The sequence below is a fragment of the Streptomyces virginiae genome (assembly GCF_040638905.1).
Taxonomy (GTDB): Bacteria; Actinomycetota; Actinomycetes; order Streptomycetales; family Streptomycetaceae; genus Streptomyces; species Streptomyces virginiae_B.
This window is the reverse complement of sequence record NZ_JBEZYV010000004.1, coordinates 280,920-336,242: the sequence shown is the minus strand read 5'-3', so window position 1 is coordinate 336,242 and position 55,323 is coordinate 280,920. Positions and strand designations below refer to the sequence as shown.

The following is a 55,323-nucleotide window of genomic DNA, read 5'->3' as shown; positions in this document are numbered from 1 at the left end:
CGATGGCGGGCATGACTGCCACGCCCGAGCCCTCGAACGCGCGGGGGCTCGTCCTCGCCTCCGCCTCCCCCGCCCGGCTGAACCTGCTGCGGCAGGCCGGCCTCGCCCCGCACGTGATCGTCAGCGGCTTCGACGAGGACACCCTGGACCACGACGAGCCGGCCCAGCTGGCGCTCGCGCTGGCCGAGGCGAAGGCGGCCGTCGTGGCCGGCCTGGACGAGGCCGCGGGCGCCCTGGTGATCGGCTGCGACTCGGTACTGGAGCTGGACGGCGAGGCGCTGGGCAAACCCGCGGACGCCGCAGAGGCCACCGCGCGCTGGAAGGCGATGCGCGGCCGGGCGGGCGTGCTGCGCACCGGGCACTGCGTGATCGACACGGCGACCGGGCGGCAGGTCTCGGCCACGGCGTCGACGACGGTCCGCTTCGGCGAGCCGACGGACGCGGAGGTCGCGGCGTACGTGGCGAGCGGCGAGCCGCTGCACGTGGCGGGTGCGTTCACCCTGGACGGGCTGTCTGCGCCGTTCATCGACGGCATCGACGGGGATCACGGCAACGTGATCGGCCTGTCCATGCCGCTGCTGCGCTCCCTGCTGGGCGAACTGGGCGTGTCCATCACGGACTTGTGGGCTTGAGCTCCCCGATCGGCGGCGGTGGCGGTGCGTCCTCGACCGGACCGCCGCCGTCACCCTCGCCGCCCTGCCGGGCTGCGGCGGGGTAGAGCGTCAGGATCAGTACGAGCAGACACAGGATCAGCATCAGCGTCGCGAAGGCGGCCCAGCCGACCAGGCCGACGGCGAGCATGCCGAGCACCGCGTGGGTGACGGCCGCGCTGATGAGGACGACGCGGGCGAAGCGGCCCGGCGGGCGGTCGCGCAGCGCCGCGACGGCGGCGAACACGGCGCACAGCACCAGGAAGGCGCCCATGCCGGCGCCCATGGCGTAGGTGGCCTTGGACATGACGTCCGGATCGCTGCCCGCGATGGACATCGACTGGTTGGCCGTGGTCCGGCCCAGCACGATGTGGACGAGCACGAGCACCGCCGCCTCCGCGACGAGCACGATCGCGGCCAGTCCGGCCACGAGTCTTCGCAGCACGATGCGCCCACCCCCCACGTGTCACAAGCCTGTTCGACGCCTGGAGGCTACTAACGGGTAGCGAGTTGGACAAGACATCGGCACATCCCGGTTGCCGCCGGCCGGCGGCCGGCCTGGCCGGCAGGACACCCCCTACGCTTCGCGCCGGAGCAGATCCAGTCGGTACGTCTCGCCGTAGCGGCTCGCGTCCCGGCCGGCGACCTGGACGATCCCCGGAACGGCGCGGAAGACCTCGTGGACCCCCCGTCCCGTCATGACCCCTTCGGGGCCCTCGTGGACCCAGTGCGCGAGCAGCAGATGGCCGCCGGGCCGCAGCCGGGCGCCGATCCGCCGGGCCGCGAGCCGCAGGTCGGCGTCCGACAGGTAGTAGCCCACCTCGGACATGACGACGAGGTCGAGGTCCGCCTCCCCCTCGACCAGGTCCTCGGGCACCCGCAGCGTCGCGAGCGAGACGCCGTCCAGGTCCGCGCAGTGTCCGCGGGCCTGTTCGATCGCCGCTCCGGAGCAGTCGGTGGCGAGCAGCGCGTCGCAGTGCGGCGCCAGGAGCCGGGTCAGGGCGCCCACGCCGCAGCCGATCTCCAGTGCGGAGCCGAAGCGCCCGGCGGGCAGCAGGGACGCGGTGTCGGCGAACTTCTCCCGCTCGGAGGCCTTGTGGAGGGTTCCCCAGGGGTCGGTCCTGGCGCGGTAGGCCTTGTCGAAGTGTGCGGTGGACACCGAGGTGCGGCGGGTGGCGGGCATCAGGGCTCCCGGAGGTGTGCGGTGGCGTCCCCGAGCGGCTCCAGCTCCCAGACCAGCTCGGCCTGCAGGGGGCCGGGCTTGCGCAGGAAGGGGCCGTGGCCGACGGCCACCGGGGCGATTTGCGAGCTGTGGCAGACGATGGCCGCGCGCTTGGCGGCCCATTCGGTGTCGTCGAGGCGGACGTCGTACGCCACCCGCATCCGGTGACGGGCCGCGGTCTCGCGCAGCGCGGCCCCGTACCGGGGGTCACCGGTCAGGCGTTCGACCGCCGCGTCCGTACCCCACCGGCGCACGGCGCCCGTGTAGGGCAGGTCGGCGTACACGTACGGCCGGGGGCCCGCCGGGTCGGTGAGGGCGGCGAGGGCCTGGTCGCGGACGGCCGCGTGGTCCGGCTGGTCGGTGCCGAGCGGTACCAGCACCTTGGTGTCGGGGTGCAGCTCCCGCAGGAGTTCGCTCAGCCCGGTGAGGGGGCCACCGCCCCGGTACGGGCTGTCGGCGTTGGGCAGGGTCAGCTGATCCACCCCCATCAGGGCACAGGCACGCGCGTCCTCCTCCAGGCGCGTGCGGTGGGCCTCCGCTGCCGTGGCGAATCCGCAGCCCGCGTCCCACCAGGAGACGGGCGCCCCCGCGGGCGGGGCGCCGCCGTGGACGGTGACCACGGCGGCGGGGCCGTCCAGCCGGCCGATCAGGCCGGCGACGGAGAGGGCCGCGTCGTCGAAGTGCGGGGAGAGGACCAGCGTGTTCCAGCGCAGCGCTGTCACCGCTCGCCGGCCCCGGGCTGCCGGTCGCCCTCGTGCGTACGGTCCCGGTCGTGCTCCGCGGGGGCGACGCCCGCGGCGGCGAGCAGGAGTCCTGTCGAGGTCTTGCCGAAGGGGCTGGCGATGTACTCGGCGAGGAGCCGGCGGGCCTGTGCCTTGTCCTCCTCGGGGATGGCGTCCGGCAGCGAGAAGGTGGCGTCGGTGCGCTTGAGCTCCTCGACCGCCGCGTAGTACTCGTGGCGCAGCAGTCCCCACACCGCGCCGTCGTGGTGGCGGCCGTCGAGGTAGAAGTACTCGCGCAGGATGCCCTCGAGGGTGAAGCCGACGCCGGTCACCAGGCGGAGCACGTTCTTGTTGTAGAGCGCCGTGGTGAACTGCACGCGGTGGGCGTTGCGGGCGTGGAAGAGGTGGTCGATCAGGAGGTCGAAGGCCTCGGCGCCCAGGCCGCGGCGCCACAGTTCGCGATCTCCGATCGCGCCGCCGAGGACGTATCCGCCGACCGGGCCCTGGGGCTTGAAGTGGACGGCGCCCACGGTGCGGTCCTCGGCGTCGCGGACGGCGAACTGGCGCAGGCCGCCGCTCTGGTCGAGCCGTCGGAACTCCTCGGCGGTGACGACGTCTCCGTCGGTGGCGGCCATGACGGCGGCGGGGGCGTCCGGCCCGAACCACCGTGCCATCAGCTCGTAGTCCTCGTCCCTGGGCCGTTCGAGCCTGACGAGTTTGCCCTGCATGGCGACTCCCTGAGTGAAGGTGCTGGATGGATGGACGGGGGGTGGGGGGTGGTCAGGTGCCGTGCGCGGCGGACGCGACGAGCAGTTCCAGGCGGTCGGCGGCCTCGGGGGCGGCGCCCGCGGAGTGCAGCTCCTCCTGCATCCGCGCGGCGTTGGCGCGGACGCGGGGGTCGTCCATGACGCGCACGAGGGCTTCGCGCAGGGTGTGCGCGGTCAGCTGCTCGCGGTCGAGGCGGACGCCGAGACCCAGTTGGCCGATGCGCTCGGCGACGGCGGCCTGTTCCCGGGTCTGCGGGACGGCCACCATCGGGGTCCCGTGGAGGAGGGCTTCCATCGTGCTGCCCATGCCCGCGTGGGTGACGAAGGCGTCGGCATTGCGCAGGACGGCGAGCTGGGGGACGTACGGCCGGGCGTCGACGTGTTCGGGCAGTGTGCCGAGGGCGTCGGGGTCGAGCCCGGGGCCGTAGGCCATGACGACCTGCCAGGGCAGGTCCGCGACGGCCTCGCCGCACATCCGGAAGAACTCGGGCCATTCGTAGCAGGCGGTGCCCAGAGCGATGAGCAGCACCGGCCTGCGGTCCCCGGCGGGGTGCCAGTCGCCCTGGAACCCGCGGTCGCCGGCGCAGGGCCCGACGAAGGCGAAGCGGTCGTCGAAGGTCTCCCCGCGGTACTGGAAGGAGCGCGGCAGGAAGACCAGGCGCAGCGGCTCGGTGTGGCCGAGGAAGTCGCCGGCGGATGTCGCGGGCAGGCCGTGCGCGGTCAGGAAGCGGGTCAGTTCGCGGACGAACCGCAGGACTCCGGGGTGCAGTGGCTGGTCCGCCAGGAACTCCGCCTCCAGGGAGAAGTGTTCGTTGGAGACGAAGGAGGGCCACATCTCGGCGGCCGGGACGTGCCACTTGGCGGCGAGGACCCGTCCGGCCCAGGCGATCCCGTCGTAGGCGATGACGTCGGGCCGGTCGGTGGCCCAGGCCTCGGTCAGCACGGGCAGGGCGGCGTCGGCCTCGCGGAGGAAGTCCGTCGGCGAGATGTCCAGGCCGTCGTCGGTCAGGGCGTCGTCGACCGGGTTCCGGTAGACGACGGGCTCCGCGCCGACGGCTCGTACCGTCTCGGCGAAGGCCTCGGTGACCGCGTACGAGACCCGGTGGCCCCGTCGCACCAGCTCTTCGACCAGGCCGAGGGTGGGGTTCACATGACCGTGCCACGCGATCCCGACGAATCCGACGTGGAGCGGCATGACTCGCCTTTCCTTTCGTTGACAAAACTTGACTACCGACTGAGCATATTCGACAGATCATGACTTGCGGTAGAGGGGTTGGGATGACGACAGGAACCAGAAGGCCCGTCGCGGTGCGGTGGCACCGGGCGCTGGCCGGGACCGACGAGGCCCGGGTGGCCGCCGTCCCGGTGCCGGTGGCGGCGCCCTCCGTCCACCGCAAGCCGGCGGAGGCGGCCTCCGCGGCCCTCGGCGCCGCCTTCGGCGCGCTGCCCGAGGACGAGCGGGCGACGGCCGCGCTGTACGTCCTGTGCCACGACTACGGCACGTGGGCGGCCCGGCGCTTCGTCGCCCGCTGCCACGACCCCGCCCGCCGGCTGCGGCCCTCCGACTCCGTCGGAATGGAGACCTCCGAACTCGTGCGCCCCTATCTGACCGCCTCGGAACACCGGGGGGACTGCTACCTGCTGGCGCACCTGCCGGCGTCCGACGCGGAGTTCACCCCTCCGGTCACCGCCGCCCGCCCGGCCGCCGTCGTACTGGACCTGATCGTGTTCCCCGGCGAGGACCCGCGCGACGCGGACTGCCTCGCCCTCGCCACCACCTGGAAGGCGGCCGGCCTGTGAGCGACATCGTCATCAGCGGACTCGGCCTGGTCACCCCCTTCGGCCGCGGCGTGGAGCCCTACTGGCGGGGCCTGCTCGGCGGACGCTCCGCCCTGGGGCCCGCCCGGCGCTTCACGGCGCCGCCCTACCGGGGCGAACCGGTCGGTGAGGTACCCGAGGCGGGACCGCAGCCGGACGCGGGTCCCCGCAAGAGCGCCTACGCCCGGGCCGCCCTGCAGGAGGCGCTGCACGCCGCGAACCTCGCCCGGCTCCCGGACGGCTCCGTCGTGATCCTCGTCGGCCAGGCCGTCCTCCCCCGGCCCGACCGGGGCCGTGCCCGGCCGACCGCCGACGAGCGGGAGTTCATGGGCCCCGACCCCGCCGAGGTCCTCGGGGTGCGCCCGGACGTGCGGTACGTGCACCTCTCGCACGCCTGCGCCTCCGCCGTCTTCGCCGTCGGGTACGCCCGCGAGCTGCTGCGCGCGGGAGCCGCGCCCGTGGCCGCGGTGGTGGGCTCGTCGGTGCTCAACCGGTACGAGTACGCCAGCATGGACGTCGTCCGGGCCGTCGGCCGCACGGCCGCCCGGCCCTTCGACGTCGAACGGGCGGGCATCTCGCTCGGCGAGGGCGGCGGCGCCGTCGTCCTGGAGAGCGCCGCACACGCACGGGCCCGCGGGGCGTCGGCGGACCTCGTCGTCGCGGGCGCGGCCTGCCGGGTCTCCGGCGCCAAGTCCGCCGCCTCGGACACCGGCCGGATCGCCGCCTGCATGCGCGACGCCCTCGACGACGCCTCGGTGCACGGGCTGGACCACGTGCACGCGCACGCGACCGGGACCGGTCAGGGCGACGCGGCGGAACTGGCCGCCGTCGAGGCCGTCGCCGCGGACTGCGGCGCCCGCGCCCTGCCCGTCAGCTCGCACAAGGGCGCCATCGGCCACCTGCTGCACATCTCCGGCGCACCGGCCATCGCCGCGGCCGCCCAGACCCTGCGCAGCGGGATCGTCACGCCCACCGCGGGCCTCACCCGCCCGGAGCCCACCGACCGGCTGGTGCTGCCCACGGCCCCGACGGAGGTCGCCGGCGCCCGGACGGCCGCCGTCAACAGCTTCGGCTTCGGGGGCAACAACGCCTCGCTGGTCCTGCTCCGGCGGTGAACCACAGGTCGCTCCGCCCGCGGGGGTCGGGCGGAGCGACCGGCACCAGGGGTGCGGGCGGATCAGGCGGCTTCCACACCGACCATCTTCCGCAGGGCCGCCGTGTCGGTCTTCCCGTTGGCGCTCAGCGGAAAGCGGTCGACGACGTGGACGGCGTTGGGCTGTTCGTACTCCGCCAGATGCGGGGCCATCCGCCGGCGCCACTGGGCCGGCGAGCCCCCCTCGGGGTCGGCCACGACGAAGTGCAGGGCGCAGCCGCGCCGCAGGTCCTCCACCGCCAGCGCCTTGACCTGCCGGCCGCACGCCTCGGCCTTGCGCTCCAGGCTCTCCGGGTAGAGCGTGAAGCCCGACCGGTGCACGGCCTGGTTGCGCCCCACCACGTACAGATGGCCCTCGGGGTCGAGGTGCCCGAGGTCGGCCGTGCGGTACCAGGAGCCCTGGGGCACGGGGGCGAGGGTGCCGTCGTCGAGCAGGTGGCCCTCCATCAGCCCGGGCGAGAGCACCTCGATCTCGCCGAGCTCGCCGGGGGCGGCCGGCCCGCCGTCCGGGCGCACGACCCGTACCTCGATGCCCGGCAGCGGCCTGCCGCAGCCGATGGGCACGTCGGGGGTGGCCAGCGCGACGTTCCCGAGCTCGGTGAGTCCGTACCCGTCGAGGAGGGGCCGGCCCAGGGCCGCCGGGAAGGCCGCCGCGAGCGGCGCGGGCAGCGGGGCGCCGCCGACGCCCCAGACGCGTACGCGGCTCAGCGCGGCGCGCAGCTCGGGGCGGCGGCGCACGACGCCGAGCAGGGAGTGGTAGGTGGACGGGGCGGCGTCCACGGCCGTGACCCCGTGCCCGGCGGCCTGGGCGAGGGCCACGTCGAGCCGCTGGTAGGCCGTGACGGCCAGCGTGCAGCCGGCCAGCCACCACAGCAGCACCACGGACAGCCCGTACTGGTGGGAGAAGGGCAGCAGCGGGGCGAGCACGTCGTCCGCGCGGTACCCCATGGCCGCGATGGTGCGCAGGGTGTTGTCGTGGAGCGCGCGCCCGGACTTCACGATTCCCTTGGGCGGGCCGGTCGTTCCCGAGGACCACAGCACCACGGCGTCGGCGCGGGCGAACCACGCGGAGAGGTCGACTTCCCCGTCGAGCGGGGCGTGGCCCGCGCCCAGGCCGGGATAGGCCAGCACGCGCTCGCCGGGGAGGTCGGCGGCGGCCGCTTCACGGGTCAGCAGCCATCGCGCCCGCGCCCGGCGGGCCGCGAACCGTCCGTCCGCCGCCGACTGGCGGTGGTCCACCGGCACCAGCGAGGCGTCCAGGTGCATCAGGGCGAGCAGGGCCACGACGTAGTCGACGCAGTTGTCGCCCTTGACCAGGACCCGGTCGCCCGGTCCGACGCCGCGCCCGCGCAGCTCCCCCGCGGCGGCGAGCACCCGGCGGGTGAGCGCGGCCCCGGTGAGCGTGCCGGCCGCGTCGGCGAGTCCGGGTGCGGCGGCGGGAGCGCCGGCCGGCAGGGCCGGGGGCGCCGTCCGTACCGCCTGTGCCGTCTGGGCCGTCTGGGCCGTCTGGGCCGTCTGGGCCGTCTGGGCCGTGGGTTCCTCGGTCCTCGTCACGGTCACCGGTGCGCTCCTTCTTGCGTTTCCCGTTCCAGCAGCGGGGTGCGCGGATCCCACCGCGTGCCCAGGGCCCGGTCGCGGCGCCGCCGGGCGATGCCGGTCAGTGCCTCCAGGACGACGCGGTTGCCCAGGTAGGCGGTGATGTCGGCGTGGTCGTAGGGGGGCGCCACCTCGACGACCTCGACGCCGACCACGGGAAGCTCGTAGGCGATCCGGCGCACCGCGTCCAGCAGCTCACGGGAGGTCAGACCGCCCGGTTCCGGAGTGCCGGTGCCCGGCGCCTGGCCGGGGTCCACCACGTCCACGTCGACCGACAGGAACACCCCGTCGCAGTCGTCCATGGCGACGGCGAAGGCCTCGGTGAGACAGGCCGGCAGGCCGCGCGAGGTGATCTCGGACATCTCGTAGGAGCGCATGCCCTCGCCCGCCATCCAGCGCAGGGTGTCCGGGCCGGGCCAGTAGCCGCGCAGCCCGATCTGGAGGAAGCGGTCGCCGCGCACCGCGCCCGACTCGATGAGCTGGCGCATCGGCTTGCCGTGGCCGTACAGCGGGCCGTCCTCCACCTCGCCGGTGTCGGCGTGGGCGTCGAAGTGCAGCATCGCGATGCGTCCGAAGCCGTGGTGGCGGGCCAGCCCGCGCATGTCGGGGAGCGCGATCGTGTGGTCGCCGCCGAGCACGACGGGGATCGCCCCGAGCGCGGCCGTCATCCGCACCGCCTGCTCGATGCTCCGGATGCTCTGCTCGATGTCGCCGGAGTAGCAGGGGACGTCGCCGGCGTCGTACACCTTCAGTTCCGTGAGCGGGTCCACGCCCATGGCCAGGCTGCGGCGGGCGCCGTTCTGCGGCAGGTAACAGGCCTGGCGCATCGCGGACGGACCGAAGCGGGCGCCGGGCCGGTGCGAGGTGCCGCCGTCGAAGGGGGCGCCGAGGATGACCACGTCGGCGTCCTGGGGCGGGTCGGACAGGTCGAGCCGCGGAACGCCGAGGAAGGTGATGTCGGGCCCGTGGGCCGATCCCAGGTGGTGCACGTCAGCTCCCGATCATGTGGTGGCCGCCGTCCGCGTGGACGATCTCTCCCGTGGTGGCGGGAAGCCAGTTCGACAGCAGTGCCAGGCAGGTACGGGCGACGGGGGTCGCGTCGGCGGAGTCCCAGCCGAGGGGGGCGCGCGTCGCCCACCCGGTCTCGAAGGCCGGTCCGTCGCCGCCGATGCCACGCGCGGCCAGGGTGCGCAGGGGGCCGGCCGCGACCAGGTTGACCCTGATGCCGTCGGGGCCGAGCTCGCGGGCGAGGTAGCGGCTGCACGCCTCCAGTCCCGCCTTGGCCACGCCCATCCAGTCGTAGCCGGGCCAGGCCCGGGAGGCGTCGAAGTCCACGCCCACGACGGACGCGCCGGGGCGGAGCAGGGGCCGGCAGGCCACCACGAGGGCCTGGAGCGAGTAGGTGGAGGTGTGCAGGGCGGCGGAGACCTCCGGCCACCCGGCGGTCATGAAGCCGCCGTCGAGGCATTCGGCCGGGGCGTGCGCGATCGAGTGGAGCACGCCGTCGACGCCGTCGAGGTGCTCACCGACGCGGTCCGCGAGCGTGGCCAGCTGGTCGGGCGCGGTGACGTCGAGATCCACGACCGGGGGTTCGTGGGGCATCCGGCGGGCGAGCCGCCGCACCAGCGAGGCGCGTCCGTACGCGGTCAGGACGATGTGCGCGCCCTCCTGCTGGGCGAGGCGTGCCACCGCGTAGGCGATCGAACTCTCGGTGATCACGCCGGTGATGACGAGTCTCTTGCCGTCGAGCAGGCCGCTCATACGGGTCTCTCCCTCAGGGTCCTTCGGGGCGCCGGTGCGACTCGGCGCGCAGAACGCGCAGAGCGCGCGGAACACGTGGAAAACATGGAAACCGTGGAAACCGTGGAAATGGACGAGCTCCGGGGCCCGCCCGGAAGGGCGGGCACCGGAGCTGCTCAGCTCGTTCAGCAGTGGTTGCTGGCGGTGCTGGCGACGCGCGTGGTCTCCTCGGCGGGGACCTCAAGGCCCTGCAGGTCGAGAACGATCGACATGATGTTTCCTCCTCTCCGATGTATCGGGGTCAGTGGACAACCGGTCGGCTGATGCCGTCCGGAGCTCAGGGGGCGTGGTGGTCCACGCCGGTGGGGCGGTCCGTGCGCGGCGCCAGGAAGGGCAGGAAGTCCCGCCGTCCGTCGAGTGCCGCGGTGAGGGCCAGCAGGATGCCGGGGCTGCCGGTGGCCAGGTCCATCGAGAGCCTGCGCAGCTGCTCGCCGGGGAAGGCGAGGTGGCCGCGGTAGGACAGCGCGTGCCAGTGCAGTCGCGACAGGTGCCGCGCCACGGCCGTCCCGGGTGCCGTTCCCGCGCTGCGGGTGCGCAGCGAGGCGAGCGTCGCCAGCAGGCCGGCCCGGCCGCCGAACAGGTGCGGCTCGATGGTGAACTCGGGCTCGGCCGCCCGCACCAGGAGCGGCAGTGCCCGCTCCAGCCGGGCGTCCCGGCGGTGGGCGAGGACCTGGTCCGCGACCAGTGCGATGCCCGCGCTGCCCACTTCCAGGTACGGCAGCGAACGGAATCCGCCGTCGACCTGGAGCGAGCCGTCCTCGGCCGGCGCACACAGGTCGAGGTCGTGGTGGAGTGCCCGGACCGCCAGGTCGAGGTGGGCCGTGTCCGCCGTGTCCTCGTACAGCCGCAGGAAGAACAGGGCGGGCCCGGACCAGCCGCGCAGCAGCCCGGCCCGGCTGCCCCGGCCGGGGCCGGCCGTGATGCCCGGGGCGGTGCCCAGGGCGATCGCGTCGGCCATCCGGTCGGCCAGGCCCAGGGCGCGGCGGAAGTGGTCGCCTCCGCCCGTGCGGGCGGCGGCCTCCAGCAGGTCGAGGCCGATGCCGGCGGTGCCGCGCTGCAGGCTCAGGTCGCGCAGCGGCCCGACGGCCTGCGCACTTCGTGCCAGCAGTCGCTCGGCGGCGTCCAGGTGGCCGAACTCCCGCAGGACGTGGGCGACTCCGTGCGCCCCGTCGTAGAGACCCGGCCGCGACGGCGGCCGCCGGTCGGCGGCCTTGATCAGCCACTCCTCGTGCTCGGGGAAGCGCCCCGCACCCGAGGTGTGCAGCGCCCACAGGACGCCCGCCGCACCGTGGGCGAGGCCCAGTCCGTCGGTGAGGAACTGCCGTACGTCGCCGGGGAAGAGCCGGTCGCCGCGCTCGGGGGTGGCCGAGAGCAGGACGGCTTCCGCCAGGGACTTCCGTACGGCAGCCCAGTCCGGCCGCGTCTCGTCGAGCTCCACGCTCAGCGCCTCGCGGAGCACGGGCGGCACCCGGTCGCGTGCCTGCTCGCCGGGGGCCAGTTCACGGCGTACGGCGTCCAGGCTGCCGGCGGGCAGGGCGAACCGCTTCTCGGCGATGTCCGCCTGCCGCACGCCGCGTCCCGGGTCGAGCTCGTTCAGCCCGGTGAGCGGGAACAGCAGCCACAGGCGCAGGGCGGCCAGGGCGTGCCGGTCGATGTCGAAGCCGGTGCGTCCGGCTCCGGCGAATCCGGGGTGGCCGAGGCCGAGCCGGTCCGCCTCCTCGACGGGGACGGCGAGTTCGAAGTCCACCAGTGCGACGCGGTCCTCGTCGTCGATGAGGATGTTCGCCGGGTGCAGGTCACCGAAGATCATGCCGCGGGCGTGCACCTGGGCCACGAGCCGCTCGATGCGGTCGGCCACGGCCTGCGCCCGGTGGGCGTAGGCGGTGAGTTCGCCGTCGGTCGGTCCGGCCTTGGTCATTGGGTAGTGCCGGGCCAGCCAGCCCTGCAGGGTGTCGCCCTCCAGGTGCTCCACGGCGAGGAAGTGGTGCTCCCACACGACGCGGTGCTCGTACAGGGCCGGGATGCCGGGGATGCCGGCGAGGTGTTCCATGGCCCGGCGCTCCCGCGCCAGACGGGTCACCGCGTCCCTGCCGCGGCCGTCGAGGCCCGCGTGGGGGCGGCCCTCCTTGAGGACGACCTGCCGCCCTTCGGCGTCCTTCGCCAGGTAGACGCCGCCGCCGTTGGAGAAGTGCAGGGCGCGCTCGACCCGGTAGGGGAAGTCCGAGGCGGAGCCGCTCGCCTCGCGGGCCGCGAGCTGCTCGGCCAGGAAGGAGGGCAGCTGGATCCACTCGGGCACCTCGAACACGGGACGGCGCCGGTCGGGGACCAGGGTGCCGTCGGGGCGTTCGATCGCCGCGACGGGAGAGCCGTCCTCGTCGGTGCACCACCGGGCGACGAAGCCGCCGTAGCGCACGTGCAGCGGCCCGGCGTTCCAGCGCAGGTCGGTGAGGATGTAGGGGCCCGCCTCACCGTCGAGGAGGCCGCCCAGCTCTTCCAGGGCGCGGCGCAGCTGGTGCTCGTCGCTCGGGTAGATCGTCACCAGCTTGCCGCTGGAGGAGCGCGGGGCGTACTTGAGGCTGTGGGTGGTCAGCACGTCCACGCTGCGCAGGAACTTGAACGGCAGTCCCTCGCGGGTGCAGTAGTCCCAGGCGGCGTCCACGATGCGCCGGGCGTTGTCCGGCAGCCCGGAGATGTGGATCTTCCAGCCCTGCTGCGGCATGACGTGGCCGACCGGCGTGTGCACGATCCACACGTCCATCTCGCGGCGCTCGAAGCCCTCGTGGGCCGGGGCGCCGGTCTGGGTGAACCAGGAGGTGTCGTCCTCGTTGTGGCGGCCGGCGATGTCGTAGAAGACGCGGCTGGCCTGGCAGTACTCCTCGGGCTGCGGCCTCGTGCTGGTCATCGCTCTCCTCCCTGGGGCTCCGGCATCGACGGGGACTGCGACGGCGGCCGGGACTGGCCGGAGGGGGCCCGGAGCACGAGCACGGCGTTGTGCCCGCCGAATCCGAACGAGTTGCTGAGGACGGTGCGCACGGCGTGGGGACGCGCGGTGTGGGGCACGTAGTCCAGCTCCGTGTCCTCGGGGTCGTCGCAGTTCACGGTCGGCGGCACGATCCCGTCGCGGATCGTGTGGACCGCAGCGATCAGCTCGACCGCACCCGCGGCGCCGATCATGTGGCCGGTCATCGACTTGAGCGAGCTGATGGGGACGCGCAGGGCGTGGCGCCCGAACACGGCGCGGATCGAGGCGCTCTCGATGCGGTCGTTGAGCTGGGTGCCGGTGCCGTGGGCGGAGATGTGGTCGATGTCCTCGGGCCGCACTCCCGCGTCGTCCAGGGCATCGGTCATGGCCTGCCGGGCGGCGAGGCCCTCGGGGTGGGGATGGGTCGAGTGGTAGGCGTCGGTGGTCGCGCCGTAGCCCGCCAGTTCGGCCAGTACGGTGGCGCCGCGGCGGTGGGCGTGCTCGGCGGATTCCAGGACGACGATGCCCGCGCCGGCGCCCATGACGAACCCGTCCCGGGCCCGGTCGAAGGGACGGCTGGCACGGCCGGGGTCGTCGTCGCGGCGGGAGAGCGCACCGGCGTTGGCGGCGGCGGCGAGGTCGAGCGGGTTGACCGCGTCGTCGGCCCCGCCGGCGATGACGACGTCCGCATAGCCGTGGCGGATCATGCGCATCGCGTCACCGATGCAGGTGGCGCCGGTCGCGCAGGCGGTGGCGGTTGCGCCGGAGGGGCCCCGTGCGCCGAGCCGGAAGGCGATCTCGCCCGCCGCGCTGTCCAGCGAACCGCTGGAGGCGAGGTACGGGGTCATCCGGCGCCGCCCGTGGTCGCGCAGATCGTGGATGGCCGACTGCATGAGCTGGCCCGGGCCGTAGCCGGAGCCCACCAGGACGGCGGTCCGGACGGCGAGTTCCCCGTCGACCTCCAGCCCGGCCTGCCGCACCGCCTGGAGGGCGGCGGCGAGGGCGAACTGGGCGTACCGGTCGAGTCGGCGGCCCTGCTTGTTGGGCATGTACGGCTTCGGATCGAAGTCCACGACCTCGCCGGCGAACCGGGTCGGAAGGGTGTCCCCGTCATAGCGGGTGATGGTGCGGATCCCGCTGCGCCCGGCGGTGGCCGCGGCCCAGAACTCCTCGGTGGTGCAACCGATGGGGGAGACGACGCCGCTGCCGGTGATCACCACGCGGCGTTCCAGGGCACGAGCCCGTGTCTGCGTCATGTCCGCCTCCCTCCCTGATTGCCGTGAGCTGCAACCACCCTTCTGCGGGGGCCTGTTGGGCGGCCCGCCGGGGCGATGACCAAACATTGACACACTCTCGACTCGCGAGTCAAGAAACATGACTGGGCGAATCTCGGGGACTCCACCCCGGCCACTCGTTCGCGTTGACGATGCGCCATGCATGCTGTTCACTGTCGAATTCATGGATAGTCATGAACTTGACTCAAGAGTCATGGAGAGTTGATATGCCGCGCTGGAGCACACTGTTGCTCGACGACGCCTCGCTCGGCGAGATGCCGAAGCTCCCTCTGCAGGACGTCCTTCGGCACGCCGACCTCGTCACCGAACAGCAGCCACAGCCACAGGCTCTCTACGAGCGCTGGGAGAAGCAGCAGTGGTCGGCCCAGGCCATCGAACTCGGCCCGGACCGCGAGGACTTCGACAAGCGGCTCCCGAAGGCCGCGCGCAGGATGATCGAGGAGTCCATCGCCACCTTCATCATCGGCGAGTACACCGGTCTCGACCTCCTGGGGCCGATCCTCACCGGAGCCCCCGAGGAGCGCGACCACCTCTACCTCGGTACGCAGATCGCCGACGAGACCCGCCACACGCAGCTGATGCTGCGCCTCGGCGAAGAGCTCCTCGGCCTGGACCCCGACCCCAAGCGGATGCTGGTGCAGGCGTGGAACATGGTCACGCCGGCCCACCAGGAACTCAGCCGCGTCGAGACCGAGATCATCCGGGAGCTGCAGCAGCACCCCTCGGACTACCGTCGCTGGCTGCGCGCGGTGGCTCTCTTCCACCTGATCACCGAGGGCGTCCTGGCCCTCGTCGGCCAGCGGGCCATCGTGAACTCCCTGCACGGCATCCCGCTGCTCGCCGGACTGAAGGCCGGCTTCACGGCGATGTGCCGCGACGAGTCCCGGCACGTCAGCTTCGGCCTGCACGCGCTGCGCCAGGGCGTGCAGGAGGGCTACGGCGACGACATCCGCGAGATCATCGAGCTCGCCGCGCCGATCGCCCTCAACATCGAGGAGGGCGGCGAGGCGGACTCGGCCCCGCAGGGGCTCACCATGAAGCAGCTCGGCATCGAGAGCCTGTACCGCCAACTGCGGCTCATCGGCATCGAGAAGAAGTTCGCCGACCACGTCGTCGACCTCTCCGCGCCGAAGCCGGCCGCCGAAGAGGACCGCTGAGCCGCCACCGCGCGCCGTCCACCGCCGCCCCGCGCTCCCCAGCCCTCACCGCCACATCCACACACCCCAAGAGAGGTAACCGCCATGACGCGTGAAGAAATCATCTCCGGCCTCGCCGAGATCCTGAACGAGGTCGCCGACGTGGAGCCGGCCGACGTGACCGAGGAGAAGTCCTTCATCGACGACCTCGACGTCGACTCCCTGGCGATGGTCGAGGTCATCGTCGCCGCCGAGGAGCGCTTCGGGGTGAGCCTGCCCGAGGAGGAGCTGAAGGAGCTCCGGCTGGTCTGCGACATCGTCATCCGGATCGAGAAGCAGCTGGCCGGCTGACTGCCCGTTCCTCCCGCCGCTGCTTCGGCCCGCCCCGACCCGGGGCCGGAGCGGCGCATCCACCCACTTCCGGACTCGCCCGTACGAGCCCGGGGCCAGGAGGCACCATGAGCGACGACCGGGTCCAGGTACGCCGCGCCCTTCGCGCCCTGTTCAGCCCGCTCGGCTGCCCCGACCCCTACCCCCTCTACGCGGTGCTCCGCGAGCGGGCCCCCGTGGCCCGGCTGCCCGACGGGACCGTGGTCGTCACCCGCTACGCCGACTGCGACCGGGTGCTGCGCGATCCCCTCTTCCGGGTCGAGGACGACGAATGGATCGCCCGCACGTGGCCCGAGGGCCCCGAGCACCTGGCCGTCCACTCCCTCATGGGCGAGATGGTCAATCAGAACTCGCCCCACCACGAGCGGCTGCGGCGCCTGGTCAGCCGCGCCTTCACCCCGCGCCGCGTGGAGGGACTGCGGCCGGCGGTGGAACGGCTGACCGACGCCCTGCTGGAAGACCTCGCCGGACACGCCTCCACGGGCCCGGTCGACCTGATGGAACGGCTCGCCCTGCCGCTGCCCATCACCGTCATCGGGGAACTGCTCGGCATTCCCGAGGAGGACCGGGCCTGGTTCGGCCCGCGGGTACGGGACATCACCTCCGCCATCGAGCACAACCTCCTCGGCCCCGACCTGGAGCGCGCCGACGCGGCGACCGCCGAACTGTGGGACCGCCTGGGCGCGCTGGTGGCCGAGCGGCAGGCCGATCCGCGCGAGGACATGGTGAGCACGCTCATCGCGGTCCGCGACGCGGACGGCGACCGGCTCACCCACCGCGAACTGCTCGCCAACCTGGTCCTGCTGTACTCCGCGGGCTACGAGACGACGAGCAACCTCATCGGCAACGGCACGGCCACCCTCCTTGACCACCCCGGGCTCCTCGCCCGCCTGCGCGGTGAGCCGGACAACGTCGCCGCCTGGGTCGACGAGATGCTGCGCTTCACCCCGCCCATCCAGATCGCCTCGCGCTGGACCGGCGAGGACACCGAACTGAACGGCGTACGCATCGAGAAGGGGACCCAGGTCGTGGCCCTGCTCGCCGGGGCGAACCGCGACCCCGAGCGGTACGAGTCACCCGACACCTTCCTGCCGGGCCGGCCGGTGTCCGGCTCGCTCAGCTTCGGCGCGGGCGCGCACTACTGCCTGGGCGCCGCCCTCGCCAGGCTGGAGGCCCAGGTCGTCTTCCCCCGGCTGCTGGCCCGCTTCCCGCACATCGCCCGCGCCGGCACGGCGCTGACCCGTACGCGCGTCACCTCGCTGCGCGGCTACGACCGGCTCCCGCTGGAGCTGAAGTGAGCCCGCACGGCCGCCGGCCCGGGGCGGCAAGCCCCGGGCCGACCACACGCGACGCCGTCCGGCAAAACTACGACTTCGCCTTCTTCTCCCGCGGCCAGATGGTGTAGGACCACGACCAGAGGGTGTCGATCACCCAGATGGTCAGCCAGATCCGGCCCAGCCAGACCAGCGGCCCGCGCTGGTCGTCGGGCACGCTGCCGTCCGTGATCTGCCATACGAGCCAACTGGAGTCCAGGGCCCACAGGACCAGCTGCCCCAGCGCGAACGCGGCCGTGTGGATGTACCAGTCCCGGCGCTCCTTGCGGGCGTGCTCCTTCGGCCCCAGGGCGGGCTCCGCCGAAGGCTGCGCCGGTTCCGGCTTGCTCGTGTCCATGTCTTCTCCGTCCTCTGTCATGTGTACTGTCTCCGGCCCGGCCCCGGCCCCTGCTCCGGCCGGAGCCGCTGTCCCGGCCTTGTTCTCCTCCGGCGGCAGGCGCAGGACGCGGACCGCGAACGGCACCACGACCGCCCCCACCGCGGAGGTGGCGGCTGCCGCCGCGCAGGCGGCGACCCAGCCGAGTTCCTCGTAGAGCACCCCCATCACCAGCGGGCCGACCACCACACCGGCCAGGCGCGCGGTCTCGTAGAGGCCCATGCCCCGGCCGATCCGGCCTCCGGACGCGGCGGCCACCGTCGCCTGCTCCACGGGGATCTGCGCCGCGAAACAGGCGGCGGCCACGGTCCAGAACGCGGCGATCGCGAGCGGTGTGGAGACGACCGCCAGCCCGGCGGCGAACAGCGCGCCCGCCGCGAACGACGCGACCATGGTCGGGGTCCGGCCCAGCCGGCCGGTGAGGTGGTGGGCGTGCTCCGGGAGCAGCACGAACACCACGAAGCCGGGGGCGAAGACCAGCGCGATCGCGTTGGGCGACAGCCCCAGGTCCCCCTGCAGCCGCAGCAGCAACAGCATCCACAGCCCGGCCTCGGCGGCGGCCGTCACCGCGGACACCACCATCAGCGGCAGCAGCCGGCGCTCCGCCGTCCCGCGCCGCAGCGGCCCCTCCGCCTCCAGGGCCTCCGCGCCCGGTCGGGCCGGCGCTCTGCCCGGCCCGCGCAGCAGCAGAACCATGGCCAGCACGCAGGCGGCGGCGCCCAGCCAGAACAGCACCGGGTAGCCGGTCCGTTCCAGCAGGGAGAACGCCACCAGGTATCCGACGAAAGCACCTTGGCCCTCCGCGGAGAGCAGCTTCCCGTAGGCGGCGGTGCCGTCGCCGTCCCGTGCCTCCTGCCCGGTCCAGGCCCGCAGGGCGACCCAGAACAGCGCGCCGCCCGCGCCGCCCAGTCCCGCGGCGGCGAAGGCCACCGGGAGGGAGTCGGCGAGCGCGTACCCCGCGAACGACAGGGCGTACAGGCCCGCGCCGGCCGCGGCCACCCGCCGCTGGTCGAAGCGGTCGGCCAGTTCCCCGGCCAAGGGGCGCACGATCAGCGACAGCACCGCCTCGAAGGCGATGAGGGCGCCCACCACGGACGCTCCGGCCTGCAACGTCGACCCGGCCCACAGCGGCAGCAGGAAGTCGAGCACCTCGGCCGGGGCGCTCGCGAACAGCGCCGCCGACAGGACCCGGCGCCCTGCCGGGTCCGTCGGCGTCTTCGTCCCGGCGCTCACGCTTCGAGCGCCGTCTTCGGGGTGATCACCCGGGTGGGGATGGACTTGTTGGTGATCCGCGCGAACATGTTGCGCGGGCCCGGGATCCACACCTCGTCGACCGCCGCCGCGTGCAGGCCCCGCAGGATGGTCTGCCAGTGCACGGGGGTGGTCCAGCCGTCCAGCAGGTCCTGCTTGATCTCCTCGGGGTCGGTCAGGAGCCGCCCGTCGACGTCGGACAGGACCGGTATCGCCGGGGCGTTCCACGGCACGGTGCCGTAGACCTCGTCGTGCAGGCGCTCGCGCAGCCCGGAGACGGCGGAGCAGTGCTCGGCGCGGTTCATCGTGTAGAAGGGGAAACCCCCCTCCTCGCGGACCCGCTGCTCGAAACGCTCCAGGGAGCGCAGCGACGCGGACACCGCGTGGACCTCCTCGTCCAGGACCACCGACAGCTCGATCCACTCACCGCGTGCGCGTGTCTCCTCGACGAGCCGTTGCACCGTGTCGTGCGGCAGCCGGTAGAAGAAGTGGCAGCCCATCGGCTCCTTCAGCGAGTCGAAGTAGTCCGTCTCGACGGCTACGCTGCGCCGGATCAGCTCCAGCGCGTCCGGGTAGGTCAGGGCCCCGGCCCAGACGGCGGCCATGAAGGCGCCGAAGCTCTGCCCGCCGCAGACGGCGGGCCGGCCGCCGTGGCGGTCCTGCGCGCAGTCGGCGAGGGCGAGGGTGAGTGCCATGAACCCCGTCTCGAACACCTCCCACTCGTAGATCGACGCCTCGCGGTAGGCGTCGGCGAGGGAGTAGCCCAACACCTCGTCCGCCTCGGCGAACCTGCGTCTGGCGTGGTCGTTCGTGGTGACGAACTCGCTGATCGCGTCGAATCGGGTGGGAATGAGCCCGGGGAAGAAGAGCGCTACGGCCATTGCCTCATCCTTGTCTCGCAGTCGTTCATTCGTCCTCACGCAGCGGGAAGTCGCCGTTCGCCCCGGAGGTTCCCGGAGGGCTGTCGGCGAGGGACACCCCCACCTCGACCACCCCTGCTGTGTTGTTCTCCTCGCAGTACTGCCACGCCTTGAGGAGGACGCCGTGGAGATCGCCGGGGTTGTCGAGGCGCCAGTATCCGAGTCCGTACGCGTGGGCCAGGCCCTCGGATCCGGTCGGGCGGTCGGCGGTGAAGGCGAACCGCGAGCCGGTGCCCGACACCCGGTCCAGGTTGGTCTGGAGCCACCCGTAGCCGCCGTTGTCGAGGACCACGTACAGCACGGCCACGCCCGCGTCGGCGACGGTGGGCAGTTCGGAGCGGAAGAGGTTGAAGGCGCCGTCGCCGACCACGGCCACCACGGGCCGTTCCGGCTCGGCCAGGGCGACGCCCACGGCAGCCGCGGCGCCGAAGCCGAGCGGGGTCTGTTCGCTGGGCACGACGGACCCGCCGAGGGCCCCGCAGCTCCAGTGGGGGTAGAAGTACGACCACATGTCCTGCAGGCCGTTCTCCTGGACGAGGACGCGGGTCTCGGGAACGGCGTCGGCGAGGGCGGACAGCACGCGCGCCACCGGCACGCCCGCGGCCGGCCCGGCGGCGTCGGCCGCCGCGTCCGCGGCGGCCGCCCGCTCGGCCGCGCGTACGGCGTGGGCCTCCCGTACGGCACGGACCCGTCCGGTCCAGGCGGTGTCGGCCGCATGCCCGTCCAGCAGCCGCGACCAGGCCTCGACGGTCCGTCCGACATCACCCAGCACACCGGTGCCCGGCCTTCCGGTGACGAGGCTCTCCTCTCCCGTCACCACCTGGATCACCGGGAGCCCGGCGGCGTCCGGCCAGCCGAAGGTCGCCGTCTCCTCCAGCCGGCTGCCGAGCGCGATCACCAGGTCGGTCTCGCGCCACAGCCGGTCGGCGGGGGCCACCGTGTAGAGGCCCGACACTCCGCAGAAGAGCGGGTGGTCCTCGTCGACCGTGCCCCGGCCGGAGGCGGTGGTGAAGATGCCGGCGCCGATCCGGTCGGCGAAGGCCTCCAACAGGCGGCCGGAGTTGCGGTGGCGGGCGCCGCCGCCGACCAGCAGCAGGGGCCGCCGGGCCGCGGCGATGGCGTCGGCGGTGGTCCGCAGGACGTCGGGGTCCGGGGTCTGCCGCTGCGGGGCCGCCTGCCGCCAGGGGCCGACGCGGGTGACCGGTTCCCCGGCCGCCTGTTCCGCGATCTCGACGTACACGGGGCCGGGCGTGCCGTTGACGGCGATGGTGACCGCCTTCTCCAGTACGCCCGCCAGGCGGTCGGCGTGGTCCACCCGCGCCGCCCACTTGACGTACGGCCGCACCGCGGCGAGCTGGTCGAGCTCCTGGAAGGCCCCCGTACCCAGCCGGTCCAGGGCGGTGCCCCCGGCGATGAGGACGACGGGCGCGGCGGCGGAGGCCGCCTCCAGGACCCCCGTGAGGGTGTTGGTCAGGGCGGGGCCCTTGCCCACCGCGCAGATGCCGGGCCGCCCAGAGGCGAGGGCGTAACCGGTCGCCATGAACAGGGCGTTGCGCTGGTCGCGGCAGAGGACGAACCGGGTGTCGGTGCCCTCCAGGGCGGCCAGGAGGTCCATGTCGTCGCCGGGCAGGCCGAAGACAGCGCCGGTGCCGAGGTGGTGCAGATGGTCGGCGACGGCGTGCCAAGCGCTGGGGTAGCTGCGGTCGTTCATCGGCCGGCCGCCGGGAGGTGCTCGGCGACGGCCTTGGAGACGAGGACCGGCTCGGTCCACATCTGCGTGCCGTCGGTGATGTAGTTGGCCATCCGCCCGTATCCGCCGAAGGGCGCGTTGCCGTCGTCGATGGACAGCAGGGTGGTGTCGACGGTGACGGTGGTGCGCCGGCGCAGGGCGTCGGCCAGGGCGGGTGCGTCGCCGTACACGCTGGATCCGAGGGCCCGTTCGGTGAACACCGCGGTGGTGAGGGTGGCCGCCAGGACCTCCGGGTCCCGGTAGCCGACGACGTTGAAGACAGGCGCGAAGAACTCCGGCACCGGGGTGCGCGGGGTCACCTCCTCGCCGACGACGACGGTGGGCTCCATCCGCCGCTCGCGGAAGTCGACATGACCGCCGTGGACGATGTTGCGGCGGTTGCGGGCCAGGAACTGAGCGGCCTCCTCCAGCGCGCCGTCGTAGAAGACGGGCCCGTAATCGGCGTCCGGATCGGTGTAGGGCCCGTAGCGCAGGGCCTTGAGCTCGGTGACGAGAAGGTCGAGGAACTCGTCGAGCAGGTCCTCCTGGACGCAGAACAGGTCCGGGCCCAGGCAGTCCTGGCCGGCGTTGTGCATCCGGATCTCCACGGCGTCCCGGGCCGCCCTGGCGAGGTCGGCGCCCGGGGCGACGACGAAGGGGTTGACCCCGGAGCCGAGGAACAGGAACAGCTGGCCCGGGGACAGTTGGGGCCTGATCTGCTCGGCGTTGCGGTAGGCGCCGGTGAAGACGACGACGTCGGCCGGCCGGACGTGCTCACGCAGGAATTCGCGCTGGCTGGCATTGGTCAGTTCGATCGGCAGCCCGTGGTGCGCGGCGAGCAGCCGGTGCAGCCTGCCCATCTGGTCCTTGACCTGACTGGAGGGGCGGAAGACCAGCCGGTCCGCGTAGAGGGCGGGCACCAGCAGGTACAGGGCGTACGAGTACAGGACGACGTTGGACGGCATGTAGACCGCCAGTCGCGGGACCCGGCCCGGCCGGTACGTCTCGAACTCGGCGAGCGCGCCGTCGAGCGTGGCGATGGTCGCCTCGATCTCGTATCCGGCGGCGCGGTGCGTGGAGATCTCGCAGAGCAGGTCGTGGACGGCGCCGGGGTCGCCGGCCAGGAAGTCCCGGACGGCTCGGAGTGCCTCCAGGCGTCCGGGGTCGGGGACCTGCACCGGCTCGTCGAGAGCGGTCGGCCAGGCGGGAGCGGAGCTCATGTATCCCTCCTCGGGGCGGAGTCCATGGAGAGTCAGCGTCAACCCCTTGTCATTGATTGTCAAGTTCAGTCATGGTTGTCATGGCTGCTGGTCGGCCCGCATGCCCCGCAGCGCGGGCGCCGCCCAGCAGCAGCAGACCACCAGCAGGTAGGCGCAGGCGAGCGTGACGATCGTCGGGCGCAGGCCGGCGGCGCCCACGAGCACCACCGTCAGGGAGGCCCCGAGCGGAACGGCCACCAGCCCGGCCGTGTCGACCGCGGCCGTCACCCGCCCGTACTGCTCACGCGGAACGCTGCGCTGGAGCACACCGGTGCGAACCGGACCCACCGGGGCGGCGAAGGCGCCGAGCAGCGCGAGCACCACGGCACCGACGGCGAGGGAGGGCAGGGCGGCGAGCGCGCCGATCGACAGGGCCACCGCGAAGCCCGAGCCGAGGTACACCCGGCGGGCTCCGAGCCGGTGCCCGGCGACGGCGTAGCCCACCGTGCCGGCCACCGCCCCCAGCCCGAAGGCGGTGAGCAGGACGCCCAGGCCCGCGGCGCTCCCCAGGTGCTGGTAGGCGTACGTCACCAGGACCACGCCGGCCAGTCCGCTGTCCAGGCCGTTGAAGGCGGTCCCGGACACCGCCATGGCCCGCAGCAGCCGGTGCTCGCGCAGTGTGCGCAGCCCCGAGCGCAACTCGGCCAGGTAGGTATCCGCAGCCCGTACGCCCCGGCTCCCGGCCCGGCCGGCCGCGATGCAGCCGAGGATCAGGACCGCCGCCAGGAGGCAGGCCGCCGCGTCGATGAGCAGGACGTCGGCGACCCCGAGGAGGGCGACGGCGGCTCCGCCCAGGGGAGGCCCGCACAACTGGGCGACCTGGTGGACTCCGCTGAGCAGCGCGTTGCCCCGCTCCAGCGGCATGTCCGCATCCGCGGACAGCTCGGGCACCAGACCGGTGACGGCCGCGGAGGCGGGGATGTCCAGCACGTTGGCGGCCACGACGAGTGCCGCGAGGACGGGGAAGTTCAGCATCTCCAGCGCGTGCACGACCGGAATGCACGCCGCTCCGATACCGCCGACCGCATAGGAGAGCACCGCCGTCGCCCGGAATCCCCAACGGTCCACCAGGGGGCCGGAAACGAATCCGACGGTTCCCGAGGCGACGGCACCCAGGGCGACGAGGATTCCGGTCTGCGCCACGCTGCCGGTCGTCTGCAGCACGAACCACGGGACGGCGACGACCATCATCGCCTCGCCGACCGAACTGACCGCCACGGCCCCCAGCAGGACATAGATGCCCCACCGGCGGCGGCGGCCTGGCCGTCCATCGATTGTCATGGGTATTGACTTTAACATGACTCGAATGTGACTACATGAATACCCCAACAATGCGCAAAAATCGGCACGGGGGCACCACTCGTCCTTACGGAACGCGCCATGTCGGGTAGAATCTTTGTCACACTCCGTAAATATCCATCCGTCCTTCAACCACACAGCGAGCCGAACCTTGACGATCGAGCAGCCAGCATTCGGGAAACGCGTCCGGGAAAGCCGTCGCCTCCAGGGCCTGTCCCAGGGGGACCTCGCCGGCGAGGGCGTCTCGTCCAGCTACGTGTCGCTGGTGGAGAGCGGTCACCGGATCCCCAGCCTCAAGGCGGCCAAGGTCATCGCCGGGCGGCTCGGCGTGACGCTGGAGGAGCTGTGCGAGCCCGAGGCGCAGGACCGGCAGCGCACCCACCGGCTCCAGCTGGTCGGCCTGCTGGTGGCGGCCCGCTCCAGCCAGCTGGCCGGGGACTGGGCCGCGGCGCGGAGCCAGTTGGACGCCGTCGTCCGGCAGGCCGGCGACGGCGGGTTCGACGAGGTGCGCTGGGAGGCCCGCTGGGAACTGGCCACCGTGCTCGACCGCCTGGGCGCCGATGCCGAACGCGAGGCGACCCTGCTGGAGCTGCTGAACGACCCGATCACGACGGCCGCGCAGCTCATGCGCACCCGGGCGGCGATCGAACTCGCCGACCTCTACCGGCGTACGGGACGCCTGTCCGACGCCGTCACCTTCGCGGAGGAGGCCTCGGGCGCCGCGGCCGGCCTCGACGCGGGCCGGCCCGAACGCGTCCAGGCCCAGGTCGTGCTGCTGACGGCGTACGTGGAGAGCGGGGAGTGGCACCGCGCGAAGAGCCTCGGCGACGCCCTGCTCGACGAGGTGCCCGCGGTGGCGGCCCAGCCGTTGCGCGCGTGTGCGCTCTGGGCGGCGGCCGGCGCCCGCCACCTCGGCGGTGGCGGCGAGGCCCTCGGCCTGCTGACCCGGGCGGACGAGCTGCTCGGCGGGGCGGAGGACGTCCGGCTGCGCCTCCGCCTGGACCGGGCCCGCGCCCTGCTGGCACTCGCCACCGGCGACGTGAGCGCCGAAGCCCTGCTGGAGCGGGTCCGGCGCGCGCAGGCGCTCGGCTCCGCGTCCACAGCCGCCACCTGGCTCGCGGCCCTGGAGGCGCTGGCCGTCGTACGGTCCGCGGACGCCTCCGCGGACGACGCGGCCGCGGCCGCCGAAGCGCTGGACCCCTCCGCGCTGGACCCGCTCGACCGGGCCCGGTGCACGGTGATCCGGGCCCGCGTCCGGCGCTCGGCGGATCAGGAGGAAGCAGCGGCCGCGGACCTCAGGGCGGCGGCCGCGGAGTACGAGAAGGCCGGCGCCGTCCGGCTCGCGATGGAGACGTGGCGGGAGCTGAGCGCCCCCGGCCACGTCACCGGCGTCGACCCGCACGCCGTGCTCATGCCGTAGCGGGCTCCGGACATCGCAGTCTCCGCAACACCGCCCGGCGGACGGGAGCGGAGGCCGCCACGGCCGCCACCGTTCCCGCTGCGGCGGGCAGATCCCGTACGTACGCGACGCCGCTCGTCCCCCACGGCCCCGAGGCGGGCAGCTCCACCCTGCCGTCCGGCCCGGCGGCCGACACGTCCACCTCGGCGGCGAGCGCGAAGGCTCCGCGTCCTGACAGGCGCAGCGCCGCCTCCTTGCGGGCCCACATCCGGGCCAGGACCAAGGGCCGCCGTCCGGCCGCCGCCTCCCCCGCGAAGGCGCGCTCCGTTCGGCTGAAGGGCAGCAGGGCCTCCGCCTCGACCGAGCCCCGGACGGTGACCGCGCTGAGCGCCACCGACAGCCCCCGGGCGAGAGCGACGAGCAGCCCTCCCTCGTCCCGGCACACCGCGAGCCCCCACGGTCCCGCGTCCCATCTCTGCCGCCCCAGGTCGTCCCGCGTGAGCCGGATGTCGTCCGGCGGCCGCATCAGCAGACGGGCGAGCAGGGCCCGGACGGTCCGGTCGTCCCCCGCGGAACCGTGGTGCGGCATGTCTTCCGCGGGAGGGAATTCGCTCCCGTTCAGCACCGAGAACACGTGGACCTCGCCCTCACCCACGTCGTACGGGCGGTCCGGCCACTGCCATTCCTCTGGTAAATCCGATCCCCGTGCATCCTTTTCAGGTTGATGTATGTCATAGAGAAGATCATCCCCCGGCAATTTTCCCTCACATCTTCATTTGCAGTCACCCGAAACCGGTGCGCACCGGCATCGGGGAATGAAATGGCTATTCATAGAAGCGCTCGGTCAAAGCGCTCTTTTATCAACCGCTCGGCACCGGAGCTCGAAGCACCGAGACGGGAGACGGCCTGCGGGACGCTCGGTCGGCTCGGCGCTGCGACCCCGCAGCCACTTGCCTCAGCACGTCGGACAGGGCACACGGAACAGCAAACCTAACCTGGCGCGTTCACTTCAGTCAACATCCACAACGCCGATCTGACTCCGGCTGACCAGCGGTCATATTTCCTTGAAGGATTAACCGCTGACGCTCCGTCGACAGCTCCCGCTCCGGAAGGCCGGGGACCACCCAAAAGCCTGCTCCCGGCGCGCCGAATGACCGCCGAATCCCTCCATCGAACCTTCACATCCGCCCGCCCCTCGGGCGCGCGGGGCGCCGAGTGGCCTAAAACGCTCGCTCGCTTAGCGCGCGTCCGCACTTTCTGCCGATCAGGCCTCCGCCTTTGCGGCCGTGACGGGCCGCGACCACGCGGTGACCGCGCCGCCCCGCAAGAAGAGGACTCACTCATTCCGCGATCGTGCGGGCGACCCCCGTACTCGACTTCGCCCCGCGTCCCGGCGCCGACCGTCTGGAGTACACGCCCGGCGCGCTGCGCCCCGCCCGGTACCCGCGTGGGCCACATCGCTGTGGGTACGGTGTTGTCCCGGTAGGGCCGGGACGACGAGGCTGCTACCAATCAGTAAACAAGGGGACAACTCCGCTCACGACCGCAAAGAAAATGTGGGCCGTTCGTAGGGACTCGACAAAGAATCACCCGGGGCCGCTGACCGGGGAGACAGAGACCTTGGATACATGACGGGGTTACTGTGCAGTCGGGGATCCCCCTGACCTGGGGCGCCACAAGGGTTCTCCGGCGGAGCGGGCCTCGCATCACACTCTGTGTGGGCAAGGTCACCACCGGGGAAGGGTCGAAAGGCCGTGTGGGCTGTCCCTAAACTCAGCTTGTTTCAAGGAGGGAGCCATCGTGCGCAAGGTGCTCATCGCCAACCGTGGCGAAATCGCTGTCCGCGTTGCTCGGGCCTGCCGGGACGCCGGGATCGCGAGCGTAGCCGTCTACGCCGATCCGGACCGGGACGCTCTGCACGTCCGCGCGGCAGACGAAGCTTTCGCGTTGGGCGGTGACACCCCGGCCGCGAGCTACCTGGACATCTCCAAGGTCCTCCAGGCCGCCGCCGACTCGGGTGCGGACGCCATCCACCCCGGATACGGCTTCCTGTCCGAGAACGCCGACTTCGCCCAGGCCGTGCTCGACGCCGGTCTGACCTGGATCGGCCCGCCGCCGCAGGCCATCCGTGACCTCGGCGACAAGGTGGCCGCCCGTCACATCGCCCAGCGCGCCGGCGCGCCGCTGGTCGCCGGTACGCCGGACCCGGTCTCCGGGGCCGACGAGGTCGTCGCCTTCGCCAAGGAGCACGGCCTGCCGATCGCCATCAAGGCCGCCTTCGGCGGCGGCGGCCGCGGCCTGAAGGTCGCCCGCACCCTCGAAGAGGTGCCGGAGCTCTACGACTCCGCCGTCCGCGAGGCCGTCGCCGCCTTCGGCCGCGGCGAGTGCTTCGTCGAGCGCTACCTGGACAAGCCGCGCCACGTCGAGACCCAGTGCCTGGCCGACTCGCACGGCAACGTCGTCGTCGTCTCGACCCGTGACTGCTCCCTCCAGCGCCGCCACCAGAAGCTGGTGGAGGAGGCCCCGGCGCCGTTCCTGACCGAGGCTCAGAACGCGGAGCTGTACGCCGCTTCCAAGGCCATCCTGAAGGAGGCCGGCTACGTCGGCGCCGGCACGGTGGAGTTCCTCGTCTCCGCCGACGGCCTGATCTCCTTCCTGGAGGTCAACACCCGCCTGCAGGTCGAGCACCCGGTCACCGAAGAGGTCGCCGGCATCGACCTGGTCCGCGAGATGTTCCGCATCGCCGACGGCGAGGAGCTCGGCTACGGGGACCCGGTCCTGCGCGGCCACTCCATCGAGTTCCGCATCAACGGCGAGGACCCGGGCCGCGGCTTCCTCCCGGCGCCCGGCACGGTGACGAAGTTCGTCGCGCCGACCGGCCCGGGCGTCCGCCTCGACGCGGGTGTCGAGTCCGGCTCCGTCATCGGCCCGGCCTGGGACTCTCTTCTGGCCAAGCTGATCGTCACCGGCGCCACCCGCGAGCAGGCGCTGCAGCGCGCTGCCCGCGCGCTCGCCGAGTTCGAGGTCGAGGGCATGGCCACGGCCATCCCGTTCCACCGTGCGGTCGTCACCGACCCCGCCTTCGCCCCCACCGACGGCAGCCCGTTCACCGTCTACACCCGCTGGATCGAGACGGAGTTCGTCAACGAGATCCCGGCGTTCACGGCTCCGGCCGCGGAGGACACCGAGGACGAGCCGGGCCGCGAGACGGTCGTCGTCGAGGTCGGCGGCAAGCGCCTGGAGGTCTCCCTCCCCTCGTCCCTGGGCATGACCCTGGCCCGTACGGCCGCCGCGGGCGGCGCGAAGCCGAAGCGCCGCGCGGCCAAGAAGTCCGGTCCGGCCGCATCCGGAGACACGCTCACCTCCCCCATGCAGGGCACGATCGTCAAGGTCGCCGTCGAGGAGGGCCAGCAGGTCACCGAGGGCGAACTGATCGTCGTACTGGAAGCGATGAAGATGGAGCAGCCGCTCAACGCGCACCGCTCCGGCACCATCGTGGGCCTCACCGCCGAGGTCGGGGCCTCGGTCACCTCCGGCGCCACGATCTGCGAGATCAAGGACTGACGTCCCGGACCGTGTCCGCGGACACGCGAAGGCCCCGCCCGGTCGAACCGGGCGGGGCCTTCGCGATTCGGGGCTCCAGGGAGCGTGCGTGCCAGGCTCCGCCGGCCAGGCGGGACTTCGACGACACGACCTAGCGGCGCCGCATGTCCGCGACCCGCGCCCGCTCCGCCTGCTGCTCCAGCATCCCGCCGGGCGCGCTGCGCAGCTGGGCCGTGGGGCCGCCGCGCCGCTGCACCGGGAGCGGCGAGTCCCGGCGCGGTCGGCGTCCCTGCATGCCGTCCACGCCGCCGGAGGCCGCGGGGCCGCCGGCCACGGTGATCTGGACGCCCTGGTCCGCCAGGGCCTGAAGCTCCGTCGCCGCCCGGTCGTCGTGCGGCGGGGGCTCGTCCGTGACCAGGCGGGTCATCACGTCCGTCGGCACCGTCTGGAACATGGTGTCGGTGCCGAGCTTCGTGTGGTCCGCCAGCACCACCACCTCCGCGGCCGCCTGTACCAGCGCCCGGTCCACGCTGGCGGACAGCATGTTGGACGTGGACAGCCCTCGCTCGGCGGTCAGGCCGCTCCCGGACAGGAAGGCCCGGGACACCCGCAGCCCCTGGAGGGACTGCTCGGCCCCGCTGCCCACGAGGGCGTAGTTGGACCCGCGCAGGGTGCCGCCCGTCATGACGACTTCGACCCGGTTGGCGTGGGCCAGCGCCTGGGCGACCAGGAGCGAGTTGGTCACGACGGTCAGGCCGGGCACCCGGGCGAGCCGGCGGGCCAGCTCCTGCGTCGTGGTGCCGGCGCCGACGACGACGGCCTCGCCCTCTTCCACGAGGCCGGCCGCGACATCGGCAATGGCGGTCTTCTCCGCCGTCGCGAGATGGGACTTTTGCGGAAAGCCGGACTCCCGCGTGAAACCGCCCGGCAAGACCGCACCGCCGTGTCGGCGGTCGAGGAGTCCTTCGGCCTCCAGTGCCCGCACGTCCCGCCGTACGGTCACTTCGGAGGTCTGGACGACGCGGGCGAGCTCCCGGAGCGACACCGCTCCGTTGGCCCGCACCATTTCGAGGATCAATTGGCGACGTTCTGCAGCGAACACGAAACTGACAGTAACCCCAACGACCGTCTGCTTTCAGCTCTTTGCGCCGGATTACCGAAGTTGTCCATAGAGGGGGGCGGCTGGTGGTATACGCAGCCCGAGACTTGGGTGAACGCCTCGCCGTGCGACCGCGCCCCGCCCCAAAGCCCTTGTGGCATGCGGCGGTTGGCGGAGCCTACGCCTCCCCGCCGGCCTTCCGGGTGTGCAGCTGGCGGGCCACCTCGGCGATCGACCCCGACAGAGAGGGGTACACGGTGAACGCGTTTGCGATCTGCTCGACCGTCAGATTGTTGTCGACGGCGATCGAGATCGGGTGGATGAGCTCGCTCGCACGCGGGGAGACGACCACGCCGCCCACCACGATGCCGGTGCCCGGGCGGCAGAACATCTTCACGAAGCCGTCCCTGATGCCCTGCATCTTGGCGCGCGGGTTGCGCAGCAGGGGAAGCTTCACGACGCGGGCGTCGATCTTGCCGGCGTCGACGTCCGCCTGGGTGTAGCCGACGGTGGCGATCTCGGGGTCGGTGAAGACGTTCGAGGACACCGTCTTCAGGTTCAGCGGGGCCACCGCGTCGCCGAGGAAGTGGTACATCGCGATGCGCCCCTGCATGGCCGCGACGGACGCGAGCGCGAAGACGCCCGTGACGTCACCGGCGGCGTACACGCCCGGCGCGGAGGTGCGCGAGACCTTGTCGGTCCAGATGTGCCCGGAGTCCTTGAGCCGGACGCCGGACTCCTCCAGGTTCATGTTCTGCGTGTTCGGGACAGCGCCGACCGCCATCAGGCAGTGGCTGCCGGTCAGGACCCGGCCGTCGGAGAGGGTGACCTCGACCCGGTCGCCGACCCGCTTGGCGGACTCGGCGCGCGAGCGCCCGACGACGTTCATGCCGCGGCGCCGGAAGACGTCCTCCAGGACGGCGGCCGCGTCGGGGTCCTCGCCCGGCAGCACGCGGTCGCGGGAGGACACCAGGGTCACCCGGGAGCCGAGTGCCTGGTACGCGCCGGCGAACTCGGCGCCGGTCACACCGGAGCCGACCACGATGAGCTCCTCGGGGAGCTCCTCCAGGTCGTAGACCTGGGTCCAGTTCAGGATGCGCTCGCCGTCGGGCTGGGCGTCGGGGATCTCGCGGGGGGTGCCGCCGGTGGCGATGAGGACGGCGTCGGCCGTCAGGATCGTCTCGGTGCCGTCGGCGGCGGTGACGATGACGTCACGCGTGCCGTCGATGCCCTGCGGGCCGCCCAGCTTGCCGCGGCCGCGCATGACCTTGGCGCCGGCCCGGGTCACCGAGGCGGTGATGTCGTGCGACTGGGCGAGCGCGAGCCGCTTGACACGCCGGTTCACCTTGCCGAGGTCCACGCCGACCACGCGCGCCGCCTGCTCGATGTGCGGGGTGTCGTCGGCGACGATGATCCCCAGCTCCTCGTAGGAGGAGTCGAAGGTGGTCATCACCTCGGCGGTTGCGATCAGGGTCTTGGAAGGTACGCAGTCGGTGAGGACCGAGGCCCCGCCCAGGCCGTCGCAGTCCACGACGGTCACCTCCGCGCCGAGCTGGGCACCGACCAGCGCTGCCTCATACCCGCCGGGTCCGCCGCCGATGATCACGATCCGGGTCACGAAAAGTCCGCCTCACGTCTACCCGGCCGGCTGCCGCCCCGGCCGGCGATCCGGGGGGTCTCCCCGGGGGATGCATTCCGTGCTCCATTGTCCCGCACGCTTCAAGGTGCTTCGCGCCCGGTCCCCGCCCGGGACTCCGTCCGGGTGTACCCCCGCCTGGCACACGTCCACGGCCGCCCCTCCCGTACCCTCGACCTCATGTCGCTCTACGCCGCGTACGCCGGCAACCTCGACCCGCGGCTGATGACGCGCCGCGCTCCCCATTCGCCGCTGCGCGGCACGGGCTGGATCAACGACTGGCGGCTGACCTTCGGCGGCGAGCAGATGGGCTGGGAGGGTTCCCTCGCCACGCTCGTCGAGGCGCCGCGCCACCAGGTCTTCGTCGCCCTGTACGACATCGCCCCGCTGGACGAGGACTCGATGGACCGCTGGGAGGGCGTCGGGCTCGACATCTACCGGCGCATGCGGATCCGGGTGCACACCCTGGAAGGCGACGAGGCCGCCTGGTGCTACGTGCTCAACGGCTACGAGGGCGGCCTGCCCTCGGCGCGCTACCTGGGCGAGATCGCCGACGCGGCCGAGTCCGCGGGCGCCCCGCACGACTACGTGATGGAGCTGCGCAAGCGCCCCTGCTGACCCCGGTAGGGGGCTCCGCGACCGACGCCCGCCGGTCACCGCAGGTCACGGTGGGTCACCGCGGACATTTGGTCGGAAACGACAAGACAACGATCCGAGCATCGTGAGCTGCGCCATCTACGCGCGTAGGCAATGAGCGGCTACGCTCGTCTGCGTGAACGCATCTGTTACCGATCCCACCGCCGCCGCCGACGCCGCAGCCGCCCGCCTGCGGGAGCTCACCGGCGCCGAGACCCACGATGTCGCCCTCGTCATGGGCTCCGGCTGGGCCCCGGCCGCCGAGGCCCTGGGCGCCCCCGAGGCCGAGTTCCTCGTCACCGAGCTGCCCGGGTTCCCGCCGGCCGCCGTCGAAGGACACGGCGGCAAGATCCGCTCGTACAAGATCGGCGACAAGCGCGCGCTGGTCTTCCTCGGCCGCACCCACTACTACGAGGGCCGCGGCGTCGCCGCCGTCGCCCACGGTGTCCGCACCGCCGTCGCCGCGGGCTGCAAGACCGTCGTGCTGACCAACGGCTGCGGCGGGCTGCGCGAGGGCATGCAGCCCGGCCAGCCGGTCCTGATCAGCGACCACATCAACATGACGGCCACCTCGCCGATCATCGGCGCGAACTTCGTGGACCTGACGAACCTGTACTCGCCCGCGCTGCGCGCGCTGTGCAAGGAGATCGACCCCTCCCTGGAGGAGGGCGTCTACGTGCAGTTCCCCGGCCCGCACTACGAGACCCCGGCCGAGATCAACATGATCCGCGTGATGGGCGCCGACCTCGTCGGCATGTCCACCGTGCTGGAGGCCATCGCCGCCCGTGAGGCCGGCGCCGAGGTGCTCGGCATCTCCCTGGTCACGAACCTGGCGGCGGGCATCTCCGGCGAGCCGCTGAACCACGAAGAGGTCCTGCAGGCCGGCCGTGACTCGGCCGCGCGCATGGGCAAGCTGCTGACCCAGGTCCTCGCCCGCATCTGAGGCCCCGGGACCGTACGAGAGGTAAGGCGGAAGTAGTGCAGGAACAGGACGACCTGATCACCCGGGCGCAGGCCTGGCTGGCGGAGGACCCCGACCCGGAGACGGCGGCCGAGCTCGCCGCGCTCATCGGGGCGGGCGACACGGCGGAGCTGACCGACCGTTTCTCCGGCACCCTCCAGTTCGGCACCGCCGGACTGCGCGGTGAGATCGGCGCGGGCCCGATGCGGATGAACCGCAGCGTGGTCATCCGGGCCGCGGCGGGCCTCGCGGCCTACCTGAAGGCCCGGGGCCACGCCGGCGGCCTGGTCGTCGTCGGCTACGACGCCCGCTACAAGTCGGCCGACTTCGCCCGCGACACCGCGGCCGTCATGACCGGCGCAGGCCTGCGCGCGGCCGTCCTGCCCCGCCCGCTGCCCACGCCCGTCCTCGCGTACGCCATACGGCACCTGGGCGCCGTCGCCGGCGTCGAGGTGACCGCGAGCCACAACCCGCCCCGGGACAACGGCTACAAGGTCTACCTCGGCGACGGCTCGCAGATCGTCTCCCCGGCGGACGCGGAGATCGCGGCGGAGATCGCCCGCGTCGACACGCTCGCCTCGGTCCCGCGCCCGGAGTCCGGCTGGGAGGACCTCGGCGACGAGGTCCTGGAGGCCTACCTGGCCCGTACGGACGCCGTCCTGACCCCCGGCTCCCCCCGGGGCGTGCGGACCGTCTACACGGCCATGCACGGTGTCGGCAAGGACGTCGTCATGGCGGCCTTCGCCCGGCACGGCTTCCCGGAGCCGGTCCTGGTCGCCGAGCAGGCCGAGCCGGACCCGGCCTTCCCGACGGTGGCGTTCCCCAACCCGGAGGAGCCGGGCGCGATGGACCTGGCCTTCGCCAGGGCCGCCGAGGTCCAGCCGGACATCGTGATCGCGAACGACCCCGACGCGGACCGTTGCGCGGTGGCCGTCCCCACCGCGGACGGCTGGCGGATGCTGCGCGGGGACGAGGTCGGCGCGCTGCTCGCGGCGCACCTGGTCCACAAGGGCGCGACCGGCGTCTTCGCGGAGTCCATCGTCTCCTCCAGCCTCCTGGGCCGGATCGCGGAGGCGGCGGGCGTCGGCCACGAGGAGACCCTGACGGGCTTCAAGTGGATCGCCCGCGTCGAGGGCCTGCGCTACGGCTACGAGGAGGCGCTCGGCTACTGCGTGGACCCCGAGGGCGTCCGCGACAAGGACGGCGTGACCGCCGCCCTGCTGGTCGCCGAACTGGCCTCCGAGCTCAAGGAGCAGGGCCGCACGCTGAGCGACCTGCTGGACGACCTGGCGATGGCCCACGGCCTGCACGCCACCGACCAGCTGTCGGTCCGCGTCTCGGACCTGTCGGTGATCGCCTCGGCCATGGCCGCGCTGCGGGCGGAGCCGCCGGTCTCGCTGGCGGGCCTGCGGGTGGTCTCGGCGGAGGACCTGGCGAAGGGCACGGAGTCGCTGCCGCCGACGGACGGCCTGCGCTACTACCTGGACGGCGCGTACAAGGCCCGCGTCATCTGCCGCCCGTCGGGCACGGAGCCCAAGCTGAAGTGCTACCTGGAGGTCGTCGTCCCGGTGGCCGAGGCCTCCGACCTCGCGGCCGCCCGCGTGACCGGCCAGGAAGTGCTGGACACGATCAAGAAGGACCTCGCGGCGGCGATGGGCCTCTGATTTTTTCGGCGCGCCGGACTCCGTCCGGCGGGACCTGTCCACCCGCTTTCCCTCGGCCCCCTGAGCCCCGGCTCAGGGGGCCGTCGGCGTACCGTGCCGCTGCGCGGAGCCCGCCGGCGCTTTAGGCGCGGGGGCGCGGGGGCGCGGGGGCGCGGGGGCGCGGGGGCGCGGGGGCGGAGCCCCCGAAACCAGCCCGGCCGGCCTCTGAGGCGCGGGGCTCGGGGCAGGAGCCCCCGCAACGGCGGCGCGCCCGTCAACAGGCGCAGCTTCAGCGTCCCGCGGAAGGTGACGGCGTCGGCCGGACGATCTCGCCCAGCGTCGGGACCGACTCCGGACGGGAGCGGACCGCCTCCGTGCACTCCCACGCCCGCGGCGGATCGGCGTCCGGTCCGCCCAGGACCACCGGACCCGGCCCCGCCGACACCGTCTCGCTGCCCGCCAACGTGCACACGATCTGCGACAGCGCCACCGGCGGCAGGTCCTCCGGCTTGCGGCTGAGCCGCACCGTGCCCGCCGGGTCGCCCGCCTTCGGCGCGCCCGCCGTCAGCCCGGCCGGGACCCCGGTCGTGAAGCCGGCGTCCCGCTCCTCCGTGCTCGGCGTCCGCTCCAGCGCCTCCAGCAGCGCCTGCGCGGCCTGCACGGCGGGGTCCCGTACGGCGCTCTTCTCGGGCATCGGGACCAGTCGCTCCACGCCCACCAGCTGCGACCCGCAGACCAGCTCCACCGTGGCCGGGAAGCCCGGCGCGCCGCTCTGTCCGCCCGGCTGCGCCGGGGTGTCGCACGAGACGCGCGACGGCGCCGCGCCCACGTCCACGGGCACGGTCGTCGCCCGGATCCCGCAGCCCGACGTCGCGAGCAGCGCGATCCCGACGAGCGGGACCAGTACGGCCGGCACCGCCGGCAGGGCCCTACGCATCCAGGTCACCACTGATCGCCTTTCCCACGTCCACCGGCAGCCGGAGCGTGAAAAGCGCCCCGCCGCCCGGCACATTGGCCGCGGTGATGTCGCCGCCGTGGATGTGCGCGTTCTCCACGGCGATCGACAGACCGAGCCCGCTCCCGTCCGACTTCGGCCGCGACGCGCTCGCCTTGTAGAAGCGGTCGAAGACGTGCGGCAGGACCTCCTCGGGGATGCCCGGCCCGTTGTCCTGGACCGCGATCACCAGCCAGTCCCCCTCCACGGTCACCGACACCCGCACCGGCGAGCCGCCGTGCTTGAGCGCGTTGCCGATCAGGTTGGCGAGGATGACGTCGAGGCGGCGCGGGTCGAGCCGCACCGTGATGTCCCGTTCGGCGTCGAGTTCGACCGCGTCGAGCCAGGCCCGGGCGTCGATGCAGGCCGTGACCTGGTCGGCGACGTTGACGTCGTCCAGGACCAGCTTGGCCGTGCCCGCGTCGAAGCGGGTGACCTCCATCAGGTTCTCGACCAGGATGTTCAGGCGGCGGGTCTCGCTGACCACCAGGCCCACCGCCGGCGCGATCATCGGATCGAGGTCCTCGACCTCTTCCTCCAGCACCTCGGCGACCGCCGTCAGCGCCGTCAGCGGGGTGCGCAGCTCGTGCGACATGTCCGCGACGAAGCGCCGGCTGGCCTCCTCCCGCGCGCTCATGTCGGCGACCTTCTTCTCCAGCGCCTCGGCCGTCTTGTTGAAGGTGTGCGACAGGTCGGCGAGTTCGTCCGTGCCCGACACGTCGAGCCGGTGGTCCAGTTCGCCCTCGCCGAGCCGCCGTGCCGCGTCCCCGAGCCGCTGTACGGGCTTGAGCACGGTGCGGGCCGCGGCCTGCGCGAGCAGCGCGGATCCGAGCAGCGCGAGGCCGGTGGCGATGGTCAACGACCAGGCGAGCGCGTTCAGGTCGTCCCGCTCCTGGGCGAGGGACTTGTACATGTAGCCGGTCGGCCCGCCGCCCACGATCCGCGTGCCGCCGACCAGGTACGGGTTGCCGCGCGGCTTCGTCCGCTGCCAGTACACGTGGTATTCGGCGTCGTTGGCCGCGGTCGTCTTCTGCCGGTCGTTCACCGCGTTCTGCAGGGACTTCGGCACGTCCGCGAGGCGGAAGTTGTCGGGGCCGGCCGCGCCGTACATCTGGCGGCTGTCCTTGCCCTCCTGCACGAGCAGCACGCTGTAGCCGGGGCTGCTGCCCGCCATCAGCTCGGCGGTGCGCTGCAGCTCCTCGGGCGTGGGGTCGGCGGGCAGCGCGGCGGCACGGTTCTGCATCTCTTGCCGGAAGTCGCCCAGGGCGGCCTCCTGGACACGGGTGAGCACGGCCTCGCGGTTGAGCCAGTAGGCGATCCCGGACGCGGACACGGCGGCCGTCAGGGCGACCAGCGCGAAGACCACGAGGAGCCGCAGCCGCAGGCTGGTCCAGCGCCGGCCCGCGAGCAACGACCGGATCACTGCGGGGAGTCCAGGCGGTATCCGACGCCCCGGACCGTACGGATCAGGGTGGGCGAGGAGGGTACGTCCTCGACCTTGGCGCGCAGCCGCTGGACGCAGGCGTCCACGAGCCGCGAGTCGCCGAGGTAGTCGTGCTCCCAGACCAGGCGCAGCAGCTGCTGGCGGGAGAGGGCCTGTCCGGGCCGGCGGCTCAGTTCGAGGAGCAGCCGCAGTTCGGTCGGCGTGAGCTGGAGGTCCTCGCCGTTCTTGGTCACCGTCATGGCGGCCCGGTCGATGACGAGGGAGCCGAAGCTCGCCGAGTCGCTCGACTCGCGTTCGCCGCGGCGCAGTACGGCCCGGATCCGGGCGTCGAGGACCCGCCCCTGGACGGGCTTGACCACGTAGTCGTCGGCTCCGGACTCCAGGCCGACGACCACGTCGATGTCGTCGCTGCGCGCGGTGAGCAGGATGATCGGCAGTTGGTCGGTGCGGCGGATCCGCCGGCACACCTCGAAACCGTCGATCCCGGGCAGCATCACGTCCAGCACGATCAGATCCGGCCGCTGCTCGCGGAGCAGTTTGAGGCCGTCCTCGCCCGTCGCCGCGGTGGCCACACGGTGGCCCTGGCGAGACAGGGAGAGTTCGAGGGCCGTGCGGATGGCGTCGTCGTCCTCGATCAGCAACAGGAAGGGCACGGGCTCATTCTGTCCCATAGCCCGTCGGGAGTTCGACCGTCAGGTGAACGAGATCCTGCGGGAGTCCGCCGAGGTCCTCCCGATGGTCGCTGTGACAGTGCTGTGACAGTCGACGGACACCCCGGTTAAGTCGGCCGGGCAGTCTTCTTCTCAACGCACAGCGATCCGAAGCAGAGACACTCCACGACGGGGGGCGCGAGATGAACACGCTGCACAGCACCAGCACCGGCGCGGTCGTCACGCGGCTGCACGATGTGAACCGCCGGGCGGGTGTCCGTACGGTGGCGGTCGCCCGGCCCCGGCCGGCCCACGTCGTAGCCATTGACGCAAACCAGTACCAGGCGGTTCCCGCCCAGCAGACCCCGTCCTCCACGTCGGAGGCGGAGTTCACCGCGTACGTCCAGGAGCGGCGGGCCGCCCTGTACGCGACGGCCTTCCACCTGACCGGTGACCGTTACGAGGCCGAGGACCTGCTGCAGAGCGCGCTGTTCTCCACGTACCGCGCCTGGGACCGGATCAGCGACAAGGCGGCGGTCGGCGGGTACCTGCGCCGCACCATGACGAACCTGCACATCAGCGCGTGGCGTCGGCGGAAGCTGAACGAGTACCCGACGGAGGAGCTGCCGGAGACGGCATCGGACACGGACGCGATGCGCGGTACGGAGCTGCGCGCGGTGCTGTGGCAGGCGCTGACCCGGATCCCGGAGCCGCAGCGCACGATGCTGGTGCTGCGCTACTACGAGGGCCGTACGGACCCGGAGATCGCGGAGATCCTCGGGATCAGCGTCGGCACGGTGAAGTCGAGCATCTGGCGCTCGCTGCGGCGCCTGCGGGAGGACGATTCGCTGAGCTTCGGCCGCGACGAGGCGGAGTCCTTCGGGGAGCTGGTCGCGTAGCGCGACCCACACAGACCATCGGGCCGGGGGGCCCGTCCTGCGGGGGTGGGACGGGGGCCGTCGGGGGGGAGAAGAGGCGGGATCAAGCGGCCGGGGGTCCGCCTGATCCCGCCTTTTCACGTCCGCGGTCAGTAGTTGACGGGGGGCGTGTCGATCAGGCCGGGGTGGTCGTGCGGTGGCGGCCCGCGGCGGCCGCTGCCAGGCGGCCCAGGGCCTCGTCGCGGCCGCAGGCGTGTGCGCCCAGGGCGACGTGGCGGGCCACGATTCCGCGTTCGGCGCGCATCAGCCTCAGGCCCCTGCGCAGCAGGAACGGCACGGACTTGCGGCCCTCGCGCAGATCGCGGGCGAGCCGGCGGCGGAAGGTCGTCGAGGGGCGGCCGCGCAGGCAGATGGCGTCCGCGAGGAGACCGAGTTCCTGGCAGTGGGCGGCGACGTCCGCGGCGAAGATGCCCTCCGCGATGAACAGCGGGGTGCGGGCGATGTCGAGGGTGTCCCAGCCGGTGCGGGAGCTGGTGGCGATGTCGTACACCGGCACGTTCGTCCGGCCCGACGCGCACAGTTCGGCGATCGCGGCGACGGCCGTGTCGGCGTCCCACGAGAGCGGGGAGTCCCAGTCGATGTCGGAGCTGCCCTCCACCAGCGGGAGGGTGGGGTCCTCGCACTCCTTGTAGAAGTCGTCGAGGCGCAGCACGGGGAGCCCGGAGCGGGCGGCCAGGGAGGATTTGCCGGAGCCCGACGGACCGGTCAGCAGGACGACCCGGGTCGGCGAAGGAGAGGAAGAGCTCACGGGACACCAGTCTGAACCATTCCCCCGGGTAGGGGATCCTCCCGGTGACCGGTTGGTGTCCAGGAACACACCTCCACTACGCTGCGTGCGCACGCGACCACGACCACAGGCGGGATCCCATGGCACGTCACGCAGGCCGTCACGCAGGCCCTTCGGTACCGAACCGGCTCCGCGGCGCGGGGCTGACCCTCTCGATGGCCGGCGCCGCGCTGGCGATGGCCGCGGGCGGCGCCCAGGCCGGTGAGCTCGACGTCCCGGCCGCCGTGGCCGGCGTCACGGATCCGATCGCGAACCTCAAGGTGAACCCACTGGCCCACACCGGTGTGGACCCGCTGGACAACGGGGTCGCCACGAAGGTCGCGGACTTCCCGTCGGTGGGTACGACGGCGGTCACGGGGATCCTCACCCAGGGCCCGTCGGTGGGTGAACTGCCCACGGCTGCGGTCTCGTCCCTCCTGGGCCCCCTCGGCGCCCGCTGAGCCGCGCCCGGCCGTCGAACCGAGCTACACGGACGAAGGCCCCGGCAGCGCGGGGGACGCTGCCGGGGCCGGTCTCGCAGGGAGTGCGCCCAGGGTCGAATCCGCGAAGTCCCGCCGCGCCCGCCCTGCGGGCGGCCGGCGCTGCTTCGCGGACGCTCCCTAGTAGGACGAGCCGCCCGCGCCCAGCGACCCGGTGGGGTGCCAGACGGTCTTGGTCTCCAGGAACGCCGTCATGCGCGACGTGCCCGGGTCGGCGCTCCAGTCGTCCACAGGCTGTGGACGCAGGACGCGCTTGAGGTTGTCGGCCGCCGCGATCTCCAGCTCCTTGGCCAGGGCCGGGCCGGCGCCGGCCAGGTCGATCGCGTTGACGTCCTGGTGGGACGCCAGGTGCGGGCCCATCTCGTCGGCCTTGCCGGACAGGATGTTGACCACGCCGCCCGGCAGGTCGGAGGTGGCGAGCACCTCGCCCAGGGAGAGGGCGGGCAGCGGGGACTTCTCGCTGGCGATGACCACGGCGGTGTTGCCCGTCGCGATCACCGGGGCGATCACGCAGACCAGGCCCAGGAACGAGGAGTCCTGCGGGGCTACGACCGTGACGACACCGGTCGGCTCCGGGGTGGAAAGGTTGAAGAACGGGCCCGCGACGGGGTTGGCCCCGCCCACGAGCTGGCCGATCTTGTCGGTCCAGCCCGCGTACCAGACCCAGCGGTCGACGGCCGCGTCGACGACGGCGGCCGCCTTCGACTTGGACAGGCCCTCGGCCTCGCCGACCTCGCGGACGAACTGCTCGCGGCGGCCTTCCAGCATCTCGGCGATGCGGTAGAGGATCTGGCCGCGGTTGTAGGCGGTCGCGCCGGACCAGCCGCCGAACGCCTTGCGGGCGGCGACGACCGCGTCACGGGCGTCCTTGCGGGAGGACAGCGGGGCGTTGGCCAGCCAGTTGCCCTTGGAGTCGCTCACCTCGTACACCCGGCCGCTCTCGGAGCGGGGGAACTTGCCCCCGACGTACAGCTTGTAGGTCTTGAAGACGCTCAGACGCGTCGACGACTCAGACATCGAGGTAGCCCTCCAGGCCGTGACGGCCGCCTTCGCGCCCGAAGCCCGACTCCTTGTAGCCGCCGAAGGGCGAGGTCGGGTCGAACTTGTTGAACGTGTTGGCCCAGACGACGCCGGCGCGGAGCTGGTTCGCGACCGCGAGGATGCGCGAGCCCTTCTCCGTCCAGATGCCGGCGGACAGGCCGTACTGGCTGTTGTTGGCCTTGGCGACGGCCTCGTCGGGCGTACGGAAGGTCAGCACGGACAGCACCGGGCCGAAGATCTCGTCGCGGGCGACGGTGTGCGCCTGGGTGACGTTCGTGAAGAGCGTCGGGGCGAACCAGTAGCCGGAGGACGGCAGCTCGCACGCCGGGGACCAGCGCTCGGCGCCCTCGGCCTCGCCGGTCTCCGCGAGCGCGGTGATCCGGGCGAGCTGTTCGGCGGAGTTGATCGCGCCGATGTCGGTGTTCTTGTCGAGCGGGTCGCCCAGGCGCAGGGTGGAGAGGCGGCGCTTGAGGGAGTCCAGCAGCTCGTCGTGGATCGACTCCTGGACCAGGAGGCGGGAGCCCGCGCAGCAGACCTGGCCCTGGTTGAAGAAGATGCCGTTGACGATGCCCTCGACGGCCTGGTCGACGGGGGCGTCGTCGAAGACGATGTTGGCGCCCTTGCCGCCCAGCTCCAGGGTGACCTTCTTGTCGGTGCCGGCGATCGAGCGGGCGATGGCCTTGCCGACCGCGGTCGAGCCGGTGAAGGCGACCTTGTTGACGTCCGGGTGCTCGACGAGGGCCGCGCCCGCGTCGCCGTATCCGGTGAGGATGTTGACGACGCCCTTGGGCAGGCCCGCCTGGCGGCAGATGTCCGCGAAGAAGAGTGCGGAGAGCGGGGTGGTCTCGGCGGGCTTCAGGACGACCGTGTTGCCGGTGGCGAGCGCCGGGGCGATCTTCCAGGCGAGCATCAGCAGCGGGAAGTTCCACGGGATGACCTGGCCGGCGACGCCGAGCGGGCGCGGGTTCGCGCCGTAGCCCGCGTGGTCGAGCTTGTCGGCCCAGCCCGCGTAGTAGAAGAAGTGCGCGGCGACCAGCGGGAGGTCCGCGTCGCGGGTCTCCTTGATCGGCTTGCCGTTGTCCAGGGTCTCCAGGACGGCGAGCTCGCGGCTGCGCTCCTGGATGATCCGGGCGATGCGGAAGAGGTACTTGGCACGCTCGGAGCCCGGCAGCGCGGACCACTTCTCGAAGGCCTTGCGGGCCGCCTTGACGGCGCGGTCCACGTCGGCGGCGCCGGCCTGGGCGACCTCCGACAGGACCTCCTCGCTACTGGGCGAGACGGTCTTGAAGACCTTGCCGTCGGCGGCGTCGGTGAACTCGCCGTCGATGAAGAGCCCGTAGGAGGGGGCGATGTCGACGACCGAGCGGGACTCGGGAGCCGGTGCGTACTCGAAGAGGGATGCCATGGTGATCAGTCCACCGTCACGTAGTCGGGACCGGAGTAACGGCCGGTGCTCAGCTTCTGGCGCTGCATCAGCAGGTCGTTGAGCAGGCTGGAGGCGCCGAAACGGAACCAGGTGTTGCTCAGCCAGTCCTCGCCCACGGTCTCGTTGACCAGGACCAGGAACTTGATCGCGTCCTTGGTGGTGCGGATGCCGCCGGCCGGCTTCACGCCGATCTGGATTCCAGTCTGCGCCTTGAAGTCGCGGACGGCTTCGAGCATGAGCAGGGTGTTGGCGGGGGTGGCGTTGACGCCCACCTTGCCGGTCGACGTCTTGATGAAGTCGGCGCCCGCGAGCATGCCGATCCAGGAGGCGCGGCGGATGTTGTCGTAGGTCGACAGTTCGCCGGTCTCGAAGATGACCTTCAGACGGGCGGCGCTGCCGTCGGGGCGGGCACAGGCCTCCTTGACGGCCTTGATCAGCTCGTACGTCTCCAGGTAGCGGCCCGCGAGGAAGGCGCCACGGTCGATGACCATGTCGATCTCGTCGGCGCCGGCGGCGACGGCGTCACGGGTGTCCGCGAGCTTGACGGGCAGCGCGGCGCGGCCGGCCGGGAAGGCGGTGGCGACGGAGGCGACCTTGACGTCGGCTCCGTTCAGCGCGGCCTTGGCGGTGGCCACCATGTCGGGGTAGACGCAGACGGCGGCCGTCATCGGGGTCGTGCGGTCGGTCGGATCGGGATGGACGGCCTTGGCGGAGAGCGCCCGGACCTTGCCCGGGGTGTCCGCGCCTTCCAGCGTCGTCAGGTCGATCATCGAGATGGCCAGGTCGATGGCGTACGCCTTGGCCGTCGTCTTGATCGAACGGGTGCCGAGGGAGGCCGCGCGGGCCTCCAGACCGACAGCGTCGACGCCGGGCAGCCCGTGCAGGAAGCGGCGCAGCGCACTGTCGGACGTCGTCACGTCAGCGAATGCGGTGAGGGTGGTGGGCATGGTCACCAGATGAGCATATCTACGCGCGTAGCGACCTGTCACCCCCCTCGCCCGGTTCTGGCCGGTCCGCTATGGAATCGACACCTGCGGCCCGGTGCCGCCGGGCATCGTGGCGGAGGGTGCTCCCCGACCCGCTCGCGGACCGCTGACCTCCACTTTCCCCTGTTGCGCGGTGGTGACAGGAACCCCATCCTCCGGTCGAACAAGATCCATAGATTTCTCTTCAGCAGCCCGCCAGACCTCACCGGATGAAAGCCCGACAGGGAAAACGCGGCATGCGACTCTCCCACCCTTCCGCGACACAGCTTCCAGGAGTCGTTATGCGTTCCGCCCTCCGCGCCTCGATCGTCACCGCCGCCCTCGCCGGGGCCCTGCTCGCGCCGGCCGCGACCGCGTTCGCCGCCCCCGCCCCGCAGGCCGTCACCCCGGTGTCCGCGTCCGCCTCGCAGGGGGACCGCTTCGACGGTGAGACGGTGCTGGTCGGTCCGGGCCGGATCGCGGTGCTGCGCAACGACGTCGAGGGTCCCGAGATCTGGATCCGCGCCGTCGCCGCTGACTGGAAGCCGGCCGACGGCTGGGCGGGCCGGGTCCTGGCGAAGCTCGACAACGCGCACCTGCGCGAGGTGGTCGACGGCGTCGAGTACATCCTGGCCGACGCGGACAACGGCCGGTACGGCCTCAACGTGCACGTGCTGGGCGAAGGCGCCTCGGACGGCTTCCACCTGCTGCCGGAGGCGACCACCAAGCCCTCCGACAAGCCGGCCGCCAAGCCCTCGGCCGAGCCCGCCGCCAAGGCCGCGGACAAGCCGGCCGCCAAGCCCTCCGCGACCGCCGGCAGCACTCCGAAGGCGCAGACCGTCGGCCAGACCTCCGTCGTCCCCCAGGGCGGCGTCGCCGCGGGCGCCGAGATCGCCACCGAGGACACCGACGACTCCACCACCGCCTACGCCGGCGCCGGCCTCGGTGCCGTCGTCGCCGGCCTGTGCGCGGCCTTCGTCTCCCGCCGCCGCGCCGGCACCCGGCGCTGACGCACCCTGAGCACCTCGTCCCTCCTTCCGGCGGACCACCGAACGGTGGTCCGCCGGACCCGTTTCCCGGAGCGCCCCATGGCCCACCGCGTACGTCCGCGCCCGCTGCTCGCCGCCGCCCTGCTCTGCGCCGCCCTGACCGGCTGCGGCGCGGCCCGTTCCCACACGCCCCCGCCCGCGGGCGCCGCCCCGCCCGCCGTCATGCCCGCGACCGCCCCCGCGGCCCCCGCCCCGGCCGCCCCGCTGCCCGCCTCCGAGCCCGTGCGCGTGTCGATCCCCGCAGCCGGGGTGGACGCCTCACCGGTGCTGAGGCTGGGGCCGGCCGCCGACGGCACCGTCGAGGTCCCCTCCGTGGCGGACGGCGACAAGATCGGCTGGTACACGAAGGGCGTCACGCCCGGCGAGACCGGACCCGCCGTGCTGATCGGCCACTTCGACACCGCCCGCGGCCCGGCCGTGCTCAAGGACGTCTCGCGCGTCCGCACCGGCGAGGAGATCACGGTCTCGCGCGCCGACGGCAGCGCCGCCGTCTTCCGCGTCCGCGAGCTGGAGCAGGTCGCCAAGGACCGGTTCCCGACCGCCAAGGTGTACGGCGACACCACCCGTCCGGAGCTGCGCGTCATCACCTGCGGCGGCGAGATCACGGACGGCCGCCGCCCCGACAACAGCATCCTGTACGCCGATCTCGTGCGCTGATACACCCCCGCGGCGCAGTGGGGCAGAATCGACCCCATGAGCAGCCAGCAGCCGACCGATGAACCGGTCTACGACGACCGGGTCTACCGCTCCTCCATGGGCGTCGTATCGGGGGTACTGCTGCTCGCGCTGACGGCGTGGCTCTGCGGGGACGCCGTGGTGCGCGGCTCCGGCAACACCCCCTGGATCGCGCTGGCGGTGGCGCTGTGCGTCGTACCGCTGATCGTGGCGTTCACGATCCGCCCGGCCGTCTTCGCCAACGACGACCGGATGCGCGTGCGGAACCCCTTCCGGATCATCGAGCTGCCGTGGGCCGCCGTGGACGCGGTGCGGTCCGGTTACTCGGCGGAGGTGCTGGCCGAGGGTTCGAAGTACCAGCTGTGGTCCGTGCCCGTCTCGCTGCGCGAGCGGAAGAAGGCCAACCGCCAGCGCCTTCGCCACGAGGGGCTGCGCGACCGGGAGGAGCGGTCCGCGGGGCGGCCGCCCGGCGAGAAGGCCCAGGTCCAGGCCGAGCCGATGCGGGCCAGTGCGGACCGGATCGTCGACGAGCTCCAGCGGATGGCCGAGCGCGGGGCCGAGCGGGCCGGCGCCCGGGGCAGCGTGCGCGTGCAGTGGTCGTACGAGATCATCGCGCCCGCCGTGGCCGGCGCGCTGCTGCTGATCGTCCTGCTCGCCACCCGCTGAGCGGGCCCGGGACCAGGACACTCCGGGGATCCGTGCCCGCTGCCACACCAGCGAGGCGGAACCGGGGCTGCCAGGTGGTGCGTCCTCGCAGGTGTGCAGCGTATTGAGGCCGACGGCAGCACCGCCGGCGCCACCGCGATCCCCCTCCGTCTCCGACTCCTGGCCGGGGTCCTGCTCGCCGCCCATCTCGTGGTCGTCGGCTGGCTGACCCTGCTGCCCCTCGACGTCCCCTGGTCCGCCGCCGGCAATCTGACCCCGTTGGAGGGGATCCGGGCCGACCTCGCCCTCGGGCCGCTGGAGGCCGCGCGGCGGATCGGGGAGGGGCTGGCGCTGCTGGCCCCGCTGGGGGTGCTGGTGCCGCTGGCCAGCGGACGGCTCCGGCTGTCGCGGCTGGCCGCGTGGTCCTCCCTGGTGCGGACCGCGGCCGCGGGCGCGCTGGTCTCGCTGAGCATCGAGATGCTCCAGAGCGGGGTCCCGGGCCAGGTCGTCGACGTGGACTCGGTGCTGCTGAACACCCTCGGCGTACTGATCGCGCACGCGGCCGTCGTACCGGCGCTGCGGGCCCGGCTGCGCCGCTCACATGCCGTTTATCAGGGGGACACCCCGAGGATTTCCAGGGTCGGGCTCGGCCCCTGGACCGACGTTCTGTCCGCGGTCCAGCGGGAGTATTGAGCCATCGCAAGAAAGCGGTCCCGACGAAGGAGAACCTCATGAGCGCCCTGGTCCGCCCCCGTGACGGCCGTTGGATCGGCGGAGTCTGCGCCGGACTCGCACGGCGTTTCGGAATGTCCGCGAACACGATGCGCGCCATATTCGCCGTCTCGTGCCTGCTGCCCGGCCCGCAGTTCCTGATCTACATCGCGCTGTGGGTGCTGCTGCCGAACGAGAAGTCCGCCTCGACCGCCTGGTAGTGGGGCCGCTCAGCCGGCCTTGCGGACCTTCTCCAGCTGCTTGTCGGTCACTTCCTGCGGCACCTGGGTCTTCTGCTGGGCCGCCGCCACATTGAGGGCCATCAGCCGCACGACGGTGTCCCCCTCGCGTACGACGACCAGGTGGACCTGTGCCGAGACGCCCTGGCCGGCCGCGGTCGTGGTCCAGCTGACGCTCTCGTCGCCGCTCGTGCGGTAGTCGGCGGCGCGGATCTCGCGGTAGCTGCCGGTCTGCTTGTCGACCGTGGCCGAGAAGCCCGTACCGCAGGCGGCGACGGCGGCCTTGAGCCGGGAGACCAGTGCCTTGGCGTCGCTCTCGGAGTAGGAGCTGACGGACGCGGAGACCGCGAGCCCCATCTGCTTCTGGGATCCGATGCCCCGGTTGACGGTCTCGCGCGCGGCGGGGTCCGGCTTGTCGCCCATGATGTCCGCCAGCGGCTGGCAGGCCTTCTTGTCGGCCTGCGGCTGACCGTCCGGGGCGTTGGGATTCTTCCCCTGGGCGGAGATCTGATAGCCGGGCAGGTCGCCCTGGGCGAGCGCGGACCGCTCCAGCTTGGTGCCACCGGCCTTCGGCGTGGCCGATCCCGCCGGGTCCGGGGACGCCGCGGGGGCGCCGGGCGCGCCGCCGGCGGTGCCCTCGGAGCTCTTGGGATCGGGGGACCTGCCCGTCGCGGGGGCCTCCGTACTGCTGCACCCCACCGCCGCGAACAGCAGGGCGGGGACCAGCGCGACCAGCGTCGCTCGTGCCTTCATGTGCATGACCGAGAACCTCATACCCAGTGCGTCGGCGGGCAGTTGGTGGGGATCGTGGCACACCGCACGGCGGCACACACACCTCGTCGAAGAGGCGTGCGACCGCCGTGCGTGCGTTCGCGTCGCGCCGACGTCAGCCGTTGAGGGCACCGGTGACCGGGCCCAGCAGACCGGTGACCGCGGCGGTGGGGTCGCTCGGCTGTCCCTCTTCGGCCTTCATCTGCTGCTGGCTGGTGACGCCCTCGAGCGCGCCGGTGGCGGTACCCAGCGCGTCGGTGATGCCGATGGCGGGAACGGCGGCGGAGGCGGTGCCGGCGGCGACGGCGGCGAGGGCGGCACCGACGGCGGCGGCGCCGAGGAACTTGGCAGCTGACTGCTTCATGAAAGGTATTCCTTGCGACGGGGAATTGAGCGGCTCCGCAAACTAGTCACTTCAAACCCCGGCCCGCAAACATCCTTTAATACGAGAAAGCGCCCGGAAATTGCCTCTCCCGGGCGCTTTCAGTACGTCATGCCATGGCCTACGCCGAGACGGATCCGCTGGTGGAAGCAGTCTGCCGGAACAGCCACTCCGACTTCAGCTCCGCATAACCGGGCTTGATGACCTCGTTGATCATGGCCAGTCGTTCATCGAAAGGAATGAACGCGGACTTCATCGCATTGACGGTGAACCACTGCATGTCGTCGAGGGTGTAGCCGAAGGTGTCCACCAGGTGCTCGAACTCGCGGCTCATGCTGGTGCCGCTCATCAGGCGGTTGTCGGTGTTGACCGTGAGCCTGAAGTGCAGCTTCCGCAGCAGGCCGATCGGGTGCTCGGCGTACGAGGCGGCCGCGGCCGTCTGCAGGTTCGAGGTCGGGCACATCTCCAGGGGGATGCGCTTGTCCCGGACGTAGCTGGCCAGGCGGCCCAGCGTGACCGAGCCGTCCTCGGCGACCTCGATGTCGTCGATGATCTTCACGCCGTGGCCGAGGCGGTCGGCACCGCACCACTGCAGGGCCTGCCAGATCGACGGGAGGCCGAAGGCCTCACCGGCGTGGATCGTGAAGTGGTTGTTCTCGCGCTTGAGGTACTCGAAGGCGTCGAGGTGGCGGGTGGGAGGGAACCCGGCCTCGGCGCCGGCGATGTCGAAGCCGACCACGCCGTTGTCGCGGTAGCGGTTGGCCAGCTCGGCGATCTCCAGAGCGCGGGCCGCGTGACGCATCGCGGTCAGCAGGGCGCCGACGCGGATGCGGTGGCCGTTGGCCTTGGCACGGCGCTCGCCCTCGCGGAAGCCGTCGTTCACGGCCTCCACGACCTCTTCGAGGGTCAGGCCGGCTTCGAGGTGCTGCTCGGGGGCGTAGCGGATCTCGGCGTACACGACGCCGTCCTCGGCCAGGTCCTCGGCGCACTCGGCGGCGACGCGGAAGAGGGCCGCCTTCGTCTGCATGACCGCGCAGGTGTGGGCGAACGTCTCCAGGTAGCGCGGGAGGGAGCCGGAGTCGGCGGCCTCGCGGAACCAGATGCCGAGCTTGTCGGCGTCGGTCTCGGGGAGGTTCTCGTAGCCGACCTCGCGGGCCAGCTCGATGATGGTCCCGGGACGCAGTCCACCGTCGAGGTGATCGTGCAGGAGCACCTTCGGGGAACGACGGATCTGATCCGGGGTCGGCAGGTTGGGGGTCTCGCTCGTCATCTGCGCACTCTACTCCTACGCGCGTAGAGCGTCGTGTCCCCGGCGGGCGTCGATATGTAACAGAGACCGCGCGGACGGATGGCGTACACCCGAAGGTCTGAGACTGTTCCGCCATGGCACAGCATGCGCCGCCGGCGCGCGGGGCCCGCCTGGGGCGGGCGGCCGGCGCGAGAACCGGCTCGGGTCCGACGGAAAGCCCGGTCAACGGGGTGGTGCTCCTGCTACCCGGGGCGTCCAGATTCTCCCCCGGCCCCCTGCGGCCGCTCGCGCGGGCACTGGCCCGGGCCGGCGGTGGGGACGGCCTGGTCACGCACGCCGTCGTCCACGGCGGGGAGTCCTCGCGGGAGGAGCAGGCGCGGTGGGCGGCCGACGAGGCGGTACGGCGGTACGGGGACGTGCCGGTGTGCCTGGCCGGCTACGACGCGGGAGGACTGGCCGCGCTGCGGGCGGCGGGGCACGGGGCCGTCAACTCGGTTCTGGCACTGGCTCCTTGCCTGGAGGGCGGGACGCCTGCCGACTCCCCTGAACCGGTGAAACACCTGTCGGGACGGCAGGTGTTGATCGTGCACGGCACCAACGACGCGCGCAGCGACCCGGAGGTCTCCTTCCGGCTGGCGGAACGGGCGAAGAAGGCGAACCGCTCGACGTGCCGGTTCGAGGTGCACTCGGACGGCCACGGGCTGCGCGAGCACCAGGCGGAAGTGGTGGCGCTGGGCGTGGACTTCGTGCTGGGGGCTGTCTTCTCGGGCCGGTACTCGCGCCCCGTCACGGACGCCCTGGCCGCCCCGCCTCCGCTGGGCCTGAGGATGCCGCTGGCCTCGGGCTTCGGGAGGTCGCTACGGGGGTGAGGGCGGGGCGGAGCCACGGCCGGGACGGGGTCGCGAGGCGGCCCGCGCGGCGTACCGTGAGAAGTGGACTCGGGGTGCCCGCTCCTCCCCCGGAGGCGATCGGCCATGGCAGCGATGGACCGCAGGAACTTCGACGAGCCGGACGAGAGCAGACCGTTCGTCGGCGGCATGGGCAGGCTGGACCTGGTGGACACGGGGGACGGGGCCGTCGGCCGGGCCGTCTTCCAGCCGGGCTGGAAGTGGTCGGAGCACATCAAGCCGCTGGCCGGGACGGAAAGCTGCCGGGCCGACCACACCGGGTACGTCGTGAGCGGCCGGATGAAGATCGTCATGGACGACGGGGAGAGTGCCGAGTTCGGTCCCGGCGACTACATGCGCGTGCACCCGGGGCACAACGCCTGGGTGGTGGGCGACGAGCCCTGCGTGACGCTGGACTGGACCGGCTTCTCCGACTACGCGAAGCCCTCCGGCTGACGGCTCGGCCGGGGACCCCGTGGCGCGGCGGCCGATGTGGTCTCGGTGGGCCCCGGTGGTCGCGGTGGGCTCCGGTGGTCGTGCCGGTCCGTCCGCGCCCGCCGCTCCGCCCCCTCTCTGCCGGATGGCACGGACGGCCCGGCGCGATCATGTTCCCCCTTCACGCCCGTCGCCACTGTGCCGCTCCGGCATCGCGGCGGCGGCCGGGGCAGCCGGACGCCACGAGCAGCGGAACTCTGCCGACTCGCCCTAGCGGGGCCCGCAGAACCTGTCGCGGTACGCGCGCAGCGCGGGCCTGCGGATTGCGGGCAGCCTTGCCAGGGTGTGCGCGAAGGCGTAGGGGTGGGGCAGGAAGGGCCGCCAGGGGTGGAGCGGCAGCGGATAGTCGTCGCGCAGGACCCCTTCCGGCAGTCTGCCGGTCGCCGGTGCCGGCGAGGTCTCCCCGGGGAGGGCGAGGTACGCCCATATCCCGATGTCCAGGGGGACGACGGGGGCCGTTCCGTCCGGGGGCCGCCACGCCTCCCCCGTGAACGGATAACGCGGGACGAGGAGGACGTCGGGGCCGGGCCGGAGCGGGGGCCTCCCCGGCCCGGCCAGGCCGAGGGTCATGGTGGGGGGCCCGGCGGGCATGTAGCCGGCGACGGCGTCGCCGAGCAGATCGGCGAGGGGACCCGCCAGCGCCACCGGGCGGGCGTCGCAGGCCACCACCAGGTGCGCGAGCGCCACGGTGACCGCGGCCTCCCAGCGGAAGCTCCAGGAACCGTCGAGTTCGACGGGTGCCACGGCGTACGACTCCAGATCCAGCTCGTCCCAGGCGGGGACCGGGACGGCCGGCAGGCCCGAGGGCGCGCGCCGCACGGCGTCGGGCTCCAGCCACACCGCCTGCCACAGCCCGCAGTCGTCCAGTCGGGTCGCGACCGCGCTCCCGCAGCCCGTGCAGGCGAGGTTGGGGCCGTCCCGGCCGTCCACGCCCATGCAGTACCCGTCGCACTTCTCGGGGATGAAGGCCATGCCCCGGGAGTCACCGGGTGCGATGACGATCCTGCCCCGCGGCCCGAACGACACGGAGTGCACCGGTGCGTAGATCCCCTGCCGGGCCGCCGGTTCGTCCCCCACCTCGTCCCAGAGCCGCCAGGGCTGTCCGGTCGGCAGGGGGTCGACGGCGTACGTCCCCGACTGCATCAGCGGGGGGTGCAACTGCTCCCACGCCCCGAAGTAGGTGTGGTCGGGGAGGGCGACCCGGGCGACCGGCGCCGTCAGTTCCGCACCGCAGCCGGCGCACACGAACACGTCCAAACAAGCTCCCCCTCGACCGGCGACCCCGGAATTGTCCGGGCCGGGCGGTGGAGGGGGCCACCGGTTTTCGGGCGGGGCGGGCCAGGCTCACGCCACGGGGGGTTCCAGGTCCGGGATGAGGCGGCCGCGGCGGGAGATCAGGAAGCGTTTGAACTCGGCGACCGGCGGGGTGTCGGGGTGGCCGTCGAGCCAGGCGACGCCGATCTCCCGGAGGGCGCGCGGGGCGGTGACCGTCAGCTCGACCACCCCGGGCCGTGCCACGGCGGGGGGCGGCAGCAGGGCCACGCCGAGGCCGGCGGCGACCAGGCCGCGCAGGGTCTCGGCCTCCTCGCCCTCGAAGGCGACGCGCGGGGTGAAGCCGGCTTCCGCGCACAGGTCGTCGGTGATGCGGCGCAGGCCGTAGCCGGCCTCCAGGGTGACGAAGGTTTCCTCCGCGGCCTCGGCGAGGCGGATGCGCTTGCGGCCGGCGAGGCGGTGGTCGTCGGGGACGACCAGCCGCAGGCGCTGTTCGTCGAGGCGGCGGGCGACGAGGTCGGGGGCGTCCGGGAGCGGCGAGGTGAGGCAGAGGTCGAGTTCGCCGGCGCGCAGCTTCTCCAGCATGGCCTCGCCGTAGTTCTGGACCAGGGAGAAGCGCACGCGCGGGTGGTCGGCGCGGAAGGCGCGGATGAGGCCGGGTACGGTCTCGGGGCCGAGGGTGTGCAGGAAGCCGAAGGCGACCTTGCCGTAGGCCGGGTCGGCGTCCTGCTGGACGGACTCGGCGGCGCGGGCGATGCCGTCCAGCGCCTGTTCGGCGGAGGCCAGGAAGGTGCGGCCCGCCGTGGTGAGGGCGACGGTGCGGCCTTTGCGGGCGAACAGCGAGACGCCCAGGTCCTGTTCGAGGCGGACCATGGCCCGGGACAGCGTGGACTGCGGTACGCCCAGCTCCTGGGCGGCCCGGGTGACGTGCTCGTGCCGGGCGACCGCGACGAAATGCGCCAGCCGGGGAGCGAGCAGAGTTGTCACTGCCATGTCTTCTACGTAACGGTTCGTCGACATCCGCAGTCCTGACCTCGGCTGATGCTGCAGTGGATCGATTATCGCGATTCTGTGCATTGGACGCATGAAAAACACCGGCCTACCGTCGAAGGCATGCCTCCCGTTCATACCGGGGCACCTGTCATCCCGGGTGCCTCTACCGCGTCGTCCCCCGCACCGGAAGCCCACTCCCCCGGCCGCCCCGGTTACCGCCGGATGAGCCTCGCGCTCTTCGCCGCGGGACTCGCGACCTTCGCCCTCCTCTACTCCACCCAGGCGCTGCTGCCCGCGATCTCCGACGACCTCGGGGTGACGGCGGGTCAGGCCAGCTGGACGGTGTCCGCGGCGACCGGCGCCCTCGCGCTGTTCGTCCTGCCGCTGAGCGCCCTGTCCGAGCGGTTCGGCCGCACCCGGACGATGACCTGGTCGATGGCGGTCGCCGTCGGCGTGGCGCTCCTCGTCCCCTTCGCGCCGAACCTGGAGTGGCTGGTGGTGCTGCGCGCCGTGCAGGGTGCGGCGATCGCCGGAATTCCGGCCTCCGCGATGGCGTACCTGGCGGAGGAGGTGCGGCCCCGGGCCCTGGTGGCCGCGATCGGCCTGTTCGTTGCGGGGAACTCCATCGGCGGGATGAGCGGCCGCCTCGTCACCGGCTGGGCGGCGCAGTCGGGAGGCTGGCGGACGGGCCTGGCGGCCGTCGCCGTGATGGCGCTGGTCTGCGCGGTGACCTTCCTGGTGCTGCTGCCGCGCGCACGGTTCTTCCGCCCCGCGTCGCTGAACCCGCGCGCGGTGGGCCGTACCGTCGCCGGCCACCTGCGCGACCCGCTGCTGCTGCGGCTGTACGGGATCGGCGCGCTGTTCATGACGGTCTTCGGAGCGGTCTACACCGTGATCGGCTACCGCCTGGTGGACGAGCCGTTCTCGCTCGGCCAGGGCGTGATCGGCTCGATCTTCCTGATCTACCTGGTCGGTACGGTGTCCTCCGCGGCCGCCGGCAAGCTGGTGGCCCGTACCGGACGGCGCGGCGCGCTGTACCTGGCCGTGACCACCACGGCGCTGGGGCTGCTGCTGTCGCTGTCGGACTCCCTGGTGACGGTCGTGCTGGGACTGGTCCTGATCACGGCGGGCTTCTTCGCGGGGCACGCGGTGGCCTCGGCCGCGGTGAGCCGGACGGCGAAGACGGGCCGGGCGCAGGCCTCCGCGCTCTACCAGTCGGCGTACTACCTCGGCTCCAGCGCGGGCGGCACCCTCGGCGCCCTGGCCTACCACGAGGCCGGCTGGGCGGCCACGGTCGGCATCGCGCTGCTCGCGGTGCTCGGCGTCGTGTCGATCACCCTGTACGGGACCCACGCGGCCCGCGCGCAGCGGCGCGTACCGGCTTCCGCGGCAGGCGCGCGCTGACGGGACTTCGCTTCCATCGGAGGCAACCCCTGCTCGTTTTCCGGGCATTCAACACGGAGAACGCAGTGCGGTGAGCAGGGGAGGACCGGATGGGGACGCGAAGGACACGCGGGCGAGCGGGTCGGCGGGCGGCGGTGTGGGGCGGGGCGGCGGCGCTGGCGCTGCCGCTGGTGGCGGTCGCGGGGGGCGGTACGGCAGAGGCCGCCTCCTGCAACCGGTCCACCGGGCCGTACCAGCGCCAGGTCGAGCAGTTCCTGGGGCGGCCCGTGGACGGCAGGCAGTCGGCGGCGGACTGCACCGCCGTCAGGGCGTTCCAGACGAAGCACGCGATCAGCCCGGCCCAGGGCTACGCCGGGCCGCTGACCTGGCAGGTGATGAGCACGATGCTGGCCCAGCGGGCCGCCGGCAGTGCCCCGAACAGGGCCGGTGAGTGCCCGGTGAACCGGGGGCGGATCGCCTGCGTGGACCTGACGCGGCAGCTGAGCTGGATCCAGGACGGCGCCGCCCTGACGTACGGCCCCGTCCCGGTGCGCACCGGCAAGGACGGTACGGAGACCCGGACCGGCCTGAAGAAGATCTCGCACCGCAGCATCGACCACTGGTCGACGCTCTACAACGTATCGATGCCGTACGCGCAGTTCTTCGACGGCGGCATCGCCTTCCACTCGACGGCCAAGAGCATGTGGAACCCGCCCGGTTCGGGCGGCTGCGTGAACATGCGGGCCGCCGACGCCGAGGCGTACTGGAACCTGCTCGGGAAGGGTGAGGACGTCTACGTGTACGGACGCAAGCCGGGCACGTAGCCTCAGGCGGATGCGGGGGCCGCGGCCGGGGCGGGTGTCCCGGCCAGGAGGTCCAACCGCCCCAGGCTGGCGCGGCGTTGTACGAGGGTGAGGCCCGCCACCGCCGCTCCGAGGGCGATCCACCCGGCCGGGCCGGCCGCCATCACCGCGCCGGTGAGCAGCAGCGGTCCGGCGGACTTCTGGACGGACTGGGCCATGCCTGCCACGCCGAGGTACGAGGCGCGCGCCTCCGGGGGCGCGAGGCAGACGGCGAGCTCCCAGGAGCTCACCGAGCGCATCAGCTCGGCCGCGGTGGCCAGCACCGCCGCGGCGAGCAGGGCGGCCGAGGCGGTCCAGACGCCGCCGCCGGTGGAGGCGGCCAGCAGGACGCAGCACAGCAGCGTGGTCAGCCCGTACAGGGCGACGGCGCCCGCCGCCTGGCGGGGGCC

General features: G+C 72.8%; 53 protein-coding genes (1 of these 53 cut by a window edge). 22 read left to right on the top strand and 31 right to left on the bottom strand.

Annotation, left to right across the window (positions count from 1 at the left end):
* Positions 1–2 precede the first annotated feature (2 nt).
* On the top strand, positions 3–632 hold the full coding sequence (locus AB0F82_RS09445; RefSeq protein ID WP_356812470.1) for a Maf family protein: 630 nt from the start codon (positions 3–5) through the stop codon (positions 630–632).
* On the opposite strand, the gene AB0F82_RS09440 is transcribed toward AB0F82_RS09445, so the two are convergent.
* The 5 genes from AB0F82_RS09440 to AB0F82_RS09420 all read right to left on the bottom strand — a co-directional run bounded on the left by AB0F82_RS09440 (position 613) and on the right by AB0F82_RS09420 (position 4,556).
* Positions 613–1,095: a hypothetical protein gene (locus AB0F82_RS09440; protein ID WP_362625270.1), complete on the bottom strand. Its 483-nt coding sequence runs from the start codon at positions 1,093–1,095 to the stop codon at positions 613–615. The two genes, AB0F82_RS09445 and AB0F82_RS09440, sit on opposite strands and share 20 nt — an antisense overlap.
* A 132-nt stretch (positions 1,096–1,227) precedes the next feature.
* A complete protein-coding gene (locus tag AB0F82_RS09435; RefSeq protein ID WP_362625268.1) occupies positions 1,228–1,833 on the bottom strand; it encodes a class I SAM-dependent DNA methyltransferase in 606 nt (201 codons plus the stop codon).
* Positions 1,833–2,594 (bottom strand): PIG-L deacetylase family protein, encoded by a 762-nt coding sequence (locus AB0F82_RS09430; RefSeq protein ID WP_362625266.1) that lies wholly within the window; start codon positions 2,592–2,594, stop codon positions 1,833–1,835. The genes AB0F82_RS09435 and AB0F82_RS09430 overlap by 1 nt, the downstream gene beginning before the upstream one ends.
* Positions 2,591–3,322 carry a GNAT family N-acetyltransferase gene (locus tag AB0F82_RS09425; protein ID WP_356812466.1) on the bottom strand — a complete coding sequence of 244 codons (732 nt, stop codon included), beginning with the start codon at positions 3,320–3,322 and terminating at the stop codon, positions 2,591–2,593. The genes AB0F82_RS09430 and AB0F82_RS09425 overlap by 4 nt, the downstream gene beginning before the upstream one ends.
* A gap of 52 nt (positions 3,323–3,374) precedes the next feature.
* Positions 3,375–4,556: a macrolide family glycosyltransferase gene (locus AB0F82_RS09420; RefSeq protein WP_362625264.1), complete on the bottom strand. Its 1,182-nt coding sequence runs from the start codon at positions 4,554–4,556 to the stop codon at positions 3,375–3,377.
* Between the two features lie 83 nt (positions 4,557–4,639).
* Here AB0F82_RS09420 and AB0F82_RS09415 point away from each other — a divergent pair, with 83 nt between their 5' ends.
* Together AB0F82_RS09415 and AB0F82_RS09410 are read left to right on the top strand one after the other, a co-directional pair.
* A complete protein-coding gene (locus tag AB0F82_RS09415; protein WP_362625263.1) occupies positions 4,640–5,161 on the top strand; it encodes a hypothetical protein in 522 nt (173 codons plus the stop codon).
* Positions 5,158–6,294 carry a beta-ketoacyl synthase N-terminal-like domain-containing protein gene (locus AB0F82_RS09410; protein WP_362625261.1) on the top strand — a complete coding sequence of 379 codons (1,137 nt, stop codon included), beginning with the start codon at positions 5,158–5,160 and terminating at the stop codon, positions 6,292–6,294. Before AB0F82_RS09415 ends, AB0F82_RS09410 begins: the two co-directional genes overlap by 4 nt.
* Positions 6,295–6,356: 62 nt before the next feature.
* Here AB0F82_RS09410 and AB0F82_RS09405 read toward each other — a convergent pair whose 3' ends face one another.
* The 5 genes from AB0F82_RS09405 to fabF form a co-directional block, all read right to left on the bottom strand.
* The gene (locus tag AB0F82_RS09405; protein ID WP_362625259.1) at positions 6,357–7,892 is read right to left on the bottom strand and encodes a class I adenylate-forming enzyme family protein; all 1,536 of its coding nucleotides are present in this window, start codon (positions 7,890–7,892) and stop codon (positions 6,357–6,359) included.
* A complete protein-coding gene (speB, locus tag AB0F82_RS09400) occupies positions 7,889–8,917 on the bottom strand; it encodes an agmatinase (RefSeq protein ID WP_356812461.1) in 1,029 nt (342 codons plus the stop codon). The genes AB0F82_RS09405 and speB overlap by 4 nt, the downstream gene beginning before the upstream one ends.
* A 1-nt stretch (position 8,918) precedes the next feature.
* Positions 8,919–9,689 carry an enoyl-ACP reductase FabI gene (gene fabI / locus AB0F82_RS09395; protein WP_362625257.1) on the bottom strand — a complete coding sequence of 257 codons (771 nt, stop codon included), beginning with the start codon at positions 9,687–9,689 and terminating at the stop codon, positions 8,919–8,921.
* 316 nt (positions 9,690–10,005) lie between these two features.
* Entirely contained in the window at positions 10,006–12,630 is a 2,625-nt protein-coding gene (gene lanKC / locus AB0F82_RS09390; protein ID WP_362625255.1) for a class III lanthionine synthetase LanKC, read from the bottom strand.
* On the bottom strand, positions 12,627–13,946 hold the full coding sequence (fabF, locus tag AB0F82_RS09385; RefSeq protein ID WP_356812457.1) for a beta-ketoacyl-ACP synthase II: 1,320 nt from the start codon (positions 13,944–13,946) through the stop codon (positions 12,627–12,629). Before fabF ends, lanKC begins: the two co-directional genes overlap by 4 nt.
* A gap of 245 nt (positions 13,947–14,191) precedes the next feature.
* On the opposite strand from fabF, the gene AB0F82_RS09380 reads away from it, so the two are divergent.
* The 3 genes from AB0F82_RS09380 to AB0F82_RS09370 all read left to right on the top strand — a co-directional run bounded on the left by AB0F82_RS09380 (position 14,192) and on the right by AB0F82_RS09370 (position 16,809).
* Positions 14,192–15,142 (top strand): ribonucleotide-diphosphate reductase subunit beta, encoded by a 951-nt coding sequence (locus AB0F82_RS09380; RefSeq protein ID WP_356812456.1) that lies wholly within the window; start codon positions 14,192–14,194, stop codon positions 15,140–15,142.
* Positions 15,143–15,226: 84 nt separating this feature from the next.
* Positions 15,227–15,472 carry an acyl carrier protein gene (locus tag AB0F82_RS09375; RefSeq protein WP_356812455.1) on the top strand — a complete coding sequence of 82 codons (246 nt, stop codon included), beginning with the start codon at positions 15,227–15,229 and terminating at the stop codon, positions 15,470–15,472.
* Between the two features lie 107 nt (positions 15,473–15,579).
* Complete coding sequence (locus AB0F82_RS09370; RefSeq protein WP_362625252.1) at positions 15,580–16,809, top strand: cytochrome P450; 1,230 nt, start codon at positions 15,580–15,582, stop codon at positions 16,807–16,809.
* 67 nt (positions 16,810–16,876) lie between these two features.
* On the opposite strand, the gene AB0F82_RS09365 is transcribed toward AB0F82_RS09370, so the two are convergent.
* From AB0F82_RS09365 to AB0F82_RS09345, 5 genes are all read right to left on the bottom strand, one after another.
* Entirely contained in the window at positions 16,877–18,454 is a 1,578-nt protein-coding gene (locus tag AB0F82_RS09365; RefSeq protein WP_362625250.1) for an MFS transporter, read from the bottom strand.
* Positions 18,451–19,353, bottom strand: coding sequence for an ACP S-malonyltransferase (locus AB0F82_RS09360; RefSeq protein ID WP_362625248.1), 903 nt, complete (start codon positions 19,351–19,353; stop codon positions 18,451–18,453). Before AB0F82_RS09360 ends, AB0F82_RS09365 begins: the two co-directional genes overlap by 4 nt.
* 25 nt (positions 19,354–19,378) lie before the next feature.
* Positions 19,379–21,103, bottom strand: a complete 1,725-nt coding sequence (locus tag AB0F82_RS09355; protein WP_362625246.1) for a thiamine pyrophosphate-binding protein — start codon at positions 21,101–21,103, stop codon at positions 19,379–19,381.
* Positions 21,100–22,341: an aldehyde dehydrogenase family protein gene (locus AB0F82_RS09350; protein WP_356812449.1), complete on the bottom strand. Its 1,242-nt coding sequence runs from the start codon at positions 22,339–22,341 to the stop codon at positions 21,100–21,102. Before AB0F82_RS09350 ends, AB0F82_RS09355 begins: the two co-directional genes overlap by 4 nt.
* A 78-nt stretch (positions 22,342–22,419) precedes the next feature.
* Positions 22,420–23,661, bottom strand: a complete 1,242-nt coding sequence (locus AB0F82_RS09345; RefSeq protein WP_362625244.1) for an MFS transporter — start codon at positions 23,659–23,661, stop codon at positions 22,420–22,422.
* 169 nt (positions 23,662–23,830) lie between these two features.
* On the opposite strand from AB0F82_RS09345, the gene AB0F82_RS09340 reads away from it, so the two are divergent.
* Positions 23,831–25,099 carry a helix-turn-helix transcriptional regulator gene (locus AB0F82_RS09340; RefSeq protein ID WP_362625242.1) on the top strand — a complete coding sequence of 423 codons (1,269 nt, stop codon included), beginning with the start codon at positions 23,831–23,833 and terminating at the stop codon, positions 25,097–25,099.
* Here the strand turns inward: AB0F82_RS09340 and AB0F82_RS09335 are convergent.
* Positions 25,089–25,667, bottom strand: a complete 579-nt coding sequence (locus tag AB0F82_RS09335; RefSeq protein WP_356812446.1) for a hypothetical protein — start codon at positions 25,665–25,667, stop codon at positions 25,089–25,091. The two genes, AB0F82_RS09340 and AB0F82_RS09335, sit on opposite strands and share 11 nt — an antisense overlap.
* Positions 25,668–26,878: 1,211 nt before the next feature.
* Between AB0F82_RS09335 and AB0F82_RS09330 the strand changes: the two genes are divergently transcribed.
* Positions 26,879–28,642 (top strand): acetyl/propionyl/methylcrotonyl-CoA carboxylase subunit alpha, encoded by a 1,764-nt coding sequence (locus AB0F82_RS09330; protein ID WP_356812445.1) that lies wholly within the window; start codon positions 26,879–26,881, stop codon positions 28,640–28,642.
* A 130-nt stretch (positions 28,643–28,772) separates the two neighbouring features.
* Here the strand turns inward: AB0F82_RS09330 and AB0F82_RS09325 are convergent, their stop codons facing one another.
* A complete protein-coding gene (locus AB0F82_RS09325) occupies positions 28,773–29,723 on the bottom strand; it encodes a DeoR/GlpR family DNA-binding transcription regulator (protein ID WP_356812444.1) in 951 nt (316 codons plus the stop codon).
* Between the two features lie 175 nt (positions 29,724–29,898).
* On the bottom strand, positions 29,899–31,338 hold the full coding sequence (locus tag AB0F82_RS09320) for an NAD(P)H-quinone dehydrogenase (protein WP_356812443.1): 1,440 nt from the start codon (positions 31,336–31,338) through the stop codon (positions 29,899–29,901).
* Between the two features lie 198 nt (positions 31,339–31,536).
* Here AB0F82_RS09320 and AB0F82_RS09315 point away from each other — a divergent pair, with 198 nt between their 5' ends.
* From AB0F82_RS09315 to AB0F82_RS09305, 3 genes are all read left to right on the top strand, one after another.
* Complete coding sequence (locus AB0F82_RS09315) at positions 31,537–31,974, top strand: gamma-glutamylcyclotransferase (RefSeq protein ID WP_356812442.1); 438 nt, start codon at positions 31,537–31,539, stop codon at positions 31,972–31,974.
* 154 nt (positions 31,975–32,128) lie between these two features.
* Positions 32,129–32,935 carry a purine-nucleoside phosphorylase gene (locus AB0F82_RS09310; protein ID WP_356812441.1) on the top strand — a complete coding sequence of 269 codons (807 nt, stop codon included), beginning with the start codon at positions 32,129–32,131 and terminating at the stop codon, positions 32,933–32,935.
* A gap of 35 nt (positions 32,936–32,970) precedes the next feature.
* Positions 32,971–34,617: a phospho-sugar mutase gene (locus AB0F82_RS09305; RefSeq protein ID WP_362625238.1), complete on the top strand. Its 1,647-nt coding sequence runs from the start codon at positions 32,971–32,973 to the stop codon at positions 34,615–34,617.
* A gap of 268 nt (positions 34,618–34,885) precedes the next feature.
* Here AB0F82_RS09305 and AB0F82_RS09300 read toward each other — a convergent pair whose 3' ends face one another.
* The 3 genes from AB0F82_RS09300 to afsQ1 are packed head-to-tail and all read right to left on the bottom strand — an operon-like array spanning position 34,886 to position 37,687.
* Positions 34,886–35,533 (bottom strand): hypothetical protein, encoded by a 648-nt coding sequence (locus AB0F82_RS09300; protein ID WP_356812489.1) that lies wholly within the window; start codon positions 35,531–35,533, stop codon positions 34,886–34,888.
* Complete coding sequence (locus AB0F82_RS09295; RefSeq protein WP_356812439.1) at positions 35,526–37,013, bottom strand: sensor histidine kinase; 1,488 nt, start codon at positions 37,011–37,013, stop codon at positions 35,526–35,528. The genes AB0F82_RS09300 and AB0F82_RS09295 overlap by 8 nt, the downstream gene beginning before the upstream one ends.
* Positions 37,010–37,687 (bottom strand): two-component system response regulator AfsQ1, encoded by a 678-nt coding sequence (gene afsQ1 / locus AB0F82_RS09290; RefSeq protein ID WP_063754818.1) that lies wholly within the window; start codon positions 37,685–37,687, stop codon positions 37,010–37,012. The genes AB0F82_RS09295 and afsQ1 overlap by 4 nt, the downstream gene beginning before the upstream one ends.
* 200 nt (positions 37,688–37,887) lie before the next feature.
* On the opposite strand from afsQ1, the gene AB0F82_RS09285 reads away from it, so the two are divergent.
* Complete coding sequence (locus AB0F82_RS09285) at positions 37,888–38,583, top strand: SigE family RNA polymerase sigma factor (RefSeq protein WP_362625235.1); 696 nt, start codon at positions 37,888–37,890, stop codon at positions 38,581–38,583.
* A gap of 154 nt (positions 38,584–38,737) precedes the next feature.
* Here AB0F82_RS09285 and AB0F82_RS09280 read toward each other — a convergent pair whose 3' ends face one another.
* Complete coding sequence (locus tag AB0F82_RS09280) at positions 38,738–39,439, bottom strand: uridine kinase family protein (RefSeq protein ID WP_362625344.1); 702 nt, start codon at positions 39,437–39,439, stop codon at positions 38,738–38,740.
* A 50-nt stretch (positions 39,440–39,489) separates the two neighbouring features.
* Here AB0F82_RS09280 and AB0F82_RS09275 point away from each other — a divergent pair, with 50 nt between their 5' ends.
* Positions 39,490–39,849, top strand: a complete 360-nt coding sequence (locus tag AB0F82_RS09275) for a hypothetical protein (protein WP_356812437.1) — start codon at positions 39,490–39,492, stop codon at positions 39,847–39,849.
* Between the two features lie 159 nt (positions 39,850–40,008).
* Here AB0F82_RS09275 and AB0F82_RS09270 read toward each other — a convergent pair whose 3' ends face one another.
* From AB0F82_RS09270 to deoC, 3 genes are read right to left on the bottom strand one after another with little or no spacing between them, the layout of a single operon-like run.
* Positions 40,009–40,905, bottom strand: coding sequence for an aldehyde dehydrogenase family protein (locus AB0F82_RS09270; protein ID WP_356812436.1), 897 nt, complete (start codon positions 40,903–40,905; stop codon positions 40,009–40,011).
* Positions 40,898–42,334 (bottom strand): aldehyde dehydrogenase family protein, encoded by a 1,437-nt coding sequence (locus AB0F82_RS09265; protein ID WP_362625233.1) that lies wholly within the window; start codon positions 42,332–42,334, stop codon positions 40,898–40,900. The genes AB0F82_RS09270 and AB0F82_RS09265 overlap by 8 nt, the downstream gene beginning before the upstream one ends.
* Before the next feature lie 5 nt (positions 42,335–42,339).
* Positions 42,340–43,302: a deoxyribose-phosphate aldolase gene (gene deoC / locus AB0F82_RS09260; protein ID WP_030964387.1), complete on the bottom strand. Its 963-nt coding sequence runs from the start codon at positions 43,300–43,302 to the stop codon at positions 42,340–42,342.
* A 320-nt stretch (positions 43,303–43,622) separates the two neighbouring features.
* Here deoC and AB0F82_RS09255 point away from each other — a divergent pair, with 320 nt between their 5' ends.
* The 5 genes from AB0F82_RS09255 (at position 43,623) to AB0F82_RS09235 (ending at position 46,621) form a co-directional block, all read left to right on the top strand.
* Positions 43,623–44,330: a hypothetical protein gene (locus AB0F82_RS09255; protein WP_362625231.1), complete on the top strand. Its 708-nt coding sequence runs from the start codon at positions 43,623–43,625 to the stop codon at positions 44,328–44,330.
* A 78-nt stretch (positions 44,331–44,408) separates the two neighbouring features.
* Positions 44,409–45,026 (top strand): class F sortase, encoded by a 618-nt coding sequence (locus AB0F82_RS09250; RefSeq protein WP_362625229.1) that lies wholly within the window; start codon positions 44,409–44,411, stop codon positions 45,024–45,026.
* A 36-nt stretch (positions 45,027–45,062) separates the two neighbouring features.
* Positions 45,063–45,710 carry a PH domain-containing protein gene (locus tag AB0F82_RS09245; RefSeq protein WP_356811408.1) on the top strand — a complete coding sequence of 216 codons (648 nt, stop codon included), beginning with the start codon at positions 45,063–45,065 and terminating at the stop codon, positions 45,708–45,710.
* Between the two features lie 102 nt (positions 45,711–45,812).
* Entirely contained in the window at positions 45,813–46,382 is a 570-nt protein-coding gene (locus tag AB0F82_RS09240) for a VanZ family protein (protein ID WP_436842058.1), read from the top strand.
* A gap of 38 nt (positions 46,383–46,420) precedes the next feature.
* Positions 46,421–46,621, top strand: coding sequence for a PspC domain-containing protein (locus AB0F82_RS09235; RefSeq protein WP_030851215.1), 201 nt, complete (start codon positions 46,421–46,423; stop codon positions 46,619–46,621).
* A 9-nt stretch (positions 46,622–46,630) separates the two neighbouring features.
* On the opposite strand, the gene AB0F82_RS09230 is transcribed toward AB0F82_RS09235, so the two are convergent.
* The 3 genes from AB0F82_RS09230 to AB0F82_RS09220 all read right to left on the bottom strand — a co-directional run bounded on the left by AB0F82_RS09230 (position 46,631) and on the right by AB0F82_RS09220 (position 49,062).
* Entirely contained in the window at positions 46,631–47,398 is a 768-nt protein-coding gene (locus tag AB0F82_RS09230) for a hypothetical protein (protein WP_362625225.1), read from the bottom strand.
* A 127-nt stretch (positions 47,399–47,525) separates the two neighbouring features.
* Positions 47,526–47,774, bottom strand: coding sequence for a hypothetical protein (locus AB0F82_RS09225; RefSeq protein WP_030964396.1), 249 nt, complete (start codon positions 47,772–47,774; stop codon positions 47,526–47,528).
* A 139-nt stretch (positions 47,775–47,913) separates the two neighbouring features.
* Positions 47,914–49,062, bottom strand: coding sequence for an adenosine deaminase (locus AB0F82_RS09220; RefSeq protein WP_030663837.1), 1,149 nt, complete (start codon positions 49,060–49,062; stop codon positions 47,914–47,916).
* A gap of 113 nt (positions 49,063–49,175) precedes the next feature.
* Here AB0F82_RS09220 and AB0F82_RS09215 point away from each other — a divergent pair, with 113 nt between their 5' ends.
* On the top strand, positions 49,176–49,910 hold the full coding sequence (locus tag AB0F82_RS09215; RefSeq protein WP_362625223.1) for an alpha/beta hydrolase: 735 nt from the start codon (positions 49,176–49,178) through the stop codon (positions 49,908–49,910).
* A 105-nt stretch (positions 49,911–50,015) separates the two neighbouring features.
* The gene (locus AB0F82_RS09210) at positions 50,016–50,384 is read left to right on the top strand and encodes a cupin domain-containing protein (protein ID WP_362625221.1); all 369 of its coding nucleotides are present in this window, start codon (positions 50,016–50,018) and stop codon (positions 50,382–50,384) included.
* A 249-nt stretch (positions 50,385–50,633) separates the two neighbouring features.
* Here AB0F82_RS09210 and AB0F82_RS09205 read toward each other — a convergent pair whose 3' ends face one another.
* Positions 50,634–51,674 carry a hypothetical protein gene (locus tag AB0F82_RS09205; RefSeq protein WP_362625342.1) on the bottom strand — a complete coding sequence of 347 codons (1,041 nt, stop codon included), beginning with the start codon at positions 51,672–51,674 and terminating at the stop codon, positions 50,634–50,636.
* 93 nt (positions 51,675–51,767) lie between these two features.
* Positions 51,768–52,688: a LysR family transcriptional regulator gene (locus tag AB0F82_RS09200; protein ID WP_362625219.1), complete on the bottom strand. Its 921-nt coding sequence runs from the start codon at positions 52,686–52,688 to the stop codon at positions 51,768–51,770.
* 120 nt (positions 52,689–52,808) lie between these two features.
* Between AB0F82_RS09200 and AB0F82_RS09195 the strand changes: the two genes are divergently transcribed.
* Together AB0F82_RS09195 and AB0F82_RS09190 are read left to right on the top strand one after the other, a co-directional pair.
* A complete protein-coding gene (locus AB0F82_RS09195) occupies positions 52,809–54,092 on the top strand; it encodes an MFS transporter (RefSeq protein ID WP_362625217.1) in 1,284 nt (427 codons plus the stop codon).
* A gap of 89 nt (positions 54,093–54,181) precedes the next feature.
* Positions 54,182–54,895 carry a L,D-transpeptidase family protein gene (locus AB0F82_RS09190; RefSeq protein WP_362625215.1) on the top strand — a complete coding sequence of 238 codons (714 nt, stop codon included), beginning with the start codon at positions 54,182–54,184 and terminating at the stop codon, positions 54,893–54,895.
* 2 nt (positions 54,896–54,897) lie between these two features.
* On the opposite strand, the gene AB0F82_RS09185 is transcribed toward AB0F82_RS09190, so the two are convergent.
* Positions 54,898–55,323 carry the 3' portion of an MFS transporter gene (locus AB0F82_RS09185; RefSeq protein WP_362625213.1) on the bottom strand. Its footprint extends 921 nt past the window's final position, so 426 of the gene's 1,347 nt are visible here — the last part of the coding sequence; its start codon lies off the right edge, out of view — the gene reads right to left on this strand; it ends in the stop codon at positions 54,898–54,900.

Bases quoted from the DNA above. Each gene is read 5' to 3' on its own strand.
- AB0F82_RS09445 (WP_356812470.1), top strand. From the start codon at position 3: ATGGCGGGCATGACTGCCACGCCCGAGCCCTCGAACGCGCGGGGGCTC.
- AB0F82_RS09435 (WP_362625268.1), bottom strand. From the start codon at position 1,833: ATGCCCGCCACCCGCCGCACCTCGGTGTCCACCGCACACTTCGACAAG.
- AB0F82_RS09425 (WP_356812466.1), bottom strand. From the start codon at position 3,322: ATGCAGGGCAAACTCGTCAGGCTCGAACGGCCCAGGGACGAGGACTAC.
- AB0F82_RS09420 (WP_362625264.1), bottom strand. From the start codon at position 4,556: ATGCCGCTCCACGTCGGATTCGTCGGGATCGCGTGGCACGGTCATGTG.
- AB0F82_RS09415 (WP_362625263.1), top strand. From the start codon at position 4,640: ATGACGACAGGAACCAGAAGGCCCGTCGCGGTGCGGTGGCACCGGGCG.
- fabI (WP_362625257.1), bottom strand. From the start codon at position 9,689: ATGAGCGGCCTGCTCGACGGCAAGAGACTCGTCATCACCGGCGTGATC.
- lanKC (WP_362625255.1), bottom strand. From the start codon at position 12,630: ATGACCAGCACGAGGCCGCAGCCCGAGGAGTACTGCCAGGCCAGCCGC.
- fabF (WP_356812457.1), bottom strand. From the start codon at position 13,946: ATGACGCAGACACGGGCTCGTGCCCTGGAACGCCGCGTGGTGATCACC.
- AB0F82_RS09380 (WP_356812456.1), top strand. From the start codon at position 14,192: ATGCCGCGCTGGAGCACACTGTTGCTCGACGACGCCTCGCTCGGCGAG.
- AB0F82_RS09375 (WP_356812455.1), top strand. From the start codon at position 15,227: ATGACGCGTGAAGAAATCATCTCCGGCCTCGCCGAGATCCTGAACGAG.
- AB0F82_RS09370 (WP_362625252.1), top strand. From the start codon at position 15,580: ATGAGCGACGACCGGGTCCAGGTACGCCGCGCCCTTCGCGCCCTGTTC.
- AB0F82_RS09360 (WP_362625248.1), bottom strand. From the start codon at position 19,353: ATGGCCGTAGCGCTCTTCTTCCCCGGGCTCATTCCCACCCGATTCGAC.
- AB0F82_RS09355 (WP_362625246.1), bottom strand. From the start codon at position 21,103: ATGAACGACCGCAGCTACCCCAGCGCTTGGCACGCCGTCGCCGACCAT.
- AB0F82_RS09350 (WP_356812449.1), bottom strand. From the start codon at position 22,341: ATGAGCTCCGCTCCCGCCTGGCCGACCGCTCTCGACGAGCCGGTGCAG.
- AB0F82_RS09345 (WP_362625244.1), bottom strand. From the start codon at position 23,661: ATGACAATCGATGGACGGCCAGGCCGCCGCCGCCGGTGGGGCATCTAT.
- AB0F82_RS09335 (WP_356812446.1), bottom strand. From the start codon at position 25,667: ATGCCGCACCACGGTTCCGCGGGGGACGACCGGACCGTCCGGGCCCTG.
- AB0F82_RS09315 (WP_356812442.1), top strand. From the start codon at position 31,537: ATGTCGCTCTACGCCGCGTACGCCGGCAACCTCGACCCGCGGCTGATG.
- AB0F82_RS09300 (WP_356812489.1), bottom strand. From the start codon at position 35,533: ATGCGTAGGGCCCTGCCGGCGGTGCCGGCCGTACTGGTCCCGCTCGTC.
- AB0F82_RS09285 (WP_362625235.1), top strand. From the start codon at position 37,888: ATGAACACGCTGCACAGCACCAGCACCGGCGCGGTCGTCACGCGGCTG.
- AB0F82_RS09275 (WP_356812437.1), top strand. From the start codon at position 39,490: ATGGCACGTCACGCAGGCCGTCACGCAGGCCCTTCGGTACCGAACCGG.
- AB0F82_RS09270 (WP_356812436.1), bottom strand. From the start codon at position 40,905: ATGTCTGAGTCGTCGACGCGTCTGAGCGTCTTCAAGACCTACAAGCTG.
- AB0F82_RS09265 (WP_362625233.1), bottom strand. From the start codon at position 42,334: ATGGCATCCCTCTTCGAGTACGCACCGGCTCCCGAGTCCCGCTCGGTC.
- deoC (WP_030964387.1), bottom strand. From the start codon at position 43,302: ATGCCCACCACCCTCACCGCATTCGCTGACGTGACGACGTCCGACAGT.
- AB0F82_RS09255 (WP_362625231.1), top strand. From the start codon at position 43,623: ATGCGTTCCGCCCTCCGCGCCTCGATCGTCACCGCCGCCCTCGCCGGG.
- AB0F82_RS09250 (WP_362625229.1), top strand. From the start codon at position 44,409: ATGGCCCACCGCGTACGTCCGCGCCCGCTGCTCGCCGCCGCCCTGCTC.
- AB0F82_RS09245 (WP_356811408.1), top strand. From the start codon at position 45,063: ATGAGCAGCCAGCAGCCGACCGATGAACCGGTCTACGACGACCGGGTC.
- AB0F82_RS09235 (WP_030851215.1), top strand. From the start codon at position 46,421: ATGAGCGCCCTGGTCCGCCCCCGTGACGGCCGTTGGATCGGCGGAGTC.
- AB0F82_RS09230 (WP_362625225.1), bottom strand. From the start codon at position 47,398: ATGCACATGAAGGCACGAGCGACGCTGGTCGCGCTGGTCCCCGCCCTG.
- AB0F82_RS09225 (WP_030964396.1), bottom strand. From the start codon at position 47,774: ATGAAGCAGTCAGCTGCCAAGTTCCTCGGCGCCGCCGCCGTCGGTGCC.
- AB0F82_RS09220 (WP_030663837.1), bottom strand. From the start codon at position 49,062: ATGACGAGCGAGACCCCCAACCTGCCGACCCCGGATCAGATCCGTCGT.
- AB0F82_RS09215 (WP_362625223.1), top strand. From the start codon at position 49,176: ATGGCACAGCATGCGCCGCCGGCGCGCGGGGCCCGCCTGGGGCGGGCG.
- AB0F82_RS09210 (WP_362625221.1), top strand. From the start codon at position 50,016: ATGGCAGCGATGGACCGCAGGAACTTCGACGAGCCGGACGAGAGCAGA.
- AB0F82_RS09200 (WP_362625219.1), bottom strand. From the start codon at position 52,688: ATGGCAGTGACAACTCTGCTCGCTCCCCGGCTGGCGCATTTCGTCGCG.
- AB0F82_RS09195 (WP_362625217.1), top strand. From the start codon at position 52,809: ATGCCTCCCGTTCATACCGGGGCACCTGTCATCCCGGGTGCCTCTACC.
- AB0F82_RS09190 (WP_362625215.1), top strand. From the start codon at position 54,182: ATGGGGACGCGAAGGACACGCGGGCGAGCGGGTCGGCGGGCGGCGGTG.